Origin of the sequence: Secundilactobacillus odoratitofui DSM 19909 = JCM 15043, assembly GCF_001434895.1 — a bacterium.
In the GTDB taxonomy this organism is placed as follows: Bacteria; Bacillota; Bacilli; order Lactobacillales; family Lactobacillaceae; genus Secundilactobacillus; species Secundilactobacillus odoratitofui.
Genome location: NZ_AZEE01000027.1, coordinates 442,209 through 499,879 on the forward strand (window position 1 = coordinate 442,209; position 57,671 = coordinate 499,879).

Annotated in this window: 51 protein-coding genes and 1 tRNA gene (2 of these 52 cut by a window edge); 23 read left to right on the forward strand and 29 right to left on the reverse strand. The window is 44.5% G+C overall.

The annotated features are described in order from the left end of the window. The 3 genes in view from FD04_RS04340 to FD04_RS04350 are tightly spaced (at most 23 nt apart) and all read right to left on the reverse strand, a layout consistent with a single transcriptional unit that may run on beyond the window. Positions 1 to 472: the beginning of a zinc ribbon domain-containing protein gene (locus FD04_RS04340; RefSeq protein ID WP_056947289.1), read on the reverse strand. It extends 548 nt beyond the left edge of the window; only the first 472 of its 1,020 coding nucleotides appear in the window; the start codon lies at positions 470 to 472; its stop codon lies off the left edge, out of view. Between the two features lie 13 nt (positions 473 to 485). Next, positions 486 to 1,712, reverse strand: a complete 1,227-nt coding sequence (locus tag FD04_RS04345; RefSeq protein WP_054699062.1) for a PDZ domain-containing protein — start codon at positions 1,710 to 1,712, stop codon at positions 486 to 488. 23 nt (positions 1,713 to 1,735) lie between these two features. Next, the gene (locus tag FD04_RS04350; protein WP_056947291.1) at positions 1,736 to 2,836 is read right to left on the reverse strand and encodes a serine hydrolase; all 1,101 of its coding nucleotides are present in this window, start codon (positions 2,834 to 2,836) and stop codon (positions 1,736 to 1,738) included. Positions 2,837 to 3,140: 304 nt separating this feature from the next. Between FD04_RS04350 and FD04_RS04355 the strand changes: the two genes are divergently transcribed. From FD04_RS04355 to FD04_RS04365, 3 genes are all read left to right on the forward strand, one after another. Continuing rightward, positions 3,141 to 3,431: an autorepressor SdpR family transcription factor gene (locus FD04_RS04355; RefSeq protein ID WP_056947294.1), complete on the forward strand. Its 291-nt coding sequence runs from the start codon at positions 3,141 to 3,143 to the stop codon at positions 3,429 to 3,431. Then, positions 3,412 to 4,044, forward strand: a complete 633-nt coding sequence (locus FD04_RS04360; protein ID WP_056947297.1) for a DUF1648 domain-containing protein — start codon at positions 3,412 to 3,414, stop codon at positions 4,042 to 4,044. Before FD04_RS04355 ends, FD04_RS04360 begins: the two co-directional genes overlap by 20 nt. Before the next feature lie 83 nt (positions 4,045 to 4,127). After that, entirely contained in the window at positions 4,128 to 4,670 is a 543-nt protein-coding gene (locus FD04_RS04365; RefSeq protein ID WP_235805653.1) for an NAD(P)H-dependent oxidoreductase, read from the forward strand. 244 nt (positions 4,671 to 4,914) lie between these two features. Here the strand turns inward: FD04_RS04365 and FD04_RS04370 are convergent, their stop codons facing one another. The 3 genes from FD04_RS04370 to FD04_RS04380 are packed head-to-tail and all read right to left on the reverse strand — an operon-like array spanning position 4,915 to position 7,779. Continuing rightward, positions 4,915 to 5,970, reverse strand: coding sequence for a linear amide C-N hydrolase (locus FD04_RS04370; RefSeq protein ID WP_056947299.1), 1,056 nt, complete (start codon positions 5,968 to 5,970; stop codon positions 4,915 to 4,917). A 23-nt stretch (positions 5,971 to 5,993) separates the two neighbouring features. After that, a complete protein-coding gene (locus tag FD04_RS04375; protein WP_056947302.1) occupies positions 5,994 to 6,980 on the reverse strand; it encodes a DMT family transporter in 987 nt (328 codons plus the stop codon). Between the two features lie 52 nt (positions 6,981 to 7,032). Next, positions 7,033 to 7,779, reverse strand: a complete 747-nt coding sequence (locus FD04_RS04380) for a glutamine amidotransferase (RefSeq protein ID WP_054699054.1) — start codon at positions 7,777 to 7,779, stop codon at positions 7,033 to 7,035. A gap of 401 nt (positions 7,780 to 8,180) precedes the next feature. Between FD04_RS04380 and FD04_RS04385 the strand changes: the two genes are divergently transcribed. After that, complete coding sequence (locus FD04_RS04385; RefSeq protein ID WP_054699052.1) at positions 8,181 to 9,188, forward strand: LacI family DNA-binding transcriptional regulator; 1,008 nt, start codon at positions 8,181 to 8,183, stop codon at positions 9,186 to 9,188. 312 nt (positions 9,189 to 9,500) lie between these two features. Here FD04_RS04385 and FD04_RS04390 read toward each other — a convergent pair whose 3' ends face one another. The 3 genes from FD04_RS04390 to FD04_RS04400 form a co-directional block, all read right to left on the reverse strand. Beyond that, positions 9,501 to 10,703, reverse strand: coding sequence for an aminotransferase-like domain-containing protein (locus FD04_RS04390; protein WP_056947305.1), 1,203 nt, complete (start codon positions 10,701 to 10,703; stop codon positions 9,501 to 9,503). Between the two features lie 310 nt (positions 10,704 to 11,013). Beyond that, positions 11,014 to 11,085, reverse strand: a tRNA-Arg gene (locus FD04_RS04395). A 58-nt stretch (positions 11,086 to 11,143) separates the two neighbouring features. After that, the gene (locus FD04_RS04400; protein ID WP_054699050.1) at positions 11,144 to 11,470 is read right to left on the reverse strand and encodes a hypothetical protein; all 327 of its coding nucleotides are present in this window, start codon (positions 11,468 to 11,470) and stop codon (positions 11,144 to 11,146) included. A 175-nt stretch (positions 11,471 to 11,645) separates the two neighbouring features. On the opposite strand from FD04_RS04400, the gene thrC reads away from it, so the two are divergent. From thrC to FD04_RS04415, 3 genes are all read left to right on the forward strand, one after another. Beyond that, a complete protein-coding gene (gene thrC, locus FD04_RS04405) occupies positions 11,646 to 13,142 on the forward strand; it encodes a threonine synthase (RefSeq protein WP_056947309.1) in 1,497 nt (498 codons plus the stop codon). A 76-nt stretch (positions 13,143 to 13,218) separates the two neighbouring features. Next, the gene (locus FD04_RS04410) at positions 13,219 to 13,704 is read left to right on the forward strand and encodes a MarR family winged helix-turn-helix transcriptional regulator (protein ID WP_056947312.1); all 486 of its coding nucleotides are present in this window, start codon (positions 13,219 to 13,221) and stop codon (positions 13,702 to 13,704) included. 113 nt (positions 13,705 to 13,817) lie between these two features. Continuing rightward, positions 13,818 to 14,456, forward strand: coding sequence for an NAD(P)H-hydrate epimerase (locus tag FD04_RS04415; RefSeq protein WP_054699046.1), 639 nt, complete (start codon positions 13,818 to 13,820; stop codon positions 14,454 to 14,456). Positions 14,457 to 14,850: 394 nt separating this feature from the next. On the opposite strand, the gene FD04_RS04420 is transcribed toward FD04_RS04415, so the two are convergent. Both FD04_RS04420 and FD04_RS04425 read right to left on the reverse strand, forming a co-directional pair. Further along, positions 14,851 to 16,185: a M20 family metallopeptidase gene (locus FD04_RS04420; protein ID WP_056947315.1), complete on the reverse strand. Its 1,335-nt coding sequence runs from the start codon at positions 16,183 to 16,185 to the stop codon at positions 14,851 to 14,853. 120 nt (positions 16,186 to 16,305) lie between these two features. Beyond that, complete coding sequence (locus FD04_RS04425; protein WP_420806513.1) at positions 16,306 to 17,832, reverse strand: YfcC family protein; 1,527 nt, start codon at positions 17,830 to 17,832, stop codon at positions 16,306 to 16,308. A 523-nt stretch (positions 17,833 to 18,355) separates the two neighbouring features. On the opposite strand from FD04_RS04425, the gene FD04_RS04430 reads away from it, so the two are divergent. Beyond that, complete coding sequence (locus FD04_RS04430) at positions 18,356 to 18,910, forward strand: M15 family metallopeptidase (protein WP_056947320.1); 555 nt, start codon at positions 18,356 to 18,358, stop codon at positions 18,908 to 18,910. A 200-nt stretch (positions 18,911 to 19,110) separates the two neighbouring features. On the opposite strand, the gene FD04_RS04435 is transcribed toward FD04_RS04430, so the two are convergent. Further along, positions 19,111 to 19,755: an LVIS_2131 family protein gene (locus FD04_RS04435; protein ID WP_054699045.1), complete on the reverse strand. Its 645-nt coding sequence runs from the start codon at positions 19,753 to 19,755 to the stop codon at positions 19,111 to 19,113. 134 nt (positions 19,756 to 19,889) lie between these two features. Between FD04_RS04435 and FD04_RS04440 the strand changes: the two genes are divergently transcribed. The 3 genes from FD04_RS04440 to FD04_RS04450 all read left to right on the forward strand — a co-directional run bounded on the left by FD04_RS04440 (position 19,890) and on the right by FD04_RS04450 (position 22,201). Further along, the gene (locus FD04_RS04440; RefSeq protein WP_056947323.1) at positions 19,890 to 20,777 is read left to right on the forward strand and encodes a linear amide C-N hydrolase; all 888 of its coding nucleotides are present in this window, start codon (positions 19,890 to 19,892) and stop codon (positions 20,775 to 20,777) included. Positions 20,778 to 21,095: 318 nt separating this feature from the next. Further along, complete coding sequence (locus FD04_RS04445; protein WP_056947327.1) at positions 21,096 to 21,566, forward strand: C40 family peptidase; 471 nt, start codon at positions 21,096 to 21,098, stop codon at positions 21,564 to 21,566. A 302-nt stretch (positions 21,567 to 21,868) separates the two neighbouring features. Beyond that, positions 21,869 to 22,201, forward strand: a complete 333-nt coding sequence (locus FD04_RS04450) for an ATP cone domain-containing protein (RefSeq protein WP_054699042.1) — start codon at positions 21,869 to 21,871, stop codon at positions 22,199 to 22,201. Between the two features lie 111 nt (positions 22,202 to 22,312). Here the strand turns inward: FD04_RS04450 and spx are convergent, their stop codons facing one another. After that, positions 22,313 to 22,711: a transcriptional regulator Spx gene (gene spx, locus FD04_RS04455; protein WP_054699615.1), complete on the reverse strand. Its 399-nt coding sequence runs from the start codon at positions 22,709 to 22,711 to the stop codon at positions 22,313 to 22,315. Between the two features lie 599 nt (positions 22,712 to 23,310). Here spx and FD04_RS04460 point away from each other — a divergent pair. Together FD04_RS04460 and FD04_RS04465 are read left to right on the forward strand one after the other, a co-directional pair. Continuing rightward, positions 23,311 to 25,494 carry a cation:proton antiporter gene (locus tag FD04_RS04460; RefSeq protein WP_056947330.1) on the forward strand — a complete coding sequence of 728 codons (2,184 nt, stop codon included), beginning with the start codon at positions 23,311 to 23,313 and terminating at the stop codon, positions 25,492 to 25,494. Between the two features lie 369 nt (positions 25,495 to 25,863). Next, complete coding sequence (locus tag FD04_RS04465; protein ID WP_056947503.1) at positions 25,864 to 27,441, forward strand: bifunctional metallophosphatase/5'-nucleotidase; 1,578 nt, start codon at positions 25,864 to 25,866, stop codon at positions 27,439 to 27,441. Between the two features lie 235 nt (positions 27,442 to 27,676). On the opposite strand, the gene rny is transcribed toward FD04_RS04465, so the two are convergent. Both rny and FD04_RS04475 read right to left on the reverse strand, forming a co-directional pair. Beyond that, positions 27,677 to 29,272, reverse strand: a complete 1,596-nt coding sequence (gene rny, locus FD04_RS04470; RefSeq protein ID WP_056947333.1) for a ribonuclease Y — start codon at positions 29,270 to 29,272, stop codon at positions 27,677 to 27,679. Positions 29,273 to 29,499: 227 nt separating this feature from the next. Next, positions 29,500 to 30,444: an alpha/beta hydrolase gene (locus tag FD04_RS04475; RefSeq protein ID WP_056947335.1), complete on the reverse strand. Its 945-nt coding sequence runs from the start codon at positions 30,442 to 30,444 to the stop codon at positions 29,500 to 29,502. Positions 30,445 to 30,657: 213 nt separating this feature from the next. Here FD04_RS04475 and FD04_RS04480 point away from each other — a divergent pair, with 213 nt between their 5' ends. Beyond that, the gene (locus tag FD04_RS04480) at positions 30,658 to 31,113 is read left to right on the forward strand and encodes a helix-turn-helix domain-containing protein (protein ID WP_054699032.1); all 456 of its coding nucleotides are present in this window, start codon (positions 30,658 to 30,660) and stop codon (positions 31,111 to 31,113) included. Positions 31,114 to 31,175: 62 nt separating this feature from the next. Continuing rightward, a complete protein-coding gene (locus FD04_RS04485) occupies positions 31,176 to 32,024 on the forward strand; it encodes a hypothetical protein (RefSeq protein WP_056947340.1) in 849 nt (282 codons plus the stop codon). A 301-nt stretch (positions 32,025 to 32,325) separates the two neighbouring features. Here FD04_RS04485 and FD04_RS04490 read toward each other — a convergent pair whose 3' ends face one another. The 5 genes from FD04_RS04490 to FD04_RS04510 all read right to left on the reverse strand — a co-directional run bounded on the left by FD04_RS04490 (position 32,326) and on the right by FD04_RS04510 (position 38,606). Further along, a complete protein-coding gene (locus FD04_RS04490) occupies positions 32,326 to 33,156 on the reverse strand; it encodes an SDR family NAD(P)-dependent oxidoreductase (protein WP_056947505.1) in 831 nt (276 codons plus the stop codon). A 114-nt stretch (positions 33,157 to 33,270) separates the two neighbouring features. Next, on the reverse strand, positions 33,271 to 35,568 hold the full coding sequence (locus FD04_RS04495; protein WP_056947343.1) for an FAD-dependent oxidoreductase: 2,298 nt from the start codon (positions 35,566 to 35,568) through the stop codon (positions 33,271 to 33,273). A 145-nt stretch (positions 35,569 to 35,713) separates the two neighbouring features. Beyond that, the gene (aroD, locus tag FD04_RS04500; RefSeq protein WP_054699030.1) at positions 35,714 to 36,478 is read right to left on the reverse strand and encodes a type I 3-dehydroquinate dehydratase; all 765 of its coding nucleotides are present in this window, start codon (positions 36,476 to 36,478) and stop codon (positions 35,714 to 35,716) included. Then, positions 36,459 to 37,688, reverse strand: a complete 1,230-nt coding sequence (locus FD04_RS04505; protein WP_056947346.1) for an MFS transporter — start codon at positions 37,686 to 37,688, stop codon at positions 36,459 to 36,461. The genes aroD and FD04_RS04505 overlap by 20 nt, the downstream gene beginning before the upstream one ends. Positions 37,689 to 37,715: 27 nt before the next feature. After that, the gene (locus FD04_RS04510; RefSeq protein ID WP_054699028.1) at positions 37,716 to 38,606 is read right to left on the reverse strand and encodes a shikimate dehydrogenase; all 891 of its coding nucleotides are present in this window, start codon (positions 38,604 to 38,606) and stop codon (positions 37,716 to 37,718) included. Positions 38,607 to 38,758: 152 nt separating this feature from the next. On the opposite strand from FD04_RS04510, the gene FD04_RS04515 reads away from it, so the two are divergent. Next, entirely contained in the window at positions 38,759 to 39,688 is a 930-nt protein-coding gene (locus FD04_RS04515) for a LysR family transcriptional regulator (RefSeq protein WP_056947349.1), read from the forward strand. A 269-nt stretch (positions 39,689 to 39,957) separates the two neighbouring features. On the opposite strand, the gene FD04_RS04520 is transcribed toward FD04_RS04515, so the two are convergent. The 6 genes from FD04_RS04520 to FD04_RS04545 form a co-directional block, all read right to left on the reverse strand. Next, positions 39,958 to 41,196, reverse strand: coding sequence for an MFS transporter (locus FD04_RS04520; RefSeq protein ID WP_056947352.1), 1,239 nt, complete (start codon positions 41,194 to 41,196; stop codon positions 39,958 to 39,960). A 204-nt stretch (positions 41,197 to 41,400) separates the two neighbouring features. After that, a complete protein-coding gene (locus tag FD04_RS04525; RefSeq protein ID WP_054699026.1) occupies positions 41,401 to 42,279 on the reverse strand; it encodes a shikimate dehydrogenase in 879 nt (292 codons plus the stop codon). Between the two features lie 37 nt (positions 42,280 to 42,316). Beyond that, positions 42,317 to 43,534, reverse strand: coding sequence for an MFS transporter (locus tag FD04_RS04530; protein ID WP_054699024.1), 1,218 nt, complete (start codon positions 43,532 to 43,534; stop codon positions 42,317 to 42,319). 243 nt (positions 43,535 to 43,777) lie between these two features. Beyond that, entirely contained in the window at positions 43,778 to 44,854 is a 1,077-nt protein-coding gene (gene aroB / locus FD04_RS04535; RefSeq protein ID WP_056947355.1) for a 3-dehydroquinate synthase, read from the reverse strand. A 1-nt stretch (position 44,855) separates the two neighbouring features. After that, complete coding sequence (gene aroF, locus FD04_RS04540) at positions 44,856 to 45,872, reverse strand: 3-deoxy-7-phosphoheptulonate synthase (RefSeq protein WP_056947358.1); 1,017 nt, start codon at positions 45,870 to 45,872, stop codon at positions 44,856 to 44,858. Between the two features lie 11 nt (positions 45,873 to 45,883). After that, complete coding sequence (locus FD04_RS04545) at positions 45,884 to 46,750, reverse strand: shikimate dehydrogenase (protein ID WP_056947361.1); 867 nt, start codon at positions 46,748 to 46,750, stop codon at positions 45,884 to 45,886. Positions 46,751 to 47,961: 1,211 nt separating this feature from the next. On the opposite strand from FD04_RS04545, the gene FD04_RS04550 reads away from it, so the two are divergent. The 7 genes from FD04_RS04550 to trpA all read left to right on the forward strand — a co-directional run bounded on the left by FD04_RS04550 (position 47,962) and on the right by trpA (position 55,029). Continuing rightward, entirely contained in the window at positions 47,962 to 49,440 is a 1,479-nt protein-coding gene (locus tag FD04_RS04550) for an anthranilate synthase component I family protein (protein ID WP_056947365.1), read from the forward strand. Next, positions 49,424 to 50,017 (forward strand): anthranilate synthase component II, encoded by a 594-nt coding sequence (locus FD04_RS04555; protein ID WP_054699022.1) that lies wholly within the window; start codon positions 49,424 to 49,426, stop codon positions 50,015 to 50,017. The genes FD04_RS04550 and FD04_RS04555 overlap by 17 nt, the downstream gene beginning before the upstream one ends. 605 nt (positions 50,018 to 50,622) lie before the next feature. Continuing rightward, on the forward strand, positions 50,623 to 51,654 hold the full coding sequence (trpD, locus tag FD04_RS04560) for an anthranilate phosphoribosyltransferase (protein WP_056947366.1): 1,032 nt from the start codon (positions 50,623 to 50,625) through the stop codon (positions 51,652 to 51,654). Continuing rightward, positions 51,651 to 52,430 (forward strand): indole-3-glycerol phosphate synthase TrpC, encoded by a 780-nt coding sequence (gene trpC / locus FD04_RS04565; protein WP_056947369.1) that lies wholly within the window; start codon positions 51,651 to 51,653, stop codon positions 52,428 to 52,430. The genes trpD and trpC overlap by 4 nt, the downstream gene beginning before the upstream one ends. A 4-nt stretch (positions 52,431 to 52,434) precedes the next feature. Further along, the gene (locus FD04_RS04570) at positions 52,435 to 53,016 is read left to right on the forward strand and encodes a phosphoribosylanthranilate isomerase (RefSeq protein WP_054699018.1); all 582 of its coding nucleotides are present in this window, start codon (positions 52,435 to 52,437) and stop codon (positions 53,014 to 53,016) included. A gap of 14 nt (positions 53,017 to 53,030) precedes the next feature. Continuing rightward, complete coding sequence (gene trpB, locus FD04_RS04575) at positions 53,031 to 54,245, forward strand: tryptophan synthase subunit beta (protein WP_056947372.1); 1,215 nt, start codon at positions 53,031 to 53,033, stop codon at positions 54,243 to 54,245. Further along, positions 54,238 to 55,029 (forward strand): tryptophan synthase subunit alpha, encoded by a 792-nt coding sequence (trpA, locus tag FD04_RS04580; RefSeq protein WP_054699015.1) that lies wholly within the window; start codon positions 54,238 to 54,240, stop codon positions 55,027 to 55,029. Before trpB ends, trpA begins: the two co-directional genes overlap by 8 nt. Before the next feature lie 81 nt (positions 55,030 to 55,110). Here the strand turns inward: trpA and FD04_RS12775 are convergent, their stop codons facing one another. The 3 genes from FD04_RS12775 to FD04_RS04595 form a co-directional block, all read right to left on the reverse strand. Further along, the gene (locus FD04_RS12775) at positions 55,111 to 56,037 is read right to left on the reverse strand and encodes an N-acetylmuramoyl-L-alanine amidase (RefSeq protein WP_235805641.1); all 927 of its coding nucleotides are present in this window, start codon (positions 56,035 to 56,037) and stop codon (positions 55,111 to 55,113) included. 142 nt (positions 56,038 to 56,179) lie between these two features. After that, positions 56,180 to 57,424, reverse strand: coding sequence for a hypothetical protein (locus tag FD04_RS04590; protein ID WP_056947374.1), 1,245 nt, complete (start codon positions 57,422 to 57,424; stop codon positions 56,180 to 56,182). A 26-nt stretch (positions 57,425 to 57,450) separates the two neighbouring features. Then, positions 57,451 to 57,671, reverse strand: partial view of a hypothetical protein gene (locus tag FD04_RS04595; protein WP_235805642.1) — the end only. The gene runs 322 nt beyond the window's last position; the window shows 221 of its 543 coding nt (coding positions 323–543); its start codon lies beyond the right edge, outside the window; it ends in the stop codon at positions 57,451 to 57,453.

A 57,671-nucleotide genomic window follows, 5' to 3' on the forward strand; every position in this document is an offset into this window, starting at 1 on the left:
AATTTTGAGCCTGCGCTTGTTGCTGATTTTGTGCCACAGCATTTTGAACAAGTTGTAGCTTTTGGGCTGCATCCTGGTAGTTACCAAGTTGCGTAAACTCAGTCCCTGCACGCTGTAAATCACCATGTGTGAACGCGTTCATCGCATCATCATATAGCTGTTTTCGCTGAGCTTCTTGATTCTGCTTCTCCTGCTCATCAGCAATTGCTTGATTAGCTACGGCTTTTTCCTGAGCATCCTCATAGTCGCCAAGTTGTGAGAACAGCATGGCAGCTTGTCGTGCATTACCCTTATCAGCCATTTCAACAGCTTGGTGATAAAGTGCTTGTTGCCGAACTTTCGTCTTCTGAGCTTCAGCCGCTTGTACCTGTTCTTTGACACTGGCTAAGTTGGCCCCGCAATTTTTACAAAAGTCAGCCGACATTGCGTTTTCCGTACCACAATTAGGGCAGAACAATTTAACGTTATCCATATTCAATCTCCCCCTAATATTCCACTAATGTGATATCAGTAGTCTTTAAATGGCCACTCTTAGTGACGTAATCAACAGTCACAGTATCACCATCACTGTAATCACTCGTAATTTGATCAATACTATCTTCCGTCCCAACGGTGTAGTCATCAATTCGGCAAATGACATCGCCGACTTCCAAATCACTGTCACTAATTGAACTGTCGTCTTCAATGCTAGTAATGACCATCCCAATTTCCTTGTCATTATTACGTTGACGGATACTATAACCGCTAGCACCGAAATCAATATCGGTATCAGTATCACCATCTGGGTTCTTGAAATCTTGCATACTGTTGGTATTAACGTCATTGTGGGAAAGGTTCAACTTCACGTTGTGAGTGGAACCGTCCTTCATCTTAACCGTTGCAGTTGACCCCAGTGGAATCTGCTTCATCGCGTTGTCCATGCTATCATTGCCAAGCACTGATGATTTAACGGGGTAGTTATTGATTCCGACAATGACGTTACTGTCATCCCAACCACCGTCATCAACAGTTGACAATCCCGCCTTACTTGCCGGACCGCCATCCATTTCATCAATTAAAATCACACCGGCACCATAAGGTAAGTCCCCACGGAGTGCACCAAGTGATGGGTATGCGCCCGTTGAAGCAGCTTTGGCTAACGCATTAGCCTTCGCCGTCTTCTTTTGAATCAGCGTAGAAGTTTCTCCCGCTAACGATTGCAGTCCTGCAACAGACACGTTCAAGCCGACTGCATCTTTTTGGTTATAGTAGGTGTCGCTTAAGTCAGTCAATGAAGTGACAGAAGCTTTAGATTCATCCGGAAAATTAGACTTGTTCTTTAAATCATTTAATTTCTTTTCAGTCTTTTGTGCCAAACTGTGTTGTTTAGCAAGCTGGGTATCATTTGCAGATGCCAGTTGTGTTTTAGCTTTTTTGATCAAAGCCTCTAAATCTTTACGATTCAGCTGTTTTTTAAGCTGAGCATCCGTTGTCTTATCACCAGTTCCCGGCAGCTTATCCTGCAACTGCTTAGCAGCACCAGTGTTAGCCAGCGGATTATAGAGTACTAATTGTCGTGCTTCTTTGAGGTCGCTCGCAAAAGCCTTTTTAGTTTGTTGATGTTGATAAAATAAGAAGCCACCAGCAGCCACCACGATAACAACAAGTGCAGGAATCCCCCACTTTAAGAAACCGTGTTTAGCCGACTGACGTTTTTGTGATCGATTTGCCATAGTGTTTCCTCCCCTAACTTAAACTACTGTTGTCCCATCCAACGCGTCACATTGGCACCTAAACGTGCAATTGCCGCAACTTGACTGTCGGTTTGCTCCTGCGTCGCATTATGTGGCGTTTGACCATCACCATCAAGTTCAATCAATGCAGCAACCGCGAAGACATGACCCTGATACTTGATAATCGCCATGTCATTTTCGATACCACGATAGTTAGACTCACCGCTCTTGTTCCAGCAAACTGCCCCCTCAGGTAATTGGGCTGGTAACTTGGTGCGGTTTTCAGTCTTCAGCATTGGTGCTAACATCGCTTGATCCGTTGTCGCATCAATCACTTGTCCCTGATAAATTGATAACAAGGTCTGAACTGCTTCCCAAGCGTTGATTCGGTTCGCCTTGCCGTTAGAAATGTTGGAAATATCCATCATCTTCCGCTCAAGACTGGTGTAGTGGGTTGGCCCGACGACTTTCGCAATCGTCTGGTTAACACCACTGAATCCCCCAAGTTTGTCAATTAAAACGTTGGTGGCAATGTTGTCACTCTTTTCAATCATCAGTGTGACCAATTGTCGCAGTGTGTACTGCGTGCCAACCTTTTTATGTAACAAGATACCTGAACCAGACACTTTGTCCGCTTGCCGAAGCGTGTACGTATCGTTCGCGTGAATCAGGCCCCGTTTTAACGCCTGATAATAGCGAATTAAAATGAAGAGCTTGATTGTCGACGCCGATGATTGTGCACGACCAGGTGACCAATTTGTCATATAGGCTTGATGACCACCATCAAGCGAGGCCACTGCCACGGTCCATTTAGCAGGCCCATGAGTCCCCGGTACTAGACCGCGCATCGACTGATTGATCACGCTAACCAATCCCGCTGAGCTGTCTGACCCAACCCATTCGTGAGTTGTCCCTGTGGTCGTTGCCCTCAGCGTTGGCACGTGTACGTACTGCTGTGGGGCAGCGCGCTTCCTCGGTGTTGCTGCGGTACTGCTATTCTTGCTAGCTACTTGCGACGTCGTACTTGAGTGCGACGTCTTCGACTGACTCGTTGTTTGCCCACAACCAACGAGGAGCACTGACGCAAGTAACACTGTTCCCAGTAAATAAGACTTTCTTCCCATAATTGCGCCATCCAAACTTATAAGCTTATTATTCTATGCTAGCATACCCAATAATCTTAATAAATACTTAATTATGCCAAAATTTAAAAAATGTTGTTAACAAATCATTTGTGCGAAATAGTGTCGTTTTACGTGGCATTTAAAGCAGATGAATCTCGCCATTATCCCGCCAGCATCGTGGTTTCGTAATTAAAGCGAACAACCAAATTAACTATTTAGATAATTTTCTAAATTGTTCAACAAATCTCGGCTGACATGGTATAATCTATTTAGAGAAATGTCTAAATAGAAAGCAGATGATGTCATGGCCATGAACCAAACGCTGAAGGCAATTTCCGACCCAGTCCGCCGGCAAATTTTAGAGTTGCTAAAAGCCAAGTCTTATTCAGCCGGGGAGATTGCAGGCCAATTCGATCTCAGTCAAGCTACCGTTTCTTATCACCTCAAGTTATTAAAACAAGCAAGCTTAATTAGTGAGCATAAGCAAAAAAACTTCATTTATTATGAGTTGAACGCCAGTGTCTTTGAAGAAGTTCTGACTTGGATTTATGGATTAGGAATTGGGGGTAACGACCATGACAAAGCACATCACTAAAACACTCATCATTAGTACCATTATTATCTTGTTACCTATCATATATGGTGTGGTTTATTACCAACAACTACCCGCAGCAATGGTCACACACTGGGGATTTAACAACACCCCCAATGGCTGGATGCCTAAAATCGCTGCTGTTTATGGCATTCCAATTGGCATGATGCTGTTACAGTGGTTGATTGTCGGCCTCACTCAGTTCGGCGTGAAACGTTCAGGCGGAGCGCCACGTATGGAACGAATCGTTTACTGGTTGATTCCCGTTATCACGGTGGTTTTGTACTTAACGACCATTCAAGCCAACCTAGGGACGGCCGTGGACATCCGTCGGGTTGCAATGCTACTAGTTGCTGGTATCTTCATCCTAATGGGCAATTACCTACCAACTGTTCCGGGGAACAGTTATCATTGGGGCATCAAAAAATCAAAAGGACGGCCAGAGCTGAACGCCATCATCAGTCGTAAATTAGCTCATGCCATGGTCATCAGCGGTCTGCTGTGCCTATTGAGCATTTTCTTTAGCGTGTGGGTATCCACAGTTGCCGTCATCATCGCAATTGGTTGGGTAATCGGCGTTTCAATTTATAGCATGCGTCTTCAATCTCGCCGTTAGCCGTGCCAAACATGACGCTACCGCGAGTCGCTCACATTTGATTTAAAACCTCTTACCACAGCAAAGGACTGATTATCTTGAACGTGTTACTCATCAATGGCTACACTCCTCACCCAGATGCTGGTGGCAAGCTGACACAGGCATTAGTCGACCTCAGCAAGACCACGCTGAGTACCCACCACCAGGTCAAACTCTCCAACGTACTTGACTACGATCTCACCGAAGAGTACGAAAAATTCAAATGGGCGGACACGGTTTTACTGTACTTTCCGCTCTACTGGTACGCTGTTCCTTGGGGGCTAAAGCGTTACCTGGATGATGTTTTAGCCAAGCACCGCTTTTATGACGCAGACCAACAAGGCAGACCAGTACCGCTAATGATGGGTAAACACTTTGGCTACGTTACAACGCTAGCAGCCGTTGAGGCGACTTACCAACCGGGTAATCCACTCACTAACGGTCTAAGCGTTGCAGATTTACTCCAACCGCTCACGGTTACATTTCGCTACTGTGGCATCGACCAACACCCGAATTTTTCAAACTGTGTGTTTTATGACGTTTATACGCCGAAGCATGTCGAAGATGCTAAATTAGCGTTGACCCACGCGTTACATCAGCTAGATTGAGTGAAACAAAGAGGCTGGAAAAAATTATATTGATAAGCATCGAATTAATTTCTTAACTCGAAGTGAGTTAAACATTTCACTTTATCTCAAGTCTGTTATCTAGCCTAATCGTGCACCAAAACTCAGGTCCCGGCCATATAAAACAACGGCCCGTAGATTCCAAAACCAGGAATCCACGGGCCGTTGTTTTATATTCTGGGACCTAAACGAGTTTTTGCCCACTCTCTCCACTTGCATTAAACCGCTAAATCGTATTTTCACCTGGCTGCCACTCGTTCTTTTCATCAAATGGCCGTGCAGTCTGTTTTGAAATAAAACTAAAGTACCGAATATCTGAACCCCAGTCAGCTGGATCACCATACGAGAGTGACCGCAGATCTCGGTTATCGTAAGTAAAGGCGTACAACATCTTTTGTTTGATATCATAGCCAGCTGTGTACTGTGTCCAAGCAACCAACGTGTCATCACCTTCGCCAATTCGAAGTGACCCTTTTGGCGTATTCACCGCCGTTAATAATTGGTAGGCCTGATTTAATGCTTCATCATCATTGACTTCAACGGACATTAGCTTCGACATGGCGGCGCGCAGAAATCTTGACTCCGGCTTGTAATCGGCTGGTATTCCAACGAGGCCACTGGTTGGCTCACTTAACTTAATTTGAGCAATTGGTTCAGCAACGTCGTATGAATAGGTCCGTTTGGTTGTCCGTTCCAGCCACGTTTTCAAATTGTTCAGGTGCCAATCGAAAGTAGGCGCATTGGTGAAGACACCAAGTGGATTTTCAAAAATTTGAAAGCCGTTTTCCACGGACGGTTCAATCACAATTGACCGGCCAGTTTCGTCATGCATCACACAATGTTGCGGTACGGACATGCCCATCATCGGTCCGGGCTCGGTTGTGATACCAATATCACGACCCAGATTGACTTTAATATCATCTAAGGACTTGTAGTGGGTCAAAATCCAAGTACACAGTTCTTCACCACGAATCGCCGTTTTGCCACTTGCCTTAATCACTTCAGTTGGGACGTAACGATAGAAATGATCAAAGTAAAAGGTGCCGCCGCACAAGCCGTACTCGTTAATACCGTCTAAAAACACAGGGGCGTGATGAATATCCTTGGCCCAAACAATGCCCATCACATTTCGTTCACTCGCAAACGGTGTGTAAGCATTTACGAAGGTATATCCCTTCGGCAGTTTTACACCGGCATACTCAAAGTGCTGTTCAAAGTCCTGCGTCCGAGCCCAATAGGGGTTGCCCTGCCGACTAATAAGTTCAATTCCTGTACAAGCCATTTGGAAGCTCCTTTCAAGTTCAGTTAATTACTGAGTTCATTCACGTCAATGCGTTTTTTGGCTGATGGAATCATGGCAACACCGGCACCAATCAATGCAACCAACGCACCAAGAATGGTGACCATGTATACTTGAGCGCCTAATTGCGGAATCAATAAATCAATTAAAATCGAACCAATCAACTGGCCAGCGGTTGAGGCTAGCCCGAGCAAGAGTAGCCCCAAGCCACGTACTAATAATGCCATCAAAGCAATTGAAAGTAGTCCGAGCGGTCCACCTAAGTACATCCACCAAACTGTTGGTAAGTGGAAGGTTGCCGTTCCCATCATAATTCGAACAATTAACATAATACCTAAAATCGAGAAGCCGACAATAAAGTTCCAGGTAATTGACACTAGCATTGAACCCGTCTCTTCAGCGACTGCTGAGTTACCAGCGGGTTGCCAACCGGCTAACAAGCCGCCTAGGAATGGTAATACCGCTAACACGATAACTTTTGGTGCCGACCAGTTTGGCAGCACAACCAATACCGTGGCTGCGATTGCCAACAGTGCACCCATAATTCGAGCAAAGTTGAACGGCTGCTTAACCGGTACACCGATCCCTAATCGATCACAAATCAAACCGGAAATTACCATCCCAGAAATTAACGTGGTTTGGAAAGTTGCCACACCAAGAATCGAAGCTGTTGCCCCTTCTGAAAAAACAATCACTGCCCCACAACAACCAGCGAACCAGTTCCACCAAGGTAACCGGTGGGCCTTCATCTTACGAGGAATAGCGGCAAATTGTTCCCGTGTCGAACGTCGTGCCAAAATAATAATCGCCATGACAACTAACCCGGATCCGAATGAAACAACTGCCGAGGCATTCCCATCACCTAGGAGCTTACCGACCTGACCGTTAACAGCCGATTGCATCGGTCCAAGCATACCAGCCAACACCGTTGCCAAAACAAGTAATGGAATCACAACCGTTTTTTCAGTTTTTGAAGTTTGTGGATTACTCATACATAATCTCCTTTTTAGCCAAGTGTCGCAATCACTTACGTTTCGCTTACTTCTAGTCCAACTCGCCGGCTAACCAATTCAAGCACCTTGAGAAGAACTCACCGTAGTTTTCCCAAGCCATGAACGCCTGTGAGGCCCAATGCGGTGCGATGTCCGTTCCGTAAGCTAGGGTTCGACCCTTCCCAATTTTCTGGGTAACGAGTAACGGTGCATCATCGGCGGTCATCAAGACTGAGCTCTCAGGTTTCGGAGTAATCTCTTGATAACCCAAAATAACCGGAAATTCACCTAGATCACGGGTAATGACGTTGGGCGTTGTCTCAACCGGTTGAACACCCTGTGGCGCTTCAATACGATCATCATACGGTAAAACAGTTACGGGTAAGACCGCCTCGATTGGCGAACCGTGATAATGAGCTTTACCTTCAAAACCACCGAACGATAAGTAACCACCAGCCATCATCAAGGCCCCGCCATTTAGCACCCAATCCTTCAATAGGGCTAAACGATTTACCGCGGGATTACCGCCCGCAAAAACACCGTTTGATAACGTAAACGAATTGAGCCCAATATCTGACAAAATAATGACATCATATTGATCTAATGCCTCAATTGTCCAAGGAAATTGTTCTGGCACATCGTGGGCGCGCAGATGCGTTACGTCATGGCCACGACTTCGTAGCGCCTTTAATAACGCTTCACAACCAATTTCTAATTTAGTACTTGTAAATGAATCATATCCCTTATACTCCGTGGTCGTTGATATCCACGATTCACCTGCTAACAAAACTTTTGCCATGTGCTGCCTCCAAGATCTCGTCTTAATAAAGGTATATATCAAAATAATAATGAAAATACTCAATGGTCGTTTTCAAAATTGACAAATGCATGCGTGAAATTAGAAATGATTGCAAAACTAAAATGTTGTTTTATAGTTTGCTAAACCGGTTTATCATTTCACCGAAATAGTATCACAAAGTTTTCGCGAAGTAAACGGTTTCTTTTTAACTCACTCGCCTACCCTTTTAATTGGTATAGCTAAAATCGGTAGCTTATCACGCAATCAACGGGCTTTATCACCAGTGCCGTTATTTTAAAAATCGACCAAAAATAATTTATTCAATGATTAAATTAAAAGCTCACGTCGAAATAATACGTTATAATGGAAAACAGCACTCAACGTAGAAAGGAGCCCTCACCATGAAACTCACAATGCGAGAAATTGCTAAAATGGCGGGTGTCTCAGTGACCACTGTTTCTTTAGTCCTCAACGATAAAGAAGCCAGAATCTCACAGAAGCAACGTACTAAAATCAAAGAAATTGCCCGGAAGAATAACTATGTACCAAATTCATCGGCTGTTTCACTCGCCAAAAACGAATCGAATACCATTGGTGTGGTCGTTCCTAACATTAGCAACCCTTTTTATTCATCGTTAATCAAGGCCATCAGTAACGAGCTATCTAAGCGTGGCTACTATTCATTGATTATCAATTCAAATGACAATCACGAAAACGAAGCTAAGCAGGTTGCTAAATTGGTCAGTCGTGGTGTTGATGGTATCTTGTTAGTGCCATCAAACGACCTATACGCCCAGGGTACGGATAAAGTGAATACCTTTTTAAACAGCATCGATATTCCCTTTGTCCTCGTCAATGCCGACAGTGATTTAGACATCAACCAGGTGAATCTTGATAGCTTTGAGGGCGGCTATCTTGCAACCCAACTTCTCATCGATAATGGCCACACTGATATCGCCATCGTCACCGGTAACAAGGGATTCGTAAATGCTGAAACCCGTTTACTGGGCTACCAAAAAGCACTGGCCGACAACGGTTTGACCATCGACCCCAACCTGGTTTTTCGTGCGCCCTATGATCTCAATGGCGGATACGAACGTATTCAACAAATTCAACAGACGCCAGCAACCGCTATCTTTTTCTGTAGCGACTTAATGCTGTATGGTGCCGTCAAACAATTTAACGAGTCAAAGCGAAACTTGTTTGATCACTACTCAATCATTGGTTACGACGATACGTTCATCAACGAAATCTTCAATCCCACCATTACCTCCGTCAAACAAAACGTGTCACAACTCGGCAGCGAGGCCGTCAGAGTGTTATACACGGCCCTTTCAAGTAAACTGACAATCAATGTCAAACTGGATGTGACACTCAATGTTCGTGACTCAGTTAAGGCGTTAGATTAGCATTGCAAATAATCTGAGTAACGGCGGTTAATTAAGTGCCAATGATTGCCTCAACACCCAAAAAAGCAACTAAAAAGAGTGGCTGGGAACAAAGTCCATTTTGACAAAAATCAAACTCGATTCTCAACTCAAAAACAATTAAGAATTGTATTTACTTTCAAGACTGCTATCTAGCCTTAACGTGTGCCAGAACTCAAGTCCCGGCCATAGAAACAAGAAAACGCGTGGATTCCTACAAATCAGGAATCCACGCGTTTTCTCGCTTCTATTCTGGGACTTAAACGAGTTCTGTCCCACTCACATTTAATATCACTATGCTTGTTGCTTGTCGGCAGCCATGACTTCTTCAATCGCTTCGGCAAGTCGCTTCACGCCATCCTCGATTTTATCTTCCGGTGTGTTCGAGTAATTCATCCGGAAAGTTCCGGGAATGGTTTCATTACCAAAGAATGGATCGCCAGGTACGATGGCAACGTTACGTTTCAACGCGGCATCAAATAACTTTTGCGAGTCCTTAACCCCTGGTACCATCACCCACAAGAACATCCCACCTTCTGGATTACTGTGCGTAACACCAGCCGGGAAGTACTTATCTACGGCGTTAACCATCAATTGTTCCCGTTTGTGATAGAGCGCCGTAATTTTAGCAATGTGCTCATTAATGTCATTTTCAGCAAAGTATTCTGCTGCTACGTACTGCGCTAAACTATCCGTGTGCAAGTCGGCAGACTGCTTCATCATCGTATACTTCTTAATGAGTTTTGGATCAGCGACGACCCAACCTAAACGAAGGCCTGGTGCGAAAATTTTCGACATGGTCCCCATATAGATCACATGATTACTCTTATCAAATGACTTCAGTGCAGGTAAGTGTTCGCCTTCCCACCGAATTGCACCATATGGGTTATCTTCAAGCACTAACACATCGTACTTTTCAGCTAACTCAACTAACTTCTTCCGACGTGCCAACGTCATCGTCCGACCAGTTGGGTTTTGGAAAGTTGGCACCGTATAAATCAGTCGGGTATCCGGATTGTTTTTGAGGGCTTCTTCAAGCGAGTCCATCCGCATCCCATCTTCATCCATATCAACACCCACAAAGTGCGCGCCATATGAACGGAAGACATCAATGGCAGTCAAATAAGTTGGGTCTTCAACGATGACTGTACTTCCTTCATCGATAAACATTTTACCCGTTAAATCAATGGATTGCTGAGAACCAGTTGCCACCATCACGTGATCGGCATCGGTATCAATACCTTCAACTTTTAAACGATCTAAGATAACGTTACGGAGCTCCGGTACCCCTTGAGATGAGCCGTACTGCAATGCCGCACGACCCTTTTCTTCTAGCACTTTATCAGTGGCCTTCTTCACCTGCTCAACGGGAAAAAGTTCTGGCGCTGGCAAGCCACCGGCAAACGACATGACTTTGGGATCACCAGCAACCTTCAAAATATCGCCAACAGCATCTACGTCTGATTGAGGGACTCGCTTCGAGAAATGATAGGTCATAATAAAACACTCCTTAATATGTATGGAATTAGTTGCTTTATGTAAACATCAAACAGTTCATGTTCATTGAGTAACATGGCTTGTCTGGCATTATTATAACATAACGATGAGAGGTTGATTAAAAGTATTTTTTAAAGACTCCGAATGGTACGCCTGAATACTTTACTGATACGCCGTTAAGTACCATTTGGGGATTTACTCGCATACCGAAAATATACCGAAAAAGATTGCCATTCTCACCAAAGTAAAAAAATAAAACGCCGACAGCTCAGCGCTTTACTCATCCGTATTAACTTACGTTACTCATAACTGCGCCCCCCGAGAGTCGAACTCGGATCATGAGGACCGAAATCTCATGTGCTATCCATTACACTAAGGGCGCCTAACACCTTAATGATAGTGGTGTTAGCAAAATTTTTCAAGTTAAATACTCGAAATGATTAGCGAATGCCAGCAACCTTTTCGGCAGCATCTTGCAGATAAAAGAAAACAGCGTCCGGACTCCGCTTGAAGTCTGCCGTAAAACTCTCACCCTGTGGTTCAACGGTATAGATGACCGTCTTCATAATGTCAGTCACCACGATGTTATCGCCGTCCCACTTGCCTGAGTCGTAATGTCCCTCTTCTGAATACTCAAGATAAGCTTGAAAGGAGGCCAATACGGTTTCCTTAATCACGTCATCAATAGTTGCTTGTTTACCATCAGCTTGCCGCTTCGCCACTTCTTTTTCGACTTCTGCCATGTTTTCGGGTACATCAATTTCCAACGGAGATTCCTCTTTTCGTCATAGTCTACCTATGTATTCTATCATGTTCAGCTAAAAAGCGCGGTATTTACCATTCACGATTAACTTTTTGCGAAACTTCTCTTTAAAATCACATTTTTTCAGGTACACTAGAGAGTAACAATACTGACTATTACCGATTACAAGGAGGACCAACATGACACTCTTATACCGGAGTACTCGCGGTACCCAAGCTGACGCGTTAACCGCATCAGCTGCCATTTTACAAGGCTTAAGCCCGGACGGTGGCTTGTACGTGCCAACGCAAGCACCCCAACTTGACTTAGACTTAACCCAGTTACCTGAACTCTCCTACCAAGAAGTGGCCTTCAAAGTTCTGAAAGCTTTCTTAACGGACTTTACTGATGACGAAATTCGAGACTGTGTGAATGCAGCCTATGATGATAAATTTGATGATCCGCTCATTGCGCCAGTCAGCCACCATGGCGATGACTTTTACCTGGAACTCTTCCATGGTGCAACGATTGCCTTTAAAGATTTAGCACTATCAATCTTGCCACACTTGATGACGACCGCCGCCAAAAAGAACCATTTTAACAAAGAAATCGTGATTTTAACGGCAACTTCCGGTGACACTGGTAAGGCCGCTATGGCTGGATTTGCTGACGTTCCTGGCACTAAGATTATCGTCTTCTACCCAAGCCAAGGGGTCAGTGCAATCCAGAAACAACAAATGATTACCCAGGTCGGCGAAAACACCTACGTGGTTGCAATCAACGGTAATTTCGACCAAGCCCAGACCAACGTCAAGACGATTTTTAACGATCAAGACTTTCTGGCTGAACTAGCTGAAAACGGCTATCAGTTCTCATCAGCTAATTCAATTAACATTGGCCGCTTGGTGCCACAAGTTGCTTACTACTTTTACGCATACGGCCAATTGGTCAAACAGGGCGCGATTAAAAACGGCGATAAAATTAACTTTAGTGTCCCGACCGGTAACTTTGGGGACATTTTAGCTGGCTACTACGCCAAAAATCTTGGACTACCAGTTAACCAGTTGATTTGTGCGTCTAACCAAAACAACGTCTTAACCGACTTTTTCGAAACCGGGTATTACGATCGCGTTCGACCATTCTTCACCACCACGTCGCCATCGATGGATATTCTCGTTTCTAGCAACCTAGAACGGCTGATCTTCCACGCTACCGGCGATGACGCTGACCAAACGGCTGCATACATGCATGATTTGGAAACCACCGGTCACTACCAAATTAAGCCTGACGAACTCAAGCAACTCCAAAATACGTTCTCAGCTGGTTTCGCAACGGCCGATGCAGACCGTGAAGCGATTGCCAAAGTTTATCAATCAACTCAATTTGCCATTGACCCGCATACAGCAATTGCCAAAGCAGTCGCGGATGCTTACCGTGAAAAAACTGATGATCAACACCCCATGGTAATTGTCTCAACGGCTAGTCCATACAAGTTCCCTAACGCCGTCCTTACAGCCATTGAAGGCCAAGAAGTGACCGCTGACGGACTCGCCGCCGTAGCCCAATTACAAGATCACATTCACGTTCCACTGCCACAAGCTATCCAGACTTTATTTGATGCCCAAGTTCGTCACACCATGATGGTCCAACCTGACGAAATGCATCAAGCGATTACAAAAATCCTTAAAATTGACTAGGTTAAGCTATTCAAACAACCAAAAGACGGTTATACTTTAATAGTCAACAAATAGTAAGTAACCGAGGTGAAAGTTCGTGGCAGAAACTAAAAAAGATTATTTAACACTCTCAACTTATAACGCAATTCTGCATCGTCAGCTTCAGCGTGACATGAATCAGTTGTTAATTAAAGACAAGTTACCCGTTAATATCACTGAAATGTACCTGATGGTTTTGATTCTTGAAAGTCAACCAATCAGCCAGCGTCGCGCTTCAACGACACTGGCCGTGGATGAAGGCTTGATGACACGGATGGTCAAACATTTAACTGCCTTAGGGCTCATTCATAAACAGGCTGCTGAGCGCGATAAGCGTGTAAAGGAACTAACTTTAACCGCTGATGGCAAGGAATTGCTCGACTACGGGTTATCACAATTCAACGAATGGTGGGAGTCTTTTGAAGCCGATTTAGGCGATATCGACATTAACCACCTGGGTCGTGAACTCTATGACATTTCAAAAGTCGTCCTGTCCGATCGTCACCAGACCCCCTTGCGCAACGATCGCGTTGACGCCGAGTAAGCTGGTCAATCAATTTATTAATCACAATCACAGTCAGTCGCTTGCGGCTGGCTTTTTTGTTGCACAGCGCTTAGGATAAAGGTGACTAAAATGAATGATAAGGAGTGGTAAAGATGACAAAATCTGTCACCATTGCACAAGCAAGACAAGCTGATCAACACACAATTAAAACGATTGGCATTCCATCACTTGTTCTTATGGAACGCGCCGCACTGGGTGCTACAGCCCGTTTACAACCAGACACATTCGATTTAACGCACGTTTTAGTATTTGCCGGAACTGGTAATAACGGTGGTGATGGCCTGGCCATCGCTCGAATGCTACACGTTCGTGGCATCGACGTCACCGTCATGCTTACTGGCGACGCACACAAAACCTCCGTTGAGACTGGCCAGCAGCTTGCAATTTTAAGCTATTATCACATTCCCATTATACCTGCTAGCACTGATTTAACTGGTTACACCACCATCGTTGACGCCATTTTTGGTATTGGGCTTGATCGACCCGTTTCCGGTAAGTTCGCCGACTGGGTCAATGCCATTAACGCGAGTTCAGCGCCGGTACTGAGCGTCGATGTACCATCTGGTCTCAACGCTGACACCGGCGAACCACAAGGCGCTACTGTTCAGGCCACTGCAACTAGCACTTTTGCGTATGCTAAACAGGGATTTCTCACTGATTCTGGCCAGCAGTATACTGGTCAATTATTTGTAGAAGATATCGGTGTTTACTTAAATGACCGCGCTGATTAGCATTTAGCCACGTTATATGAATTTAATACCTACTCATCTGACCGATAACATTTGATTAGATCAATATTCAGAATACTCTGCCGCTATTCTTTTCCCACCATGTTAGCCGTAGTGCCAGAAGTCAATTTTTTGACGGGTGGCAGTGACTAGTACCACTTTGCGCGGTAGTGCTTAGTGGTACTGGACGCTTCTGAGACTCGTGGGTTTCGAGTCTCAGAAACGAGACGGAAAACGCAAAGCGGTTGCAGTCGGTCCCACAGCTACCCGTCAAAAAATTGACTGGCAGCCGAAGGCGGACTACTCCCGCATATCTACAGTTAAAAACAGGATAATTGCCGAAGTGGCAGTCATCCTGTTTTTCTAAAGTCTATTAAATGTGTTTAAGTCTGATCATTTATTCAGTGGTCAAGCGTTTAATCGCTTCAGCATAAATCGTCATGGCTTTAAACATCTTATCAAGTTCCCACTGTTCATCAACCTGATGCATGTAATCAGGCACACCTGGCAGCATGGCACCAAAGGCAACACACTGGTTCATCGTCCGGGCGTACGTTGCACCGCCTGATACTTGCGGTTCTGTGGTGTCACCCGTCACATCTCGATAAGTTGCCATGAGTTTTTGAACAAGGTCACTGTCCGTTGGTACGTAAAGTGGTGCCAAATAATCGAAGTCTTCATACTGATAACCATACTCAGCAATTCGTTGACTTAATTGGTCAATCAATTGATCATGATCAACCGTAACCGGAATCCGCATATCCACTTGCATCCGAGTTTCTTTTTCGCTGACTTCAATGTTAGAGATGTTGATGGTTAAATGCCCAGAGGCTTCATCTTCCACGTTGCCGAGAAGGTTTACCCCAGTGGCGTCTTCTTTGAAACACTGACCAATTAAACTCATCGGCCCATCCGGGAAGACTTTATCAAGCGCCATTGCCAAACGTAACACCGCGTTAGTCCCGGTTGGCGCTAGCATAGCGTGCACAGATTTACCAGTCACCGTGATACCATCGTCACTAGTCTCAAAGGCAAAACCAAAGTCACTGAGGGCTTGCTTGACTTCAGCTAATTTTGGCCCATTATAGCTTGCTTTGGCGGGCACCGCATTAAAGGCGTTTGTCATCTTCAAAGTAAAGTCTGAGGTACCAGGACCAACAAAGTAAGATTGTTGTAGTCCCTTTTCAGCATAAGTCACCGGGAACTCTGAATCAGGCGCGATACCGTGAGTAATTGGCGCTTCCTTTTCTTGATAAACCTTAATGCCACGCCAAAGTGTCTCTTCGTCGGTTCCAAAAATAAACCGAATGCGTTCTTTAAACGTGACGCCAGCGTCCATCAACGCCTTAACCGCATAGAGTGCTGCCACAGAAGGCCCTTTATCATCTTGAACGCCACGGCCATAAATAACACCATCCTTTACCGTTGCATTAAATGGGTCCGTCGACCAATCGGCAACGTCACCAGCAGGAACTACATCAACGTGTCCGATGATGCCAAAAATTTTGTCACCACTGCCAACTTCCGCATAACCATAGTTACCATCTGGATCCGTGTAGGTCTTAAACCCAAGCTCACTGCAAAGGGCCATCATCTCGTCCAATGCGGCTCGAATCGGTTTACCAAACGGCGCACCTGGTGCAGCTGCCTCTAGATTAGACGGATGGGCAACCAATCGTTTTAAAGCAGCTACTGCAGCTTGTTGATGCTCAGAAGTAATATAAGTTTTCATCTTTGAAAGCCTCCCTTGTTAAAATACTCATACGCTAATTATCGCATAGTTTCTATACGAAAAGGCGTTTCGTCAAAATGAAACACTTCTGACAATCCGCCTATTCATGACTTCAAGTTGCTACAGAATTGCGAGGACACCCAAGAAGACGCAGGTGACAATGAAGAGATAAATCATCAATTTCGCAATCCATTTCCACCAAGTACTAATGTTGATGTGGGCAATTGCTAAGGCCCCCATCACAACACCAGAAGTTGGTGTGATTAAGTTAACCCAGCCAGAAGCCGCTTGGTAAGCAGTAATTACGACACTACCATCAACGCCAGCGAATTTACCCATCGGACCAATAATACCCATGGTAGCTGATGCTAAACCAGAAGTAGATGGAATCAAGAATGACATTGGAATGTAGAAAATGTAGGTGATGATAATGAAGACACTCTGTGACAAGCCTTTGAGTCCTAACTCGCCCCAATGTAACACTGTATCGGTAATCATACCGTCATTCATGACTACTTGAATTCCACGAGCAACTGCCACGATAATGGCAACGCTTAAGAATTCAGCCATACCACCCATGAAGGCGTTGATAAAGTCAGTTTCCTTCATCTTGTAAACAAACATAATCACAACTGCCATTAATAAGAACAGCATCGTAATTTCAGAGAAGTACCAGTCACCCAGTGGCACCATATCACTACCAATTAGGTTACCAAGTACTGGAATCTTAGCGAGCCACTTCGTTGCGCTTTCAAAGAAGGTCCATTTTTCGTTGATCGTACTCCATGGAATTAGGCCAACGATCATCAGCACGAAAGTACCACCAAATAGCCATAAGACTGCTTTTTGACGTCCTGTCATGGTACCCGCTTCATCCGTATCACTAACGGAGAACCGATCCAAATCTTCTTGGCGTTGTTCGTAAATAGCCGATTTGCTTGGATCCTTTTCGATCTTAGAGGCGTAATGATAAACGTACCAGATGCCTAATACTAATACGATAATGAGTAGGATAAACCGTGGAATCAAGCCATCCCCCATCGAAAGGTTCATGGTTTGAGACGCAACACCAGTCGCAAACGGGTTAACGGTTGAAGCCAAACAGCCAATTTGAGAACCAACCAGCACAATTGCCACCGCTGTTAATGAGTCGAACCCGACACCAATCATCACTGGGATTAAAAGTGGGTAAAAGGCAATGGTTTCTTCCGCCATACCATATGTTGAACCACCTAACGCGAACAGGATCATTAAAATTGGAATCAGGCGTTTTTCTTTGCCCTTATACTTACGAACCACTGCACCGATACCATCATCAAGTGCCTTGGTCTTATTAACAACCCCTAAGAAACCACCAATTACGAGAATAAATAGTGAGATAGAAATGGCGCCTTCAGTATGTTCGTTACCAACCATCCCAAAAACCGGGGCCATAAAGATATCCCAAATACCCTGAGGATTTGCCGTTACAGATTTGTACGTATGAGCGATAATGTTGCCCGCTTTATCCGTATTGTACGCACCTGCTGGAATAATCCAGGTGAGAATTGCAACTAAGCCAATAATGATGAATAAAATCGTAAACGCTGACGGCATTTTAAACCGTCGCTTCTTTGGTTGAACTTTAGGTGCTTGCATTTTTCTCATCTCCTTACTATTATTCTTTAACAATTTTAGTTTATCGAAGAGAAGTAACTAAATTATGACTATTTTCCGAAGTTTTTGTATTAAAAATTTCTTAATACTGAGCATTAAAGTTGCCTAATGTATAAATGTATATCACATCATGATTCTATCATGTGGATTTATTCACTACAAATGATAAATCAATAATAAAGCGCTATCATTTTGCTGATAATTTCAGTCATATTCCCGGTACTATCGTATTCATCACTATTTTTCAATGTTTTCATTCAGTTACCTTACGCTTAAGTTTTAACACTTAATCCCATCAGGTATCAGTTGGTGTTTTTTACCCATATTGAACAATTTACTACCTATTGTATAATAACTAAAACATCAATATATCTTTCAATACGCACACTATTTTAGACACCATTTGTCCTGAGAATCACTTATATTTAAAATCTTTAGGCATCCATCACCGTTTGTCTTTTAGTCAGTCCATGCTATAATCAGCGTAAATTATCAACACCATGGAGGTAACTGTATGACTGACACTGGTTTTATGAATATTCAAGATGCAGATCCCGATATTATTGTTGACCTGAAGTACGCCACAACTGACAACTTTACTGGTAAGGTGATTTACGATTTCACAACGGCGATTGCTCGCACTGGCACCGCTCAAAAATTAGGCGCTGCTAGCCGACTGCTTAAGCAAAAGGGCTACCGTCTTAAAGTTTGGGATGCCTTTCGACCAGTCACGGCACAGGCAAAACTGTTTGATGTCGTTTCTGATCCGACTTGGGTTGCCAAGCCCAACCCCAATTATTCACACCAAAAAGGGGTTACATTTGACCTAACTTTAACTGATATGGCCGGACATGAAGTTGAGATGCAGTCTGGATTTGACGATTTCACCGGTAAGGCAGTTCGCGATTATCCACGAACCGCTACCCAAGAGGCCAATTACCAAACTTTACTCCAAGCCATGACCGAGGCTGGCTTTGTCGGGTACGAAAACGAGTGGTGGGATTACCGCGACACCGAAATGGATAGTTACGGTCCGTTACAAGCTGACCCTAATGACTACGCTCACTAAGCCAATGACTAACCATTTAGGGATAAACTGACTATACTGGTCTATGGTTGTTACCTCCTCCAAACAATTTTCACTCAGTGTTCTGAAGTGAACACCATGGTAATAACCGTTATTGATCAATCCCGGTTAACGCAATTGACCAACCCAAAAACGACGCCTCTGATAAAACAGAGACGCCGTTTTTTAGTCATCATTGACGTTTATTGTTGATTTGATTGGTTCGCTTGCTTAATAAATGAATGGTCTGGGACTCGAATTAACGTGAAACGGTTGGCTAACCGGCCAGCATGTAACCCGATCCCGTTGAGGAAGGTCTTCTTATAGGTAGTTTCTTCAACACCGATCCAGGCCTTTTGATGTTGCTTTTCCATCTGCTTAACCTTCGATTGATTCCAGGTGTACGCAGAAGCAACCACATTTATCGGATGAGTGCCGCTGGAAACCGTGGCATTTTCGCTAGAGACCATATCCTTCTCACCCGCAGTGTAGAAGGTATAGTATTGAACCGGTTTCGTACCGTTACCGTTCTTAATTGTCACGTATGCCGAACTACCAACCGAACTTGTATCCAAAACCAGTGGCTTGTATTGATAAGCAACCGTCACCCGTTTTGAATTAACAGCATTAACGTCTTGGAAAAGTGTCGTGTAACTCATTCCCCAAAACGCCAACAGAAAAATGACTAATTCAATGGATGACTTTGTGATGTTTTGCCAAGACCACGATCGTTTTTCGGTAACCAATAACTTTAAGCGGCGGACGCGCATATCGTGCACCATCCAGACTAAGTAGATTACCAACAGTAGCCATAGCCCCATGCCTACTAAATTCCACGCCGATTTCATACCCAATTCTCCTTCTTCACAATAAGCGACGATGCGCTAATTTATCGAAAAATACGGCCTCAAACAAGTTCTTACCTGGAACTGTCTAGCTGACCTATAATAACATTATACTACATTCTTTGGAGGCTTTTCAGATGTGTACAAGTCTAACACTCACCGCAGTAGATGGCGCAACTATCCTAGCTAGAACAATGGATTTTCCAAATATTGATCCCTGGTTGCCCACAACGCTGCCGGCAGGTACAGCTTGGCAGCCATTTTTCGGTTCAACCCAAACAACGCAATACAAGCTGGTCGGCGCAGCCCGTCACCTTGATGACCACTACTTATTTGGTGATGGCCTAAATAGCGCTGGTTTAAGCTGCGCCGAACTTTATTTTCCAAATCGTGTCCACTACTATGATGCACCGCAAAATGGTCGCATTAATCTCACGCCGCAAGACTTCATCTTGTGGGTCTTAGGTAGCCACCGCTCCATTGCGGATGTCGCAGCCGACCTTGCTAACGTGGCGTTAGTCGCACACACTTGGTTCGTTGAAAATAAGGTTTACCCCTTTCACTGGATATTAGCGGATGCTACTGGCCAAACTGCAGTCCTTGAACCCACAACGCAATCTCTTCATCTAATAGATGATCCCGTTCGTGTTCTAACTAACACGCCAGAATTAAGCGATCACTTGTCACGTTTGCAAGCGTACCTTGGCAATCCTTCTGATTTATCGGCTGCAGCCAGCGCTCAAATTGGACAACATTCCGAATTACCGACAGGTGCCATTCCAACCAACCGTTTCATTCGGACCGCGATTAACGTCATGGGCCACCGCCAACCTCAAAATCAAGCAGAGGCCCAAACGGCAGCGCAAACCTATCTCTCACAAGTCATCATTCCGGACCAACAAGACGGCCATCCGACGGCCAATCATAACTTTACCCACTACATTAGCCTATTAAATGTGACTGATCTTACCTATACTTTTGTGCCAGTCAGCCAACAAGGTGCCACTAAAACCTACCAAATCTAATCAAAATAAGCTCGGTAAAATCACTTTTTACAGCATTGCAAGTGATTTTACCGACTTTTTTTATCAAAATAACCCTAGTTTTCCCTGCTTTGTTACAATTTTGAAATATTTTCCTAAAGACTGTTATAACGGGCTTTCACGTAATCATTCACAAGTGAAATCTAGCTAAAGTTACATACAAGTGATATTCGTTAATCGAATCGATAATTCACTGCAACACTCTTGTAACTTGCAGTTGGTACACTAAGTCTCGTTAAGTTGATAGAGAGATTATTAATATTTAAAAAAGAAAAGTCAATTAAGGGGAAATTTAAAATTATGAAAAAATGGTTTATCCGACTCGCATTAACTGCAGTTGCAGTTTTAGGTTTTACAATCGCTACTAATATGACTCAACCTACAACTGCCAGTGCCGCTACTAAGTCATACTCAAAGGTTTACAAAGTTGCCAAAGCTCAACTTGGGAAGCGTTACGGTTGGGGTTCAACTGGTCCTTCATCATTTGACTGTTCAGGTTTAACGTCATACGTTTACAAGAAGGGTGCTTCAATCAAGATTCCTCGTACCGCCCAAGCACAATACAACAAGTACAAGCACGTTAAGTACGCTCACGCCAAGAAGGGTGATTTGGTCTTCTTCGGTAGCAGCGTTTGGGGCATTAGCCACGTCGGCATGTACATTGGTGGCGGCAAGATGATTGATTCTCAAAACCGCGGTGTGATTACTGAAGCCGTTAAAGCACCATGGTGGCACTATGTTGGTACCGCACGTGTTACGACCTTGTCATAATCGCTAGACCACACAATTTCATAACTTTATAATTGACCTTTGAAAAACACTTGCCTGAACTGGCAGGTGTTTTTTTGATATCATGAGAAATTTGATTCGCGCTGACGACATTTAAGGCAGCCTTTCCAACTAAAGTTGCAGTCACAGATAGTTAACACAAATTTTAATCTAACGCACTGTTAGACAAGTAATGTTATCCTACCCCATATCTAGTATATTTTTCAGAAAGTTCAGCTATATATTGTTGCTTTTTTCAAACGGATGTTCTAGGATTAACATATCGATAAAAAGGAGAATTAGCCGTGAACAAACAAAAACCGCAACAATCACATATTCAAATTACGGTTCGCTTTGTAGAGAAGCAGAACGGGAAAAAGGCCGTTTTTGACGCGCGTAAGATCTTAACCAGTCTTAATCACCTGACTCACGACGACCGGCTTATCCGTCGCATTAACGCCCTCGTGCTTGCTCAAATCGCTGGCTATGCTCAGATCGATACCGCAACGATTCGACAATTAATTATTTCGACGTTGATTCAGTTAGATCATCCAGAACTGGCCAAGCGTTACGATGAATACCGACCATCCGCTACTAAGAAGGCCCAGTTCCAACAACTTTCGTTTTTTAACTTATGAGATTGCCAAGCCATGTCATGTTGACATGGCTTTTTTGTCCGGTGAATTTAGAACTCCCCACAAAAAAACGCAGCTACCATCACTGGTAACTGCGCCATAAACATTCAATTATTATGAGCTCAATTGTGATTCAAGATCACGTAGTTCTGCAACACGCACATCACGTGGTAAGAAACGACGGATCTCTTCTTCGTTATACCCAACTTCCAAGCGCTTATCATCAAAGATAATTGGTCGCTTGATGAGGTCTGGATACTTCACAACCAAGTCGACAAGCTGACTAACAGCCAAATCGTCTAAATCGACGTGAAGTTCCTTAAAGATGTTTGAACGTGTTGAGATAATATCTTCACTACCGTTCTCAGTTAAGCGTAAAATCTGCTTAATCTCATCCGCGTTAAGTGGGTTAGACTTAATGTTTCGTTCTTTGAACGGAATGTGGTGATCTTCTAACCACGCACGAGCCTTACGACTAGATGCACTACTTGGTGCAACATATAAGTTAATCATAGTAAGCACTTCCTTCATTTCGCTTTCCCCTAGCGACAAACGTGAATGACTCGGTATCTACACCGAGTTTCTAGAAATATCGCCAACTTGTGTATCACCCAATATGATGCACAGCGGTCCAAGCGATTAACTATGGGTCATCCGAACCCGCCAAAAGTTGCAAGTCATTCTTGCTGGTAAACATAAAACTAAACCAAAAGCAAAGGTCTAACTAAACCCATTCATCAATCAGTCCCCAACACTTCATCATGAACATCCTAATCATATCATCATTATTAAAAAAATTCAAGGCAATTTTTATAGTTTTTTGCTTGTGAAAAAAGATTTATTCAAGCGAGCGCAATCGCGTACGAAGATTGTAACAACAGTGTTTTAAGTCGTATTCATTTGTGTTCATTTATAAAATAAAATTATCTGCATAAATGGTCAAATCCTAGATAAGTAGGCTTTTTGCTTGCAATTTCCACTAACTTTTTGTAATTAACGTTTAGCGATGATCATTTTTTCATCCTATTAAAATAGTTATTACAAAGTTAGCTATCTATTTGGTCCCCAATTGCGTTACAATTCTAGTAATTTATTCGGGGGAGTGACTCAAAGTGACATCTTTTTTTACTGTTCTATTACTGGTGATTGCGGCGATTGGGGCTAACATTGTTTACGCCATCTATCCCAAAATTCCACTCGCATTTTATGAAATTGGGGCCGGGGTCTTACTATCACTAGTACCTATCTTCAACAATTTTCACATCGAACCAGAAGTCTTCATGCTGATCATCATTGCACCACTCATGTTTAACGATGGGCAGTCAACGGATTTTCACACGTTAAAAAAACACTTCAATTCAACCTTATCACTTGCTGTGGTGCTCGCACTGGTGACTATTTTAGTCGGCGGGCTGCTGACTCACGCGATTTGGTCCGTATTGCCACTCACGCTGTGCTTCGCGCTGGCCGCAATCGTTACACCAACCGATGCTGTAGCGGTCTCTTCCATCACAACGAACATCGACGTGCCAGAACACGTCATGGGGTCGTTGGAAAACGAATCGCTGTTTAATGATGCATCCGGCATCGTTGCCTTAGACCTAGCCTTAACCGCCTTTACGACTGGTAAATTTTCACTTAGTCAGGGCATTGAACACTTCGTCGTTGTCTTTTTCGGTGGCATCATCGTTGGAATTATTTTGGGGATGGCGATCGTGTTCATTCGGATCTTATTCCAACGGCGTGCACTAGACACCATTGCGGTTATCTTACCTTTCAACTTACTCACACCGTTCATCGTGTATCTGGCAGCTGAACACCTTCACCTATCGGGCATTTTGGCCGTAGTTGCGGCTGGACTGGTCCACGGTATTCAGCAAAGTCGGTTACGTCTAACATCAACGCAAACTCAAGTTGTCACCAAAACTACTTGGGAGGTCGTCGCCAATTTACTAAACGGGTTTGTGTTCGTGTTGCTAGGTGCTTCCGGACCAAGCGTTTGGAATGATCTATCGGCCTCCGAAGCTGCCCACCTGCCCATTTTGGTGATCATTGCAGTGTCACTCTACCTCTTGATGGGGTTGTTACGCTTCCTTTGGTGCATGCTAAACTTAGTGACCTTAGCTGGCCGAGAAACGCGCTTAAAAGACGCATTTATTCTGTCACTTAGTGGTGTGCACGGCACCATTACGTTGGCGATGGCCTTCTCATTACCATTAGTCGTTGCCGGCCAAGCTTTCCCATATCGCAGCGCAATTATCCTGGTCGCTGGTATGATCATTTTACTCAGCTTAATTATACCAACCTTGATTTTGCCAATTGTGCTGCCAACTAAGCAGGCTGCCTTCACTCCCGAAGAATTCAGCGATCAAATGGTTCGGATGGTCAACTTCGCCATTGAGCAACTGCGGCATACTGGCCAAAATACAGCGGCCTTGCCAGCTGTTATTGAAGTGCTCAACGGTCAAAAAAATGAAAGTAAGAAAAATGCCGATTCAAGACTGGTTCACCAACTTCTCGAGCAAGCTGAACAGGCTGAACACGTTGCCGTTAACGAACTGATTGAAAATGGGGAATTACAGCCGCAAATTGGTTGGCAGTATAACCGAGCGGCCATGTTTCAAACTCAATTCGCATTTTTAAGTCCCTGGGCACGTGTTAAAATGTGGGTCCGCTTAGTTGAATTTAGATTATTCCCACACCGTGCACGAAATCATTACCAAAAGAAAGTGCAACGGTCACGTGAAGCCAAACAAGCTTGGTTAAAGGAACATGGTTACCTAGATCGGCATCAACATCATGAAAATCCAGAGCATCCCGCCAACGTTAATCACCACCAGCAACGAGAAATTCAATTAGCTAAAATAACAGGCGCACAATTGCCAGCCAACCAATCTCCCCGTCAGTCGAGAGAGCGTCCGACCTTCCAGCAGCGTCGGGAATTACGCCGCCAAACGCGCAATCGTCAGCTTAGTGAAGAAAACCGCGCTGCCTTTACCAAAGCAGGTAACGCCGGTTATAACGGTGTCATTAGTTTCTTGGACTCAATTGAAACCGATGATAATCGTCAAGAAGTTGACGTTGTGCGACATTACTACAATGTTCGTCATCAACGCTTCAATTTAACTGAATCAACCAGTGATGCGGAAAACGAACTCTTCATTATGGCCTTCCAGTTTGAATATTCATATGTCCAAACAGCCGGTAAGCAAGAGCATCTCTCCGATGAACTCATTGCCGAATTACACAAGAAAATCTCAATGGATCAACTGGTTTATATGCAAAATGGCAATTAGATAACACTGTTAACTATTAAAAATTTCAATTTGGTTACGTAACTGTTATGCTAACTTCACACTTTCTTCACATTTCAGCTTTATATTACAGACATAGCCTAATATTTGAAGAAATATTAAGTAAGCTTTTTCATTTTACTCCTCCAAAGTAAAATCAAAATTTCCGTGAACCCCATCACGAAAATGCCTACTCCTATGTGAAACCACACCCTCCCCCGGGTGTGGTTTTTTTATATTTCGTCTGGTTTAAAATTGGCTGTCACAATTGATTTATTTTGTTTTACAGCGTCAATCATCACCTTGCACCAAAACCATAAAAAATCTATAATTCTTATAAATCATGATCCGCATTTGGAGGAAAACAAAATGCTGACACTTACGATTCTTTCGACCAGCGATACACACGGTTTCATTTTTCCAACCAATTACGTGAAACCACGCGCACACATGCCCTTTGGCCTGATTCGTGCCGCTAGTGTTCTCGCTGCTGAACAGCAAGCTGCACCTGGTCCCGTTATTACCATTGATGACGGCGACTTTTTAGCTGGTTCTCCGTTAGCCTACTACGTCGCACAGGTGCAGACCCCACCTGATCCGATGCCGTTAACGCGCATCTATAACCAAATCCACTACGACGCTGCCATACTAGGCAATCACGAGTTCGACTATGGCACCGACTACCTTGAGCGGGCAATCAATACTACTGACCGACCAGTCATCAACGCTAACTTATTAGATGGCGACGGCCGGCCCTTGTTTGGCCAGCGTTATCGCATCATCGAAAAAGATGGCGTGAAGGTTGCGATTCTTGGGCTAACCACGCGCGCAGTGATGCAGTGGAAAAATCACGCCAACGTTACTGACGACGTTCATTTTCATACAGCGGTTTCAATTGCTAAAGAACTTGTGCCCTTCCTTAAAAAGATTGCGGATGTGGTCATTGTGGCTTACCACGGTGGTTTCGAGCGTAGTCTCAAAACCGGCAAACTGATTGAATCACTCAGCAACGGCGAAAACGAGGCCTATCAACTCCTTAAAGAGGTCAAAGGCATCGATGCACTGATCACCGGTCACCAACACCGCAAAATTGCGACTAACGTGTTTGACGTACCAGTTACTCAACCTGGATACCGGGGTGAAGCAGTTGGTAAAATTACGTTAGACCTGGTTCCTGCAGATGGTGGCGGGTATGTGGTCAGCTCATCTACGGCCCGCGTCATTGAAACTAAAGACGCTGTTTTCGACGAAGACGTCGCCGTGAATAGCCATCAACTGGATAAAACGGTCGATTACTGGCTGGCTGAACCACTCGCACAGATTGATGGCGACCTCACTTTTAAAAGCGCTCAACGGGCTAGAATGGACGAAACAGCCTATACTGAGTTCATCCAACGGGTGCAACTTACCACGATGGCGGCTGATATCTCTGCAACTTCACTCTTTAACAATGAGGGACATGGTTTCGAAAATCCCATTACGATGCGTAACATCATGACAAACTACGTCTATCCAGACGGCTTAGCGTTGGAATTGATCAACGGCAAAGATCTCAAAGCCGCACTTGAAAAAAGTGCCACCTATTTTTCGCTATCAGCTGATCAACAGATTATCGTTAATCCGGCCTTTTATTCCCCTAAGTTACGCCATTATAATTATGATATGTACGAAGGCATTGACTACCGTATCAACGTTGCAATGCCAATTGGTAAACGAATTGAAGCACTGACGTATCAAGGCCAGCCAGTCACTGACGATCAAATGTTTAAACTTGCCCTGAATCGCTATCGTGCCGGTGGTGGCGGCCACTATGATATGTTTAGCGCCGATAAAATTATTGCAGAAAACAAAACACCAATGAGTCAGCTTATCGCCGATTATTTGCGCCAACATCCGGTGGTAACCGCAACGGTCAACCACAATTTCGAAGTTATCAACGAACCACGTTAATTGCTATTATATTTGATTTAAATAAGACACACATTCAATCCCGTTATTGAATGTGTGTCTTATTTATTACTATTTAACTTACGCTGCGCCTTCGGCTCCCGGTTTGGGGCGTTACAAATAATTCATAACTTCAGTCGTCGTTCGAATTGTGCAAAACGAAGTAAAGCACCCCCGCAATCGCCAAATTACGGCGTTACGAAGGTGCTTTGTTTCTCTAAACTTACTTATTCACACATTAAGCACGTTTTTTCTTTTTCTTCTTAGCTGCTGGTTTATCGCCAACGTATTCAACCGCTCTTAGTTCACGAATCGTGGTAACTTTGATCTTACCAGGATACGTTAAATCACGCTCAATCTGATCCTTAACGTTTTCAGTTAACTGCGCACTGGCCTTATCGTCCAAGACTTTCGGTTGAACGACGATTCGAATCTCACGGCCAGCTTGGATAGCGTAACTCTCCTGAACCCCGTGTTGATCATTAGCGATCTTTTCGAGACTGTGTAGTCGATTAATGTACTCTTCGACTGACTCGCTCCGTGCCCCAGGTCGAGAACCTGAAACCGCATCAGCCACTGCGACCAAGGTTGAAATTGGCGAAGTCACTTCAACGTCACCGTGATGAGCAGCAATGGCGTTGATCACCACTGGATCCTCACCAAAGGCCGTTGCAAGTGCAACCCCAATCTCAACGTGAGTGCCTTCAATCTCATGATCAATAGCTTTCCCAATATCATGGAGCAGACCCGCACGTTTGGCGAGTCGAACGTCTTCACCCAGTTCAGCTGCTAACACACCAGTCATTTGGGCAACCTCAATTGAATGGTTTAAAACGTTTTGGCCGTAGGAAGTTCGATACTTCAAGCGACCAATAATCTTCATGAAATCAGGATGCATAAAGCCAATCTTCAAAAGACTGACCGCCCGCTCACCAGTTTGACGCAAATCTTTCAAGACGTCATTTTGAGCAGTTTGAACCTGTTTTTCAATGGCAGCCGCCGTAATTTTGCGCGATGCCAATAAACTTTCAATCGCAATCCGCGCTGTTTCTCGCCGGACTGGATCGTGGGTACTGATTACTAAGAGATTCGGTTGATCTGGATCAAAAATCAAGTCAGTACCAGTCAACGACTCCAGCAAACGAATGTGCTGACCTTCTCGGCCAATCAGCTTGCTTTTAGTATCGTTCGTTGGTACCAGCACGGTGTGTTCCGCATGTTCACGTGGCCAATCAACTGGTCCTCGCTGAATAGCTTCCACAATCAGGTTCCGGGCAGCCTTATCGGCAGATGCTTCCGCATTATCAGTTAATTCGCGCACGGTTACATCAGCTTCTTGTTGCAACTGGGCAGCCGTTTGATTACGAATCTGATCCTTCGCATCATTAACTGTCAGTTCAGCTCGGTTAGCAACTTCGGTTTGTCGATCAGTAAACAATTGGCGGGCTTGGCTCCGAGTTTGATTTAACTGATCACGGTTTTCATCCAACCCCGTTTGTGCGTCTTCAAGACCTTTTTGTCGTTGATCCAATCGGCTACCCATTTGTTCCAAAGTGGTTTGCCGTTGTTCTACGCGGCGCTGACGGCTCTCAATATCGGTTTGTTGATCCGCTAATTCCAACTCAGTGGCACGACGATCAGATTGAATCTCAGTTTTAGCTTTCGCCAAGTACTTTTCAGCTTGTTTAACTGCATCTTGATGGGCAGCCTGCTGAAGTGCCGTTGCTTTTTGGTTGGCTACTTCAAGTTCATGCCGACTCTGTTGGCGATGAAACAAACTACCAGCCAATAAGCCCACGACCAACGTTACAATGGTTATTATTGTCGTAATCAATTCTGCACTCCTTTCCTTTAAGTATGTGTCTCAGACAAAAGTTACACGACCTCAGATTACGCTGCTCGCTGAGTCAAAAGCCGACTTTTATCATCTATTTATCTCACGGTTAAATTTTTAAATTATCGTTAGCCAAATCCTCTTCGTCTAACCTCTCTATTATACGCTACTGAACGCGATTTCTAAAGAGGCTGTCCTCATTACGACAGACGCAACAAATTCGACTGCTAGTTAAAATACTTTGCCAGAAAAGCCTTCACAGTTTGACGATAAAGCTTAGGGGAATGCGCAAACGATTTTGCGTGTGCCGCGCCCTTAACCAACAAGAGTTGCTTTGGCCCCTTATCAGCTTGATACAGTGGGTAAACCATCTTTGTTGGTACAAACGTATCGTTCGTGCCGTGAATAAAGAGCATTGGTTTCCGGTTCTTAGCGACCTGATTGAGTGAGCTAGCTTGCTTAAAGCTGTAGCCGTTCTTAAGGTGATTAATACCACTTACCACTGGGACTAACGGGTATTCAGGGATGTTATACATTGACTTAGCCTGATACTTAATTTCATCATAAAGGCTCGTGTAGCCACAATCTTCGATAAACGCCTTCACTTGAGTGGGCGTTTTTTCACCGCTGACCATCATGGTCGTGGCACCACCCATACTCGTTCCAAACATCACGATTTGCGACTGTTTGCCGTTGCGTTGAATCACTTGGTGTATCCACTTCAGGTAGTCTAATCGATCTGGCCAGCCGTAACCAATGTAATTACCTTGGCTCTTACCGGCACCACGGTCATCTGGTAGTAAAACATTATAACCCAGCTCGTGGAAAAGACCGGCATACGCACCCATCGTGGCACTGCTGCCTGCAAACCCATGCGCAATCACAATTGTTTTGTTAGTCTGCTTGCTGGCCGGTACGTAATTCGCCACTAACTTGAAGTGACCGGTTGCGGACTGTTCATGCCAGACGTACTTCTTAGCGCTTTGATACCACGTTTTTTCGTGATAAAGCGGGTCGTTCTTCTTGACGACAGTACTGCTATTGATGAACGACTTCTTCCCCCGAGCCACTGCCATATTGTAAAAATAATACCCAGCAGACCCAATGCCAATACAAACCACACCGACAACGATTAATATCCCAATTAGCCAGTGCTTTAAACGCTTATTCACTTGTTACACCTCATTTTATTTGTTGTTAATGGGATATATCATACCACATCATGACAACCCCCTTACGCAATACAGGCACCGCTTTTACCACACAACCCAATCAATCTAACAAAACGATAGCTTGCTTTACCGCTATTTCACCATCAAAACGACAAATAAATTACTCACAAAACAGAGTGTTAGGTATACAATAGTAGCAAAGAGGTGACCTGCATGTTTTCCGAACGACTTCGAGTACTGCGCCGTGGTCAGAATTTAACATTGGACCAATTAGCGATGGCACTCAACGAATTATTTAAACCAGACGATGACCACCTGAACACTGGTGCTCAAATCGGTAACTGGGAGCGTGGCATCCGTATCCCGTCCTACATGGAGGTCCGCAAACTGGCGGAATTTTTTGATGTCACGATGGATTATTTGGCGGGAAAGGCTGAACGTGATGAGTACGACCTTAACCGGCTCTTCTTATCCGGCAAGGAGTTACGCTTCGACCACCAATTGCTTTCGTCAGACGACCGTTATGCGCTCTATCAGCTCATGGATGGTTACCTGCATGGCAAGTTACGACGCACCACAGCTCCCGAACCCGATGACACACCCATTACACATCAAGAATCCCTTGAACTTGACTTGGGACTCGATATTGACTCTACGACAACCGATTAACCAAACAACGCGTCATTTTGACTTAAACAGCCAAATGGCGCGTTTGTGTATGGAGGATACTGATGAACCCAAAGCAAAAGAAAAAGTTACTTAAAAAAGCACGCCAACAACATACCATTCGCCCAAGCGGTTATATTGAAACGCTCCAGCGATACAACGTCTTGTTTAATGATTTTCCAACGATTAAGGTATTGATCAACAATGCGTTACAAGCGGATCGTTTATTAAAACAGGGCTTATTGCCACAAACTTTACCTGAAATGTTGTTGCCAGATGATACCCAAGACGTGATTTTCAAGGCCCTCAATCAACAATATCCCGCGGGTGATTCAGCTGGTGATCAACGCTGGAACCAGCTTTCTGATGCATTACCAGATTTAGACACAAAACTCCGTAACTTTCGAGACTACTTGGAAGAAACGTATGGCATGTGGGCGTACATCTCTGCGCCCTTCGTTAAGGACTTAGCTGATTTTATCGATGGCCGGCCTACCCTTGAAGTCATGGCAGGTAATGGTTACGTCTCAAAGGGTTTGCGTGACAACCACCAGATGGTTTACGCCACCGACAGTCTTGATTGGAAAAAAGAAAACCAAACTGGTCGACACCCCGTCACTGAAGTTGAACAACTCAGTGCCAGTGACGCGTTTACCAAATACCAAGACCAAGTCGAAGTGATCGTCATGGTCTGGTCGCCAGACGGTCTCGAAATTGACTGGCAGCTCCTGCAACAAATTCGCGCTGCAAAGAAGGACTATGACTTCATCGTAATTGGTGAGCAAAACGGTGCGACCGATTCTAAAGCTTTTTGGCAAAACGCTGAATTGATCAACTCACCCGCAGTAACACAGCTGAATCGCCATTTTCAATCCTTCGACCTGATTCATGATCAAGTTTTCCTCGTTAAGTAAACCTACGCAGTACTATTCGCAACTGTTTTAGACAATAAATGACGAAGAGAGTGGGCAAAAACTCGGTTAGGTCCCAGAATAGAAGTGAGAAAATCGTGGATTCCTGATTTGTAGGAATCCACGATTTTTTCGCTTCTATGGCCGGGGCCTGAGTTTTGGCGCATGTTTAGACTAGATAACAGTCCTGAGATAAAGTGAAATGTTTAACTCACTTCGAGTTAACAAATTAATTCGATGCTTACCAATAAGGACTTTTCCCCAACCTCTTCGCCATTTTCAATTCAAGCTCATTACGCGTTTATCAGTCTGTTTCATGATCGATTGCGTATTGCTTACGACCACCTGGTTTAGGAATCTGGTCACCCATCATCATATTGAAACCACCATCAACCGGTAAAGCCGCGCCGTTCACGTAACTTGCACGGTCACTAGCTAGAAATAACACGCCATCGGCGATATCTTGAACAGTGCCAATTCGCTTATTGGCGGTCAGTTTCTTACGACCATTTTCTACTTCTGGATCAGCATAAAATGGCATCGACATTGGTGTTTTGACCAGACATGGCATCAAGACGTTACTACGGACGCCATACTGTCCCCACTCAGCGGCAATCTGCTTAGAGAGCATGTTGACACCCGCCTTACTTGTACTGTACGCACCACTATACGTTTCTGGCGCTAATGACGCCACCGTTGAGATGTGTACCATACTACCATGTCCCTGAGCCTTCATGACTTTACCAAAAGTCTGGGCCGTCAAGAAGTAGCCGTCCAAGTTCACCTTCAACACTTGTTGCCAAGTCTCATACTTCAAGTCTTCTAGTGGTGCAAATTTTAAAATACCGGCTGTATTCACCAAGACATCAATGCGGCCAGCCTCTGCTACGATTGAACGACTCGCCGCTTCAACAGCCGCTGGATCCGTCACATCGCAGTTTTCAACGTACACCGTAGCACCGGTTTCAGTTTCGAGTTTCTGCTTCAAAGCGGCCAAGGCCGCCGCTTTGATATCGATCAAAACAACCACCGCACCCTGTTTAGCAAATTCAAAACAAATTTTTTCACCCATACCACCAGTAGCACCTGTGACAACACAGACCTGATTCGTTAATTTTAACCAAGATTCACTCATCATCATCCACCCCTATCTCTTTACTTATATCATATGCCAAAAACGGCCCCTTGGAAGCAATCATTTGATTGCTCAGGGGGGCCGTTTACTTCAGAATCCCTCTAGGGCGTCCGATTATTTGGCTAATTCTAAATCTTCACTATTAATGAATGTCAGGAAGCGACCGAAGCATAACTTCAAGAAGCTGACACTACCGGCATCAGTGATTTGATTGTTTTCATTAATGTTGGCACCGCCTTGTGGCAACATAAATTCGTTACCTGGCATAACTTGCGCATCAACCCCTGGTGCATCCAGAATTTGACGTAAGTTCATTTGTGCACGGACAGTCCCTTGAATCCCAAGTGATGTCCCAACAATCATGACTGGCTTGTTCTTGAATGGGTGGGTTGCACATGATAACCATTCAATCGCACTCTTCAAGGCAGCTGGCACAGCGTGATCGTACTCTGGCACTGCGATGATCACACCATCAGCGTCTTCAATTTTTTCTGTTAATTCGTTAACACAGTCTGGCGCATCTGCTACTAAGTCTTCATTGAACATTGGCAAATCTTTAATTTCGCAAATATCAATGTTAGCTTGGGCACTAAACATGTCCTTCATCGCATATAACAATTGACGGTTGTACGATTTTGAAGCGTTAGTCCCAACCAAGGCAACCAAGTTCACATCATCGGCACCCTTTTGCTTTAATTCATCAGCGTTTTCGGCAGCCTTTGCGCCAGCAAAGTACCCAGATGAAATGCCCCAACTGTTCATCATACTTGGCATTGAATCATGACCGTTGGCACCACCAGCAACTTCACCAGCAGCGAAGTAGTTGGCGACGTCCTTGTCTTGACGGTCAACTAACTGCATGGTCTTAGTATCGACACTGAAACCACCAAGTGTCGTAGCGAAACGACCGCGTTGTTCAACAATGTAGTAAGTGTCGCCTTCAAAGTCGTGTAAGAATTTCTTATCACGACCAAATTCAGTGTCATCACCAGTGGCGACAGCTTGCTTATAGCTAGCAAGGGTTTCCTTCAAACCATCTAAATCAACACCAGCTTGGGCGGCAACTTCTGATAAGCTACCTTTAGCAAAGACCGGCTTCTTGTCCTTTTCATCGAAGAACTGCTTGATTTCTTTTTCGGTGAAGTCATGTAATACCAGTAACTTATAGACTTCTTTCCAAGTCCGTTCGTCCATCAACATGTAGGCAATTTTGTCAGGTTGTGCCAAAATTGCATCTCTGAATTCGGTGTATACGTCGGATTCGTTGACGATCCGCTTCCCCTTTGTGTTGACGTAAAGGGCACCCATATCAGTTGCTTGCTTAGAAGCATAGGTGGTTAACTTGGCAATTCCTGGTTCAGTTTCAACACCATGAGGATAAACCTTGTACCAGTCCAGATTGTGAGTCTTCAAGTTCAAGTCAGCGTTGAACAAGTAAGCATCACCAGTCGCAGTCATTGGACCGTAGTAATCAATGCCTTCGCTTTCAGGGCCACGCATCTTCTGGTTGGCACCAAAACCACCAGCAGCTAAGACGATTGAATGGGCCTTGATTTTAACCGTTTCGTTTTGGGCTTCAGCAACTAAACCGTTGACTTCACCGGCACGGTTAAAGGTCAAAGATTCAACTCGTGTACCAAGTAATACCTTACCGCCACGATTCTTGAAGGCTTTCGTTACTTTATCAATGAATTCGTAACTACTTGCAGATGGTAATTCAATTTGACGTTCTACAGAATGTTCTGGTGTTTGAGTTTGGGCCTTTTGGTAATGTAGGTCAGCAAATTCACTGATAAAATCAATTGCAGGGCCAATGTTATCGGCCATCAATTGTGTCATATCAGGTAAGTTCGTGTTTTTACTTTCACGTGCAACGTCATCAGCTAACCGTTGTGGGGTATCGTCGTTTTGACCGAGTGCATTAGTCGAAGTCCGTGAACCAGTACCAACCACGTTAGATCCGTTTAAAATCGTGGCACCACCCATATAACCGTTCTTTTCAACTAAAATAACTTTTTGGCCCATTGCGAGCGCACGGCTACCAGCAACCAAGCCGGCTTCACCACCACCGATAATAACAACGTCAGCTTTTAAACGAGTTGTTTGGTGAGCAGTTTCCTTTTGAGGTACTGGTGTCAGTGCAACATCTTCAGCCGCAACTGCTTCCTTGGCAGAATCCAAAATTGCTTGGGTCATCACCGTTGCACCACTCACAGCATCCACGTCAAATGATTGTTGTGAAATCACGTTATCTTTTAACTTATCAATGACTTGGTTAAAAATACCTGATGTTTCAGAATGCTTCAAAATCTTCAAATCTTCAATTTTGTTGTCATTCACATCAACTTCATACTTAATAATGCCGTTATGGCCGGTGGCTTCACCTTGGATGTGCTTTTCTTGATCACTCATTTAAGTTCGCTCCTTTACTGGGCCTTTGTTATAGAAATAATCTATATGTGTTTAGAAAACAATCATTTTTATCTATCATTTAAGTAAAGCTAAGGGCCAAGCGTCCCATTGGTCAAAGGACGGTGTCGGCCTCAGCTAGTTGCAATTAGTCTGTCAGTTTCAAATCTTGTAAATCATTTTTCATGTGAGTCAGTGGAATTTGGCCTGGCGCTGAAGCAGCACCAACCGTACCGAAGCTAACGGCTGAACCGAAGACTTCACCGGCAATTCGGGAAACTTTACCCAAATCAGCCATTGACATGGTAATGACCGGTTGACTCAAAGCAACGTCCGCTTGGCGAGTTGCAGTCAATAAAGTCAAAACGTCTTCAACAGATTGTGGCATTACAGCCATCTTAGGAACATCTGCTCCGAACTCTGCCATGCTGGTTAAACGACCAACAATGTCATCTGCAGATGGTGTTTTATCAAAGTCATGGTTACTCATCACAACAACGACATTTGCATCATGTGCTTTCTTAACAAGGCCCTTAACGCTAGCCTCATCGTGGAAACGTTCAACATCTAAGGCATCGGTGTAACCACCAGCAACCACGTTTTCGCAAATTGCAAAGTAGGTTTCATCGTCTAAGGCAAGCTCGCCACCTTCGCCCTTTGTCCGGAAGGTTGTTAATAATGCAAGATCTCCCAGAGTATCGCGAAGCTTTTTACCAGTTTCAGTCAACTTGGCAGCGTCCGTAACGCCTTCGTAGTAATCGATTCGCCATTCAACTAAATCCGGTTCAGCTGCTTTAACAGCAGCAGCTTGTTCTAAGATAGCTTCTTGCGTTGAACCCGTGACTGGCACGGCAATCTTTGGCCGGCCACTACCCAAAACGGTGTTTCCTAATTTAACTGTTTGCTTTGCCAATTTCAGCAGCCCCTTTATCTGATTTAAATAAGTGACGGTAACGAATCGTGATCAACACTGCAAGTACGAAACCAATCAAGGCGATGACAACGTCGAAGAGGAAAATGTTGGCTAAGTTGCTGGCCATCATCCCAGTGAACAATGGAATCGTAAATGAAGCAATCGATCCTGCGGTGTAAAAGGCACCCGTGATGGCCCCTTTGCCCTTTGGGAAGAAGGATGACATAACAGTCAAACCAAGTTGCATAACCCCACCAGCGGCAGAGAAACCAACTACGAAGGACATAATCGAGCAAATTAATGCGGTTGGGAACAGGTACATCAACAGAAGTGACAAGAATGATAAGCAAGTATATACGCCTAAGAAGGAAATTTCCTTAACAGCCTTCTTGGCTAAGACGGCCGTTACCAGCACACAGACGATTGAACCTAAACTGTAGTAACTGATTAAGGCACGTGAACTGGTATCACCCATTTTGGCAATTGAAGCACCGTATTGGCTCAACCATTGACTAACCAAGTAGAACGTTGCTTGAGAAATGTAGCCGTAAAGAACAAATAGCGTTCCATCTAACCATAAGTTACCAGGTGTTTTTTCTTCTTTACCGTCTTCAGTAACAACTTCTTCTTCAACTGGTGCGTCTGAGTTAGGTGCTGGGAATTTACCAGCAGTGATGATGAAGATCACACTGAGCAACAGGATGGCGATACATACAACGAATGACCAACCATACCAAATCTTGCTAGCAACTAAGAAACTAACGAACAATGGGAGTAAGAATTGACCACCTGAGATAAAGGCTTTCAAAACGACGTTGGCCGTCCCTTTTTCCTTTGGGAACATTTCCATCAAGGCTGGATAAGTCCCTGAATCAAGGAAGGAGTTAGCCATCCCGGCTAATATCCCGAAAATGTACGCGATGACAATTGTCTTACTCAACATGATGCCCGCAAAGAACAGGATGTAGGTGAAGACCCCTAAGACAACGAATGGCTTACGACCAAACTTATCAGAAAGCATCCCTGAAACAAGCAGGACGATCAAACGACCAATCCCAAGTGAACTGATAACAACAGCGACACCGCCAGCATTAGTTCCCCACTGCTTAGCTAAAGCAGCCATGTTTTGCGCAAGAATGATAACACCCATACCATGAACGAAGTAGTTCATGTAAAGACTAATGGCCGTGGGCATGTACTTGTTTTTCATAATGATTCCCCTCGTCTATTAAACAACCTATTTAGTGGCAGCAGCGTCTTCGTCAAATAAGATGTGACGAATGTAGTCAACTGGCATATCTTCCCCAGTCCAAAGCTTGAAGGCAGCAGCACCTTGTTCGAGCATCATACCCAAACCATTGAAGACGTGTTCAACACCGGCTTCTTCGGCAACTTCCATCAACTTAGTGGTCCGTGGTGCGTAAACTGTATCAAAGACAACGAGGTCTTTACGTAACCATGAAGGGTCACTAACTAAAGTTTGACCTTCAAGTGGGTTCATCCCAACACTAGTTGCATCGGCATAGATAAAGGCACTGTCGATTTCCTTCTTGAAGTCATCTTGGTCTTCAAGGTGGTGTAAGGTTGCCTTGCAATCAGTCTTTTCGTTGATCAAATCAACGTTACGCTGTGCTTGTGCTAAAAATTCATCATCACGGTTAAAGATTGAAATTTCTTTAACGCCGTCTAGGGCACATTGGATTGCAATGGCAGTACCGGCACCACCGGCACCAGCTAAGGTCATCTTCTTACCGCGAATATCGATACCTTCGTCATCAAGTGACTTGATCATACCAATTCCGTCAGTCGTATAACCGGTCAAAACACCGTGATCGTTAACAACGGTGTTAACGGCACCAATCATTTCAGTAGCAGGATCCAATTTGTCTAATAGTGGAATAACTTTTTGCTTGTTAGGCATTGAAATGTTTGACCCGCGCATGTCCAAAGTCCGGATGGCGTTAATCGCATCTGGCAATCCATCATTTGTGATTTCGAATGCAAGATATGCAAAGTTCAAACCTAACTTATCAAAAGCGTGGTTGTGCATAGTTGGTGACATTGAATGACGAATAGGATAAGCCATCAGGCCGATTAAGATTGTGTGTCCATCTAGTTGATTTAACATGAGAAATTCCTCCTACGAGATTTAGATTTAAAAATAATTGCTAATTGTTACTCAATTCACTTGTCATGTTAGCACTTACATTTGATATAATAAATAATAAGGAGTAGAGATATTGATAGAATAATTCTATTTATGAACAGGAGTGCCTGAATATGAACCTTCGCCATCTTGAATTTTTTAAAGTTCTTGCCCATACGCAACACATGTCTAAAGCGGCAGAACAGTTAGGAATATCCCAGCCTTCACTGAGTTACGCCATCAAAAAACTAGAAGAAGAACTGGGTGTACCACTTTTTGAACCAGACGGTCGTAACATTAAATTGACCCATCTAGGCAAAGAATACCTCAAGTACATTAATGCCGGTCTTAACAGCCTAGATCAAGGCAATGCAATCATTCACCAGCTCAATAACCCGAATGAAGGTCACGTTAACTTGGGCTTTACCTACACAATGGGTCAACAACTTGCCCCGGAATTGATGCACGGCTTCAGCCAACAACCCGATAATGAAAAGATCACCTTTACACTTGGCCAAAGCAATACACACCATTTATTGGAAGATTTACTCACTGATCGGTACGATGTAGTGCTCTCATCATACGTTGATCGCATTAACGACATTGAATCAGACAGTCTATTTGATTTCATTCCCATCGTTCGTCAAGAAATTAAAGCCGCTTTACCGATCAACCATCCGTTGGCTGATAAAGAAGACCTACAACTCACTGACCTTGCACCCTTTGACATCATCATGTTCTCAAAACGAAGTGGCTTACGACCTCTGATGGATCAGTTCTTCAATCAAGCTGGCTTTAGACCTAAGATCAAGTATGAGATTGAGGAGGATCACACCATCATTGGCTTAGTTCAATATGGTATGGGCGTCGCACTCGTGCCTAACCTACCACAACTGGATCAAAGTCAGGTGGTACTGCGTCACTTACTGGGGATGAATCTTGATCATCAGTTGTACTTGGTCACTCGAAAGAACCATTTTTTGACACCATCCGTTCAACGTTTCAATCAATTTGTCCGCACTTATTGCCGACAAAACTTTGCTGGTCAGCATCGGTTACTTTAGTCACTACCACTACGTGAAAGCGGTGCTGCGGTTGCTGTGGGACCGTTTCCAACCGCTCCGCGTTTTCCAACTCGGTTTTGAGCCTCAAACAACGAGTCTCAAAACCGTCCAGTGTCAGTAAGCGCTAAAGCGCCAACTGACACTTGTCACTGCAACCGCAGCACCGTTTTGCCTCCGTTATCGTTACAAAATGACGTAATGGAAATCAATGGTAATAGTACTTAAAAAGCCTGTCCTCGTACTTGAGGACAGGCTTTTTAAGTAACATGTTAAACCATCTGTTCGGTCTGACTTGTCGTTTTAGGCTGGTGTTTCAGCATCGTCATGACCGTGACGCTGCAAATAATACCAACCAAGGCAATCAAGACATCAAACCACATAATGTTGTGGATGCTCGTTTTAGAAATAATCGCTGTAAAAACTGGAATTGAAAATGAGGCGATTGCGCCCGCAGTATTGTAAATACCAGTGATTTTTCCCTTTGCTCGAGGGAAAACGGTCCCCATAATCGTCAAACCAATTTGCATGACTCCGCTGGCCGCTGAGCAGCCGATAATGAATGAACCAATCATCATTAAGGCTAAGTTCGGGAACATTGCCATGACAAGTAAGGTTACAAACGAGATAATGGTGTCCACCAACATAAACCAAACCGGTTTAATGACTCGTTCGACCAACGAGACGGTAAAGATCACACCCAGAATCGAACCGACGCTATAGACACTGACCAGAAGTCGAGCATGCACCATGTTCAAGCCAACGACACTATAACCATATTGGGTTAGCCACTGGCTAATGAGATAAAAGGTCGCCATTGAGATGTAACCAAACACCGTTAACACGGTGCCTAAAATCCACTGATGAGCAGTGATTCGGGGCTTTTTAGTCGCCGTTTTATCCTCAGCAACCGTCATCGTGCTCTCAACTTCTGGTGCTGGCACAGTATTCATTGGTGGGAATTCTCGGTGCCATAAGAAAACGAAGTTCACTAACATGGCAACTGCACAAAAGATAAACGACCAGCCATACCACAAATTGAAATTTTCCAAAGTTGCCACAAAAATAGGCAAGATCAATTCACCAATCGAGGCAAACGCCTTGATTAAAATATTGGCCGCCGCTTGTTTGTTTGGATAAAGTTCCATCAACGCCGGATAGGTCCCAGTATCAAGAAACGAATTTGCCATTCCTGCTAAAATACCGAAGAAATAGGCCGTGTAAACATTTCGGGAACCCACAATTCCAACGAAGAAACAAACGTAAGTCACGATACCAATCTTAACGAATAACCGTCGACCGAATCGATCAGACAAACTACCGGCAATGTATAGCACTAAAAGCCGGCCAATACCAAGTGACGAAATTACCATAGAAACGCCCGCATCGCCAACGTGCCACTGGCGACCGAGAACCGTCATGTTTTGCGCTAAAATCACGATTGCCATCCCGTGAACTAAGTAGTCCAAATAGAGGCAAATCGTTGTCTTCATCCGCTCTGCTCGAGACATCGCTATCACCTGTACCCTGATTAGAATTTGAATTGAGTAACAAAGTACAAATGTTCAAAGCTTAACAATATTAACTACATTAAAGGCTGTTTAACCTACTTTGTCAAGATACCAAAAAGTTGCCTCCCGTTCAGTCACGTCATAACCGTAACCGATTGGAGACAACCAAATACTGCTACCAATGAACTTTAAATCAATTTAGGCCTAATTATCCGCTTCAAACAAAACTTCGCGAATATAATCTACAGGCATATCTTCACCCGTCCAAAGTTTAAAGGCAGCTGCCCCTTGTTCCAGCATCATACCAAGACCATTGAAGACATGGGTCACACCACCACGTTGCGCGACTTTCATTAGTTCAGTCGTCCGTGGGGCATAAACGGTATCATACACAATCAAATCCTTGCGGAACCAGCTTGGATCAGTAACCAGCGTCACGTCTTCTTGTGGTTTCATACCAGCACTGGTCGAATCGCAGTAGATAAATGAATCAGCTAATTGCGCCTTGAAGTCTGCTTGGTCTTCCAAATGGTGCAAAGTGGCATGACAACTCGTCTTCTCATTGATGATGTCAACATTGCGCTTGGCGTTGTCGAGAAATTCATCATCACGGTTAAAGATCGCCATCTCTTTGACACCATCAAATGCAGCCTGAATCGCAATGGCTGTTCCAGCACCACCAGCACCAGCCAACGTCATCTTTTGCCCGCGAATATTGAGACCTTCATCATCTAATGACTTCACAAAGCCGACGCCATCCGTGGTATATCCCGTCAACACGCCGTGATCATTCACAATCGTGTTCACGGCCCCAATCATCTCAGCAGTTGGATCCATCTTATCAAGTAACGGAATCACTGCCTGCTTGTTTGGCATCGACAAGTTCGACCCACGCATGTCCAGCGCCCGAATGGATTCAATTGCTTTGGGCAGTGTCTCGTTGCCCACTTCAAAGGCAAGGTAAGCGTAGTTCAGGCCCAATTTTTTAAAAGCATGGTTGTGCATAGTGGGTGACATTGAATGGCGAATTGGGTATGCCATTAGCCCAATCAAAATGGTGTGTCCGTCTAATTCATTTAACATAGTTGTAACTCCCCTAAAAAATTATTTTAAACCCTGATTACGCAATTTCTTCGGTTAATACCAAGTCGCGCCGTTTTAAAATCACCAGTGTCAGTGCACTGCAGACGATACCAGCGGCAGCAATACCGACGTCAAACCACATGATGTTATGAATACTGGTGGTTGAAATGATCCCGGTGAAAATTGGAATAGTAAACGATGACAGCGCCCCAGCCGTATTGTAAATACCGGTGATCCGTCCTTTGGCCTTTGGAAACACATTGCCCATTATGGTCAAGCCAATCTGCATGACACCACTAGCCGCTGAAGCACCGATAACAAAGGCACCAACGGTCATCACTGACCAGACTGGCACGCTAGCCATCAAAAACAAGGTGATAAACGAAATGGTGGTGTCAATCAGCATCAACCAAGCAGGCTTTACAAACCGTTCAACAATCGCAACCGTTAACAATACCCCGCTGATTGACCCGACGCTGTAGATGCTAACCAGTAATCTTGCGTGCGTCATGTCCAAGTGCACAACGCTTTGACCGTACTGGGTCAACCACTGACTAATCAAGTAGAAAGTCGACATTGAAATGTAACCGAAAATGGTCAGCACAATGCCAAGTGACCACTGTGAACCGTTGAGACGGTGTTTGGTCTTAGCTTCCTTGGTTTTCCGAACTTTAACGCGCTCTTCGTGGTGTGCCATGTCCGGAAACTCTCGGTGCCAGAGGAAGACGAAGTTCCCCGCCAACAAGATAGCACAGGTCGCAAAGGACCAGCCATACCACATCTGCGCATTTTCCAAACTCGCCACAAAGATTGGCAAGATCAATTCACCAACGGATACGAAAGCTTTAATTAAAATGTTAGCTGCCGCTTGTTTGCGTGGAAACAATTCCATCAGTGCTGGATATGTGCCAGTATCTAAGAACGAGTTCGCCATGCCAGCTAAGATACCAAAGAAGTACGCCTCGTACATGTTATGAGAGATCAGAATCCCAATGAAGAACAGCGCATACGTGACGACCCCCAACTTGACCATAAATCGCCGGCCCATCCGGTCTGACAACTCACCACCTAGATACAAGACGATCAGACGTCCAATCCCCAGTGAGGAAATCACGTAAGCAACGCCGGCATCCCCAACGTGCCAGGCCTTACCAAGTACCAACATATTTTGTGCTAAAATCACGATTGCCATGCCGTGCACTAAGTAGTTCAAGTACAGACAAATCGTCGTCTTCAAATGTTCCCCTCGAGACATCGCGCTCACCCTGCTTTCTTTATCCGATTCTCATCCTCGTTAACTAACAGCCGCCTTTACCTGTGATGATGTCTAAACCTGCGATACGCCAGCGTTTTGCCAAATCACCAGCGTTATCACGAGCCTTATGTAACAAGAATCCCAAGATCACTCCCAGAATTCATGCAAACTATTTCAAATCCTTACAAACCATTCGCTTCAACTTGCATGCCTTCCCAAACATGCCGGTTGTCACAACAACTCTTAGTCATGAGTTGTGAGTTGCAAAAATGACGCAATGTCGTCACTTGGTACTGACTTGATAGCCGGTTTCCCGATGGCCGTCAGATAAACCAGGTTCAAGTGACCGTGCCGGTTTTTCTTATCGTTTTTAACCTTCGTCAACACTTTTGGCGAGGTTAATAGTGGATCCGTAACCGGCAGCCCCACAGCACTAAAGCGATCACGTAGTTGCGCCGTGATGCCCTTTTCCGCCAAATCAGCGTTTTCAAATACCGTCATAATGGCGACGGTGCCGATGCTGACGGCTTCACCATGTCTTAACGCACCGTCGGCTAACGCCTCAACCGCGTGACCAATGGTATGCCCAAAGTTCAACAGTTGACGAGAACCGCTCTCTGTTTCATCCGCCATCACAACCGACGCCTTGTAGTGAATCGAGCGTGCACTCAGTTCAGGCGCGTGGGTCATAATATCAGCAGGTGCGTTGATGGTTTCGATCAGTTGCCAGAATTCACCACCTTCCAAGGCCGCTGTTTTGACAATTTCGCCATAGCCTTCCACCAAATCACGTTGGGTTAAAGTCTGTAGTGTGTTGGGATCAATAATGACTAAGTCGGGCTCGTAAAACGCCCCGATAATATTTTTAATACTGTCCAGGTCCACTGCAGTTTTACCACCCACCGAGCTATCCACTTGGGCAAGCAACGAAGTCGGCATCTGAATAAACGCGATACCTCGCATATAGGTGGCTGCCAACAACCCAGCTAAGTCACCGGTGACCCCACCGCCAAGCGCAATCACACCATCATCACGATTAAAGGCATCGGCCGCCATCTGACGGGCTAAATTGGCCAATACCGTGAGTGACTTGGAGGCCTCTCCAGCTGCAAATACATAGCAATGCACTTCAAAGCCAGCAGCGGTTAAAACATCTTTGACCTGAGCCTGGTAAAGTGGCGCGACGTTGTCATCGCTAACTAAAGCGATTTTTCGTGGTGACCACTGTTTGGCAACTAACTGACCGGTTTGGTCGAGCAACCCACGTTCAATCAAAACGTCATACTGTTTATCCGGTAAAGAAACTGTAACGGTCGTCATCTTAGCGCCCCGCTTTCTCTTGTTGAACGGGTTGGCTTGCTAACAGTTCACGAATCGCAAAAGCTTTATCCGCTAAAGTCTTGAATTCATCAGGTTTGAGCGCTTGGGCACCATCAGAAAAAGCGTGAGCCGGATCATCGTGAATTTCAACCACCAAACCTGAAGCCCCAGCCGCTACACCGGCTAATCCGAGTGGTGTGACAAACTCTGTATGCCCAGCTGCGTGACTTGGGTCAATGATTACTGGGTAGTGCGTCAACTTTTGAAGCACTGGCACAACGCCAACGTCCATCGTGTTTCGCGTGTATTTATTATCGAAGGTTCGAATACCGCGTTCTGCAATCATGATATTGTGGTTACCGCCAGCTGCGATGTACTCCGTCGCGTTTAAAACGTCGTCCACCGTAGCGGACATACCGCGCTTCAACATTACTGGAATGTTGGTTTTCCCAACTGCCTTTAGTAGTGAGAAGTTTTGCATGTTCCGCGCGCCAATTTGGAAAATATCGGTGTACTTCGCAACCATTTCAACGTGTTCATCATCCATAACTTCAGTTAATACATCCATATCATACTTATCGGCCGCTTGGCGTAAGTACTTCAAGCCGTCTTCGCCTAACCCTTGAAAGGAGTATGGACTCGTCCGTGGCTTGAAGGCGCCGCCACGTAATACCGTAGCGCCATTGGCCTTCGCAACTGACGCCATCTTCGTCACGTGAGCCAGTGATTCAACTGAACATGGTCCGGCCATCATGGAGAAGTTTGCGCCACCAATCAAGCTGTGTTTAGTCTTGATCACCGTATCCTCGGGATGAAAGAGCCGGCTACCTTGAACAGCGGCAGGCACTTGATCAATCAGTTCAACTGCTGCTTGACGTTCTGCGTCATCTAAGTCTTCAGCAGTGATACCTTGAACGGCCACCCGATTTTGATGCACAAAAACGTCGTGGTCAGCACCAAAGTGGCGCTTTAAGTTTTCAATTGTGGTTTGATCGTTTTGGTTTAATACAATAATCATAGTTATCATCCTTACTTTCTTTGATTGATAAGTTCTTGTTTAATCGCTGTTTTAACTGTTTCAATCGGCATCGTTTGCTTCGTCCACCGGTAAAATGACCCAGCAGCTTGTTGGACCAACATATTAATGCCGTTCATGGTCGAACATCCCCGTTGACGCGCTTGTTTCAAAAAAGCTGTTTCAAGCGGTGCATAAATGACATCCATCACCATCTGACCTGGGTGCAAAGCCGTGACAACTGACAATGGAATCGGTGAACTTTGGTCATCGCCCATGCCAATGTTGGTTGTGTTGACCACGACATCTGCTGTTGTTAAAACCTGTGCCATTAATTTTTCATCCTCGTACGGCAGGACCTCAATTTGCTGCGACCATTTTGATAACCGTTGCGACGTGGCTTCAAAAGTTGCATTATGTCGTTTGAAGACGGATACCTGAGCACCTTCATTAGCCGCGGCCGCAATGACAGCCCGACCAGCGCCACCAGCACCTAGGACGACGACGTGCTTACCGTTTACTGACACGTGTTCATCTAGTAACGCATTGATAAAGCCTTCGCCGTCAGTACTATCACCTATTAAATGGCCGTCATGATTAATCACTGTATTCACAGCTCCGAGTTGCTGTGCGATTGGCGTCAATTCATCTAGGTAGTTAATGATGTGTTCCTTATACGGCATTGACACATTGATTCCTTTGATTGGCAACGCCCGCATGGCCCTGATCACATCGCTAAAGTGTTTATGATCAACATCAAAAGCCAAGTAAACACTGTTGATATTTAACGTTTGGAAACTTGTATTATGAATCAATGGTGACAAACTGTGTCCTGCTGGTTCAGCAATTAATTCATATAGGCTTGTATGTGCATCGACCAATTCGTCACCTCCCTCTCTCATGCTAAGACAATAAAAAATCCCACATTGCTTTGTTTTCACAAAACACTGTGGGACGATTAATCGTCAAATTATGAACGGAAGTTGTCCGTGTCACACAGTGTTTTGAACTTCTTAACTGTGTGACCGGCTGAATTGATGCTGAAAAACTATTGGCCGCACAGATTGCAGATGCGTGTCTGCAACCTGTCCGGTGTAGACACTACTTTGACCAATAGTAGCTAAATCGATTTAATTGTCGGTTTAATGCCTGTAATTTCAGATTCATATTCAAAACTCCTCGACTTTTGTTTACAACTTTACTTAAATGATTGACTATGACTTTAAACTATTAGATTTCTTCTGTCAAGTCCTAATGTAATTTTAATTTTAAACTTTGGCTCGAATTACGTCTCAAATATTTTCTTCTCGTGGTTTTTACAAATGTCGTTGACGACCGTTTTCAATTCAGTTAACGGGTCCTTTACCCGTGGTCAACTTCGTTCGAATCACTATCAAGTCACGAAAATAGGCCAAAAAATAAATTGTGAATTTTTCAATTTCAATCTGTCAAAACTTCTATGAAAGGTCAAAAAAATTTTAACAAGCCACTTGAACTGTGTCGTCATTTTTTTCAACGGATTGCTTGACAAGTTTTCTTTCTGTGAGTATTGTTAGAGCCAATTAAATACCGTCCATAAAAACCAACGATGTGGAGATCAAGATTATCGTGCACGTCAAGAGAGTCGCCGCTGCTGAGAGTGCGACCGAACGCAGATAGTTAAATGGACCACAGAGGGTTCCCTTGAAAGACTGATTGAGTATGGGGAAACGTACAGGCATACGTCAGTTGTCGGAAGTGTGAACACGCACTTCGCTAAGGGTGACGGGAGCAATCCCGTCAAATTAAGGTGGCACCGCGGAATAAACATCCGTCCTTAACAAAACGTCTATTAGACGTCATGTTATGGGCGGATTTTTTGTGTTGCCAGAGCGTGGAACAAAACGGTTTGAGACCGGAGTGTAAGGTACTTCAGTCAAAAATCCTGAACTTGGATTTTGGACTGAAGTACTTACATGCAGGTCTCAGTTTTGCTAAGCGCCTTTCAGCAATAACCAACAAGGAGAACTCAATCATGACAAACCACAAACGATGGCAAAACTAACAACTCGAAAAATAACCATCACTTAACCATGCCAAAGGAGGCACTACCATGTCATCACTTAACTCTCTCAAACAAGCTGCAGTCGGCTACCCAGCCGTACCGGTTACACTGCAATTTAGCATGCCCAACTTCGAGCCTGTGGCGTTATTTAACGCCCTCAAACAGGCTGACGAGCCCGGCTTTTTACTCACTGGTAAACCAAAGAAAACCGAAGACGGCTACACCTTTATCGGTTTAACGCCGCAAGAAACGTTTACTTATCGCGACCACGTGTTAACAACAACGCTACCAAACGGGAACACAAACGTTGAGGAAACCGACCTTAAACCCATTTTGGAACAACTGCTGGCTCAAAATAAAACGCCACGGTTACCAGAACTACCACCCTTTACTGGTGGTTTAATCGGTTATTTTAGTTACGATTACGCAAAGTACGCAACCACCGCACTCAAGCAACCCGTTGATGATCCAATGGGTCTCGACGATGCCGACTTGCTCTTAGTGGACCGTGTGATTGCTTATAATCACCGCAAGCAGCAAGTTACGTTGAGTCAAATTGTGCCAACTAATCATTTAGAACAGCTGTACGACGGTGTTTTGCGTGAACTATCCAAGCTCAAACAGATTATTATCAGTGCAGCCCCACAACCACTGCCACGTTTTGCGCTCACCAAACCATTTCACTTTCAGTTTAGTCTGAGTGAATTTACTGAAAAAGTTGCCACTGCACAACAACACATTGTGGATGGCGATATTTTCCAGCTGATTTTTTCTAACCCACAGCAAGCTGAGATGAGCGGTTCGCTACTCGGCGCCGCACCCACCCTGTTTCACGATAGTCCTTCACCATACCAGTTCTACTTCCACCACCGTGACTTTGAAACATTAGGTGCTTCACCTGAAACGTTGATTACTAAGCGTGGCGACACCTTGTTCACTTACCCGCTTGCTGGTACCCGGCGTCGTGGTAAGACACCTGAAGAAGACGCCAAGTTTGCACATGAATTGCAGACCTCCGAAAAGGAAAAATCCGAACACAACATGCTAATTGACCTTGGCAGAAATGATTTAGGTGCTGTCAGCAAATTTGGTTCTGTTGCCGTCACCCAAACCCGTAATTTACTTAAATTCGTTAACGTGATGCACCTCGGCTCCACCGTCGAAAGTACTGTGGCACCAAATGCAACTGCTATGGATGTCATTAATTCGGTACTACCAGCTGGTACTTTATCGGGTGCACCAAAAGTGTCCGCCATGCAAATCATTGCCAAATTAGAAAATCGTAAACGGGGCGTTTATGGTGGCTGCCTCGGTTACCTCGATTTCAGTGGTGACCTGGACCTTTGTATCGGCATCCGGCTCACCTATCGGAAAGGCAACCAAATCGTGGTTCACTCCGGAGCGGGTATCGTAGCTGACAGTGTTGCCAAATACGAGTACCAAGAATTTAATAACAAAGCTCGCGCCGTCGTTAACGCCATCAACACCGCAGACCAAGGAGGCATCGCCCATGCTCTATCTAATTGATAACTATGATAGTTTCACCTATAACCTATACCAACTGATTGGAACGCTCACTGAAGAACCAATCACCGTCATCAAAAACGACGAACTAACCGCTGATGAATTAATCGATAAACACCCCGCCGGAATCATTCTCTCACCAGGCCCTGGACGTCCTGAAAACGCCGGTCAAATGCCAGCAATTCTCAAGGCATTTCTTGGCAAAGTACCAATTCTAGGCGTCTGCCTAGGCCATCAAGCTATTGGCGAAGCTTACGGTGCTCAAGTCATTCATGCACCACAACTCATGCATGGTAAACCGTCTCTGATGACGCAGCAAAATCCCAATCAGTTATTTGCAAATTGTCCGCAACAGTTTGAAGCCGCCCGGTATCACTCATTGGTCATTGATCCTAACTCGGTACCTGCCGAACTCACGGTAACGGCAACCGCAAATGATGGTACGATCCAAGCCATTGAAGACGTTGATAATCAGGTGTACGGCGTTCAATTCCACCCTGAATCCATCATGACAGATCCAGCAGTTGGTGCTCAAATTATTAAAAACTACTTGGCCCTGATTCCAGCGACCGTAAAGTAACCAAACCTTGAAATCTTGTTTCAGACTCGCTACACCCGCAAAAAAGCCTAAGCATTAACCTTGCGTGCTCACCGAAACAAAACAAAAATCAAAAAAATTATGAAAACCTATTGACAAGCATTTAATAAAGTTTTAATCTAATGCCAATCAAATAAATTCGCTCATACAAACCTATGATGTGGAGATCAAGATTATTGTGCACGTAAAGAGAGTCGTCGTTGCTGAGAGTACGACCGAACGCAGATAGTTAAATGGACCACAGAGGGTTCCCCTGAAAGATCGATTGAGTACGGGGAAACGTACAGACATACGTCAGTTGTCGGAAGTGTGAATACGCACTTCGCTAAGGGTGATGCGAGGGAGCAGTCCCTGCATCAAATTAAGGTGGCACCGCGGAATAAACATCCGTCCTTAACTAAACGTCTTTTATGACGGTTCTAGTTATGGGCGGATTTTTTGTTGTCAGAACGTAAAACAAAACACGTTTCGACAATATAAAAACGGGGAGATCTTAAAAATGACAAACAACACACGATGGCAAAACCAGTTAGTTTCACCTTACTCACAGACAATCACAAACACTCAACTAACTGGAGGAATTTACCATGACCCAAACTACTATCGAAACTGCAATTGAAAAAGTCGCTAACCGAACAGACCTCAGCTTTAACGAAATGAACGACGTGATGAACGCCATCATGGAAGGCAAAGCTACTGACATTCAAATCTCAAGTTTACTCACCGCTTTAACCGTCAAACACGAAACCGTTGCTGAAATTGCCGGTGCGGCTGACGCAATGAGAGATCACGCCTTAACCTTCAAGGCTGGCGAACCGGTACTTGAAATTGTGGGCACTGGTGGCGACCACGCCAACTCATTTAACATTTCAACCACTTCATCGCTCGTCGTTGCCGCTGCTGGTACACCAGTTGCTAAGCACGGTAACCGAGCAGCTTCATCCAAGAGTGGTGCAGCGGATGTCCTCGAAGCATTAGGCGTTAACATCAATGTGACACCGGCAGCCAGTGAAGCCATTCTTAACCAAATCGGCATTTGCTTCCTCTTCGCTCAGGAATATCACACCGCCATGAAATACGTCGGCCCCGTTCGTAAGGCGCTAGGCATCCGTACCATTTTCAACGTGCTTGGACCGCTGGCAAACCCAGCTCACGCTGGCATGCAACTACTCGGTGTTTACGATGATGCCCTACTGGAACCAATGGCGCACGTGCTCCACGAACTAGGTGTGAAAAACGCCTTGGTTATTCACGGCACTGATGGCTTAGATGAAGCTTCCATCTCAGCGCCAACTAACGTGATTGAAGTTCGTGGTGATGATTTCAAATCTTACACGATCACACCTGAACAATTTGGATTAACCCGGGCACAAAAACAAGACATTGTCGGCGGTACTCCTGCTGATAACGCGCAAATCACCCGCGACATTTTAGCTGGTAAGCAAGGTCCTAAGCGCGACATCGTCCTCTTAAACGCCGGCTTAGCGCTCTACACTGCTCACCCAGAATTAACCATTGAAGAAGCCGTTCAACAAGCCGCTACCGTTATTGATAACGGCCAAGCACAAACTAAACTAGATGAATTGATCAACTTAACGAAGGGAGCCAACGTCGCATGATCTTAGACGACCTTGTGGCGGCCACAACACGCCGCCTAGAACGTGAACAGCAACTTGAATCATTGACAGACGTTAAAGCACGGGCAGCAAAAGCTGAGACCAAAAACCCACAACTCGTCTACGACCGCTTCAACGCACCTGGGATTCACCTGATTGGTGAAGTTAAAAAAGCCTCACCTTCAAAGGGCTTGATTGCCAGTGACTTTCCTTATTTAGAGATTGCAAGAGACTACGATCAAAACGGTGTTTCGGCAATCTCAGTCCTAACCGAACCGGATTACTTCAAGGGCAATATTCACTACTTACAAGAAATTGCGGCAGCCGTTTCGGTCCCCGTTCTCCGCAAGGATTTCGTCATTAGTGACTACATGCTATACCAAGCTAAAGCAGCCGGTGCCAGCATCGTTCTCCTTATCGTTGCCATTTTGACAGATGAGCAGCTCCATGAATATTTAATGCTCGCCCATCAGTTAGGTTTGGCAGCTTTAGTAGAGGCCCACGACGAAAACGAAATCAAGCGGGCGTTAGCAGCCGGTGCCAAAATGATTGGTGTCAACAACCGCGATCTTAAGACTTTCACGGTTTCATTAGACAACAGCATACGACTACGCCAGCTCGTTCCCACAGACATCGCCTTCATTGCCGAAAGTGGCATTCATAACCGCAAAGATGTCCAAACCCTAGAGGCTCACCACGTCAATGGGATCCTCATTGGCGAAGCCTTAATGACCGCGCCAGACAAAGCTGACAAAATCGAACAATTACTAGGAGTGTGATGACATGACGCAAATCAAAATCTGCGGCTTAATGCGAGAACAAGATACGCAGGTCGTTAATGAAGTGCAACCTGATTTTGCGGGTTTTGTGTTTGCGCCCAGCCGTCGTCAACTATCGCTAAAAACGGCATTACACTTCCGCAACCTGTTAGCAGATACAATTCCAACCGTTGGCGTTTTTGTGGATGAACCATTAGCCAACATGCTACAAATTTATCGAAGCGGTGCAATTTCCATCGTTCAATTACACGGCCACGAACCAGAATCTACGGTGCAAGCCCTTAAAGAGGCTGGTGCCACAGTATTTCAAGTTTTCAAACCAAATGCCCCAATCACGCCAACGGCCGCTGATTACGTCATGTTGGATAGTGGCAACGGCTCGGGGGTCGCGCTTGATTGGACACGCGTACCAAAGGCACCACATCCGTTCATTCTTGCGGGTGGCTTAACACCGGCTAACGTGACCGAAGCGATCGACATTGTCCATCCCGACGTAGTTGACGTCTCAAGCGGCATTGAAACGAACGGCCAAAAAGATCCTGATAAAATTCGCGCTATCGTCAAAACAGCGCACGCTATTGAATAAAAGGAGATAAACACATGACTGAAACCAACTTAAACTTAAATAAAAACACCACTGGTCGTTACGGCGAATATGGTGGTCAATACATTCCCGAAACCTTAATGAACGAACTTGACCGCATGGCTAAAGCCTACGAGCATTTCAAAAACGACCCAGAATTTAAGACCGAACTGCACGACCTATTGGTAGACTACGCTAATCGACCATCACTGCTTTATTATGCAGAACGGATGACTAAGGATCTCGGTGGTGCACAAATCTACCTTAAACGAGAAGATCTCAACCATACTGGTGCCCACAAAATCAATAACGTCATTGGCCAAGCACTGCTCGCCAAGCACATGGGTAAAACTCGTTTGATTGCTGAAACTGGTGCTGGTCAACACGGTGTTGCGACCGCTACGATTGCTGCTTACTTCGGCATGGAATGTGAAGTCTTCATGGGTAAAGAAGACACCGATCGTCAAAAGCTTAACGTTTACCGAATGGAATTGCTCGGCGCCAAGGTACACCCCGTTACCAGTGGTTCAATGGTCTTAAAAGACGCCATCAACGCGGCACTTCAAGACTGGACTAAACGCGTGGATGACACGTTCTACTGCATGGGCTCTGCTACCGGCCCACACCCATACCCATTGATGGTCCGCGACTTCCAAAGCATCATCAGCCAAGAATCAAAGGCCCAATTGAAGGATCAAACTGGCAAGTTACCTGATATGGTTGTTGCCTGTGTCGGTGGTGGTTCAAACGCGATTGGTTCATTTGCCAATTACATCGAAGACCCTAGCGTTCAATTAGTTGGTGCAGAAGCTGCTGGTAAGGGGGTCGAAACTAACTTGACCGCCGCTACGGTTGAGCGTGGTTCCGACGGTATTTTCCACGGGATGAAGTCAATGTTCCTGCAAAACAAGACTGGCCAAATCAACCCGGTTTACTCAATTTCAGCTGGGCTTGATTACCCTGGCGTCGGTCCAGAACACGCCTACTTAGCTAAAACCGGTCGTGCTCAATACGTGGGCATCACAGATGACGAAGCCGTACAAGCCTTCGAATACATTGCTAAAACGGAAGGTATCGTCGCTGCCATTGAAAGCTGTCACGCCGTCGCATACGTCCAAAAAATCGCACCAACCATGCGTAAGGACCAAATTATTATCTGCACATTATCAGGCCGTGGTGACAAGGACGTTGCCTCAATCGCTAAATACAAGGGAGTCGATATTGATGAGTAAGTTAAAAGCAGTTTTCGCAAAACAAAAAGCCTTCATTCCATTTGTGGTTGCTAATGATCCTGACTTTGAGGGCACCGTTAACAACGTTGTTGCACTAGCTGAAGGTGGCGCTGACATTGTCGAAATTGGAATTCCATTTTCCGATCCAGTTGCCGATGGCCCCGTTATTCAGGCTGCTGATATTCGTGCCCTAAAGGCTGATCCGGATTTACCAATGGATACCATCTTTGATATTGTTGCTGAAATTCGTAAGCAAACTGACGTGCCACTGGCCTTTTTAACTTACTTAAACATCGTCTTCCAATATGGTTACGAAGCCTTTACCGCGCGTTGCGCCGAACTGGGCGTCAATGGCCTTGTGATTCCGGATATGCCATATGAAGAACACGACGAACTCGCACCGATCGCTGAGAAAAACGGGGTTGACCTGATTCCGTTGATTACACCAGTTTCAGCCGATCGAATCGAGAAAATCGCTAAGGCTGCCACCGGTTTCATCTACGTGGTTTCGTCACTGGGTGTTACGGGTGAACGAAGCGAATTCGCTAATGATCTAGGTGACTTAATCACTCGTATTCGTAAGGTCACTGACGTCCCAACAGCCATCGGTTTTGGGATCCATACCGCTGAACAGGCTGCCGAAATGACCCAGCTTGCTGACGGTGCCATTGTTGGTAGTGCTTGCGTCAATATTGTGGCAGAGTATGGTGCTCAAGCACCGGCCAAACTAAAGGACTACACGCAACAAATGAAAGCTGCGATTTCAGCCAATCCGGTTGGATAAGCAACTTCAGTAGCAGACTAAACTATCAAAAACGGACTTCAGGATAGTCATCCTGAAGTCCGTTTTTTATGATGTGATGCTTTATTTTATTGTTCGGTTCGCAATTGCTTCAATGTAACCCTTTGAGATTTGATCCAAGTGCTTATTTAACTTAGCATAATCACTCTTGTTATCAATAAAAGCTGTTTCAATCAAACTGTAATCGATCCCACGTTTACGCAGAACATTACAATTCTTCAAGTTCGTCCGATAACTGTAACCGTGATAAGCTGGATTCAACCCGATATATTTCTTAATCACGCCAGCTAATCGTCTGTCCCGAGCGGTTGGTGTCTTGGCATGAATGATGACGTGACCACCATGACCGCCAGCAGCGTCCAAGTGGAACATGATAACCTTAGTCTTCTTGTTAATATCATACGAACCCTTATGATACGTCAACGTATCCTTCACAATATCATGTTTTGGATTATAGAAACTGATTTTCACATTTGTGACTTTGGCCGCGTACTTTCTCAACTTCGGCAACATCTTATTTCGCAGATAAGTCGCTTCGGTAGTCCCATTACCACGCGCACCGGCATCACCGGCACCGTGCCCCATAACGAGCAGATACTGCGTCTTTACCTTAGGCGCTGGTTTAGTCTGTAGATCTCGCCACCAAACCCAACCTTTGACGGACTTGCTAGCGTTGTAGATGTATCGATACTGCGCCGTTTTGCCGTCTGTTTTCAACACCGTCGCCTTTTCGGTCGAATACCAGGTGGTGTTAGGATAATTGGCTAACTTATGTTGATAACTCTTAAGATAACGGGAAGTATAAACATTGCCACCCGTTAAATTAAACTTGGTGTAATACTTCGTCGCTTTGTATGTCTGAACCGATTTAACTTTAGATGTTTGAATCTTTGAGCTGGTCGTCTTGGCACTGACGTTTGAATTAACTACGCCAAGTCCCATGACGGTCACCATTGCCCCTGCAATGATTGACTTTAGTAATTGCTTCATGTTGTTTTCTCCCCTAATTTTATCCACTAATCTAGTCTTGAATGGTAACAGTACACTAATTAATTTTGAATACCCATGAAATCACAATATTGCACCTTAATTTTCATCAAAACTAACATGACAAAAACTCGACAATTTTAATTTATTGACCGTAAACTGTAGCAACCGTTCGGTAATGAAGCCCATCATCACTTTGAACTTGCAGATAACCTTTTCCGTTTATTCTAAATGTCCCAATTCTTGGTGTTGAACTTGGATCTGCACCAGCATCTTTCATATTTTGGGTGCTATGGTTCTCTCGAACATCGATCACTAAATTACCATCGTTATCTTTTGCCATATCGAAATAATAATCACTTTCTTCAAAACCATTATTGTTTTTACCAATAATAGTGTCATCCATGTGTTGCCAAACCCAATCCTTAACATCAGACTTAGAAAGATGTGTAGTATCTGAACCATTACTCTTCGATGTCTCTGACGAGCTAGTTTGCGAATTATACTGCTTTGAATATTCAGAATCTGCATTTTTTTCTACAGAAGAATACGGATGTAAGGTCTCAGACTCTGGATAATCGTAGACTTTTAATTTACCACTATTCAATACTTTGACTTGATAAATCATTGGTGTGCTATTAGGTTGGTCATCATTTCCCAGATAAGACTTCAACACATACTTATTATTACCAATTTTTTTGTAAGATAAACCAGAATTGATGCCAACATTTGCGCCCTCCGCTGTCATTTTATATTGCGCATTATACATGTCATTTGACTCGCCAATACTACTACCATCAATATTCAGCGTCGTTTTTACATACGGTGAATCTTTGAATGAACTGCTCCTATAAAAATCTGTCGACCACTTACCTTGTACATCATCCGGCGCACCAGTGATCCATTTACCACTTGTTGCCGTATCACAGGTCAAGTAATTTCCACTAATGCTCAAATAATCGGTTTTAACAGAATAACCTACACCTGAAAAATCTAGATATTTCAGCGAAAGTTCGTACTTTTTTCCTGATCCATCTTTCATGCTCAAAGAGTACGCTGGTAATTCGGCTTTAGACTTACTCGTAGGTACAACTGAAATTACCCTTCCAGTTGCAATTGTTCCACGGGCACTCGAAGAAAGTTTCCAATTCCAATGGCCACTTTTTTTAAAGAATTGTGAATATGTGGTTTCACCACCATTTGTGCGCGTTCCAGCATCTTCAGAAACTTTTTTACTAAACTTGTTCAATAATCGATCGGTTTTAGTTACTTTCTTTACCGTTTTTGTTTGACCGTTGGTATCGCTCTTTGTAGCCGTCTTCCCATTACAAGCACTGAGAGGTATCAACAATAACAAAGCACCAATTATGAACACTAATTTATTTTTCATTAGCAGTTTCTCCTTAGGTGATAATATTATTTTTGATACACTAACCAATCACCATCACCATCCGTACTATCATCAGCTGAAATCAAATAGCCAGCATATTCTTTATTGTTTAACGTTCCAGACGTTATTTGCTTTAATTTCCAAGTATGTGTACCACCATTATTTTTACCAAGAGAGAGTTTGAGAGATCCATTATTAATTTTATATTTAGCATTTATGCTGACATCACTACTGGCCCAAATGGTTA

What these genes read in the sequence shown, in the direction of transcription:
- FD04_RS04345 (WP_054699062.1), bottom strand. Translation starts at nt 1,712, where the DNA reads ATGGCAAATCGATCACAAAAACGTCAGTCGGCTAAACACGGTTTCTTA.
- FD04_RS04350 (WP_056947291.1), bottom strand. Translation starts at nt 2,836, where the DNA reads ATGGGAAGAAAGTCTTATTTACTGGGAACAGTGTTACTTGCGTCAGTG.
- FD04_RS04355 (WP_056947294.1), top strand. Translation starts at nt 3,141, where the DNA reads ATGGCCATGAACCAAACGCTGAAGGCAATTTCCGACCCAGTCCGCCGG.
- FD04_RS04360 (WP_056947297.1), top strand. Translation starts at nt 3,412, where the DNA reads ATGACAAAGCACATCACTAAAACACTCATCATTAGTACCATTATTATC.
- FD04_RS04370 (WP_056947299.1), bottom strand. Translation starts at nt 5,970, where the DNA reads ATGGCTTGTACAGGAATTGAACTTATTAGTCGGCAGGGCAACCCCTAT.
- FD04_RS04375 (WP_056947302.1), bottom strand. Translation starts at nt 6,980, where the DNA reads ATGAGTAATCCACAAACTTCAAAAACTGAAAAAACGGTTGTGATTCCA.
- FD04_RS04380 (WP_054699054.1), bottom strand. Translation starts at nt 7,779, where the DNA reads ATGGCAAAAGTTTTGTTAGCAGGTGAATCGTGGATATCAACGACCACG.
- FD04_RS04385 (WP_054699052.1), top strand. Translation starts at nt 8,181, where the DNA reads ATGAAACTCACAATGCGAGAAATTGCTAAAATGGCGGGTGTCTCAGTG.
- FD04_RS04390 (WP_056947305.1), bottom strand. Translation starts at nt 10,703, where the DNA reads ATGACCTATCATTTCTCGAAGCGAGTCCCTCAATCAGACGTAGATGCT.
- thrC (WP_056947309.1), top strand. Translation starts at nt 11,646, where the DNA reads ATGACACTCTTATACCGGAGTACTCGCGGTACCCAAGCTGACGCGTTA.
- FD04_RS04415 (WP_054699046.1), top strand. Translation starts at nt 13,818, where the DNA reads ATGACAAAATCTGTCACCATTGCACAAGCAAGACAAGCTGATCAACAC.
- FD04_RS04420 (WP_056947315.1), bottom strand. Translation starts at nt 16,185, where the DNA reads ATGAAAACTTATATTACTTCTGAGCATCAACAAGCTGCAGTAGCTGCT.
- FD04_RS04425 (WP_420806513.1), bottom strand. Translation starts at nt 17,832, where the DNA reads ATGAGAAAAATGCAAGCACCTAAAGTTCAACCAAAGAAGCGACGGTTT.
- FD04_RS04430 (WP_056947320.1), top strand. Translation starts at nt 18,356, where the DNA reads ATGACTGACACTGGTTTTATGAATATTCAAGATGCAGATCCCGATATT.
- FD04_RS04435 (WP_054699045.1), bottom strand. Translation starts at nt 19,755, where the DNA reads ATGAAATCGGCGTGGAATTTAGTAGGCATGGGGCTATGGCTACTGTTG.
- FD04_RS04440 (WP_056947323.1), top strand. Translation starts at nt 19,890, where the DNA reads ATGTGTACAAGTCTAACACTCACCGCAGTAGATGGCGCAACTATCCTA.
- FD04_RS04445 (WP_056947327.1), top strand. Translation starts at nt 21,096, where the DNA reads ATGAAAAAATGGTTTATCCGACTCGCATTAACTGCAGTTGCAGTTTTA.
- spx (WP_054699615.1), bottom strand. Translation starts at nt 22,711, where the DNA reads ATGATTAACTTATATGTTGCACCAAGTAGTGCATCTAGTCGTAAGGCT.
- FD04_RS04480 (WP_054699032.1), top strand. Translation starts at nt 30,658, where the DNA reads ATGTTTTCCGAACGACTTCGAGTACTGCGCCGTGGTCAGAATTTAACA.
- FD04_RS04485 (WP_056947340.1), top strand. Translation starts at nt 31,176, where the DNA reads ATGAACCCAAAGCAAAAGAAAAAGTTACTTAAAAAAGCACGCCAACAA.
- FD04_RS04490 (WP_056947505.1), bottom strand. Translation starts at nt 33,156, where the DNA reads ATGAGTGAATCTTGGTTAAAATTAACGAATCAGGTCTGTGTTGTCACA.
- FD04_RS04495 (WP_056947343.1), bottom strand. Translation starts at nt 35,568, where the DNA reads ATGAGTGATCAAGAAAAGCACATCCAAGGTGAAGCCACCGGCCATAAC.
- FD04_RS04505 (WP_056947346.1), bottom strand. Translation starts at nt 37,688, where the DNA reads ATGAAAAACAAGTACATGCCCACGGCCATTAGTCTTTACATGAACTAC.
- FD04_RS04510 (WP_054699028.1), bottom strand. Translation starts at nt 38,606, where the DNA reads ATGTTAAATCAACTAGATGGACACACAATCTTAATCGGCCTGATGGCT.
- FD04_RS04515 (WP_056947349.1), top strand. Translation starts at nt 38,759, where the DNA reads ATGAACCTTCGCCATCTTGAATTTTTTAAAGTTCTTGCCCATACGCAA.
- FD04_RS04520 (WP_056947352.1), bottom strand. Translation starts at nt 41,196, where the DNA reads ATGTCTCGAGCAGAGCGGATGAAGACAACGATTTGCCTCTATTTGGAC.
- FD04_RS04525 (WP_054699026.1), bottom strand. Translation starts at nt 42,279, where the DNA reads ATGTTAAATGAATTAGACGGACACACCATTTTGATTGGGCTAATGGCA.
- FD04_RS04530 (WP_054699024.1), bottom strand. Translation starts at nt 43,534, where the DNA reads ATGTCTCGAGGGGAACATTTGAAGACGACGATTTGTCTGTACTTGAAC.
- aroB (WP_056947355.1), bottom strand. Translation starts at nt 44,854, where the DNA reads ATGACGACCGTTACAGTTTCTTTACCGGATAAACAGTATGACGTTTTG.
- aroF (WP_056947358.1), bottom strand. Translation starts at nt 45,872, where the DNA reads ATGATTATTGTATTAAACCAAAACGATCAAACCACAATTGAAAACTTA.
- FD04_RS04550 (WP_056947365.1), top strand. Translation starts at nt 47,962, where the DNA reads ATGTCATCACTTAACTCTCTCAAACAAGCTGCAGTCGGCTACCCAGCC.
- FD04_RS04555 (WP_054699022.1), top strand. Translation starts at nt 49,424, where the DNA reads ATGCTCTATCTAATTGATAACTATGATAGTTTCACCTATAACCTATAC.
- trpD (WP_056947366.1), top strand. Translation starts at nt 50,623, where the DNA reads ATGACCCAAACTACTATCGAAACTGCAATTGAAAAAGTCGCTAACCGA.
- trpC (WP_056947369.1), top strand. Translation starts at nt 51,651, where the DNA reads ATGATCTTAGACGACCTTGTGGCGGCCACAACACGCCGCCTAGAACGT.
- FD04_RS04570 (WP_054699018.1), top strand. Translation starts at nt 52,435, where the DNA reads ATGACGCAAATCAAAATCTGCGGCTTAATGCGAGAACAAGATACGCAG.
- trpB (WP_056947372.1), top strand. Translation starts at nt 53,031, where the DNA reads ATGACTGAAACCAACTTAAACTTAAATAAAAACACCACTGGTCGTTAC.
- trpA (WP_054699015.1), top strand. Translation starts at nt 54,238, where the DNA reads ATGAGTAAGTTAAAAGCAGTTTTCGCAAAACAAAAAGCCTTCATTCCA.
- FD04_RS12775 (WP_235805641.1), bottom strand. Translation starts at nt 56,037, where the DNA reads ATGAAGCAATTACTAAAGTCAATCATTGCAGGGGCAATGGTGACCGTC.
- FD04_RS04590 (WP_056947374.1), bottom strand. Translation starts at nt 57,424, where the DNA reads ATGAAAAATAAATTAGTGTTCATAATTGGTGCTTTGTTATTGTTGATA.